At 45.4% G+C, this 57671-nt stretch carries 55 protein-coding genes and 2 pseudogenes (2 of these 57 cut by a window edge); 41 read left to right on the top strand and 16 right to left on the bottom strand.

Annotated features, from left to right (window positions below; all coding sequences use genetic code 11):
- On the bottom strand, positions 1-1366 hold the 5' portion of the coding sequence (locus L3V37_RS18175; protein WP_017634143.1) for a solute:sodium symporter family transporter. 356 nt of this gene lie to the left of the window's left edge; only the first 1366 of its 1722 coding nucleotides appear in the window; it begins with the start codon at positions 1364-1366; the stop codon falls past the left edge of the window.
- Positions 1367-1496: 130 nt separating this feature from the next.
- The gene (locus L3V37_RS18170) at positions 1497-3599 is read right to left on the bottom strand and encodes an alpha-galactosidase (RefSeq protein WP_017634144.1); all 2103 of its coding nucleotides are present in this window, start codon (positions 3597-3599) and stop codon (positions 1497-1499) included.
- A gap of 231 nt (positions 3600-3830) precedes the next feature.
- On the opposite strand from L3V37_RS18170, the gene L3V37_RS18165 reads away from it, so the two are divergent.
- Entirely contained in the window at positions 3831-4892 is a 1062-nt protein-coding gene (locus L3V37_RS18165) for a LacI family DNA-binding transcriptional regulator (protein ID WP_017634145.1), read from the top strand.
- Between the two features lie 160 nt (positions 4893-5052).
- A complete protein-coding gene (locus L3V37_RS18160) occupies positions 5053-5262 on the top strand; it encodes a hypothetical protein (protein ID WP_017634146.1) in 210 nt (69 codons plus the stop codon).
- A gap of 791 nt (positions 5263-6053) precedes the next feature.
- Here the strand turns inward: L3V37_RS18160 and L3V37_RS18155 are convergent.
- The 3 genes from L3V37_RS18155 to L3V37_RS18145 form a co-directional block, all read right to left on the bottom strand.
- Complete coding sequence (locus L3V37_RS18155; RefSeq protein WP_054579159.1) at positions 6054-6257, bottom strand: hypothetical protein; 204 nt, start codon at positions 6255-6257, stop codon at positions 6054-6056.
- Positions 6258-6270: 13 nt separating this feature from the next.
- Entirely contained in the window at positions 6271-6420 is a 150-nt protein-coding gene (locus L3V37_RS18150) for a hypothetical protein (protein WP_193838005.1), read from the bottom strand.
- A gap of 278 nt (positions 6421-6698) precedes the next feature.
- Positions 6699-6911, bottom strand: a complete 213-nt coding sequence (locus tag L3V37_RS18145; protein WP_053307303.1) for a cold-shock protein — start codon at positions 6909-6911, stop codon at positions 6699-6701.
- 1155 nt (positions 6912-8066) lie between these two features.
- On the opposite strand from L3V37_RS18145, the pseudogene L3V37_RS18140 reads away from it, so the two are divergent.
- Positions 8067-8254 (top strand): annotated as a pseudogene (locus tag L3V37_RS18140) (IS3 family transposase); the annotation flags it as partial.
- 27 nt (positions 8255-8281) lie between these two features.
- Here the strand turns inward: L3V37_RS18140 and L3V37_RS18135 are convergent.
- Together L3V37_RS18135 and L3V37_RS18130 are read right to left on the bottom strand one after the other, a co-directional pair.
- Positions 8282-8953 carry a hypothetical protein gene (locus tag L3V37_RS18135; RefSeq protein ID WP_237306735.1) on the bottom strand — a complete coding sequence of 224 codons (672 nt, stop codon included), beginning with the start codon at positions 8951-8953 and terminating at the stop codon, positions 8282-8284.
- Positions 8954-9077: 124 nt separating this feature from the next.
- Positions 9078-9245, bottom strand: a pseudogene (locus tag L3V37_RS18130) (IS481 family transposase); the annotation flags it as partial.
- A gap of 441 nt (positions 9246-9686) precedes the next feature.
- Here L3V37_RS18130 and L3V37_RS18125 point away from each other — a divergent pair.
- The gene (locus L3V37_RS18125) at positions 9687-9992 is read left to right on the top strand and encodes a hypothetical protein (RefSeq protein WP_237306734.1); all 306 of its coding nucleotides are present in this window, start codon (positions 9687-9689) and stop codon (positions 9990-9992) included.
- 32 nt (positions 9993-10024) lie between these two features.
- Entirely contained in the window at positions 10025-10246 is a 222-nt protein-coding gene (locus tag L3V37_RS18120) for a hypothetical protein (protein ID WP_237306733.1), read from the top strand.
- 303 nt (positions 10247-10549) lie between these two features.
- On the opposite strand, the gene L3V37_RS18115 is transcribed toward L3V37_RS18120, so the two are convergent.
- Genes L3V37_RS18115 through L3V37_RS18105 form a run of 3 tightly spaced genes read right to left on the bottom strand, consistent with a single transcriptional unit; the run spans position 10550 to position 12054 of the window.
- A complete protein-coding gene (locus tag L3V37_RS18115) occupies positions 10550-10936 on the bottom strand; it encodes a hypothetical protein (RefSeq protein ID WP_237306732.1) in 387 nt (128 codons plus the stop codon).
- Complete coding sequence (locus L3V37_RS18110) at positions 10929-11126, bottom strand: hypothetical protein (protein ID WP_237306731.1); 198 nt, start codon at positions 11124-11126, stop codon at positions 10929-10931. The genes L3V37_RS18115 and L3V37_RS18110 overlap by 8 nt, the downstream gene beginning before the upstream one ends.
- Positions 11127-11184: 58 nt before the next feature.
- On the bottom strand, positions 11185-12054 hold the full coding sequence (locus L3V37_RS18105) for a hypothetical protein (protein ID WP_237306730.1): 870 nt from the start codon (positions 12052-12054) through the stop codon (positions 11185-11187).
- 403 nt (positions 12055-12457) lie between these two features.
- On the opposite strand from L3V37_RS18105, the gene L3V37_RS18100 reads away from it, so the two are divergent.
- From L3V37_RS18100 to L3V37_RS18030, 15 genes are all read left to right on the top strand, one after another.
- The gene (locus tag L3V37_RS18100; RefSeq protein WP_054579153.1) at positions 12458-12997 is read left to right on the top strand and encodes a hypothetical protein; all 540 of its coding nucleotides are present in this window, start codon (positions 12458-12460) and stop codon (positions 12995-12997) included.
- 2 nt (positions 12998-12999) lie between these two features.
- On the top strand, positions 13000-13761 hold the full coding sequence (locus L3V37_RS18095) for a hypothetical protein (protein ID WP_213892703.1): 762 nt from the start codon (positions 13000-13002) through the stop codon (positions 13759-13761).
- The gene (locus L3V37_RS18090; protein ID WP_054579151.1) at positions 13754-14731 is read left to right on the top strand and encodes a hypothetical protein; all 978 of its coding nucleotides are present in this window, start codon (positions 13754-13756) and stop codon (positions 14729-14731) included. Before L3V37_RS18095 ends, L3V37_RS18090 begins: the two co-directional genes overlap by 8 nt.
- Positions 14728-15498 carry a hypothetical protein gene (locus tag L3V37_RS18085; protein ID WP_237306729.1) on the top strand — a complete coding sequence of 257 codons (771 nt, stop codon included), beginning with the start codon at positions 14728-14730 and terminating at the stop codon, positions 15496-15498. The genes L3V37_RS18090 and L3V37_RS18085 overlap by 4 nt, the downstream gene beginning before the upstream one ends.
- Positions 15499-15504: 6 nt before the next feature.
- The gene (locus L3V37_RS18080; RefSeq protein ID WP_054579149.1) at positions 15505-15789 is read left to right on the top strand and encodes a PAAR domain-containing protein; all 285 of its coding nucleotides are present in this window, start codon (positions 15505-15507) and stop codon (positions 15787-15789) included.
- A 9-nt stretch (positions 15790-15798) separates the two neighbouring features.
- Complete coding sequence (locus L3V37_RS18075; protein ID WP_213892709.1) at positions 15799-16554, top strand: hypothetical protein; 756 nt, start codon at positions 15799-15801, stop codon at positions 16552-16554.
- A 212-nt stretch (positions 16555-16766) separates the two neighbouring features.
- The gene (locus L3V37_RS18070; RefSeq protein WP_146192901.1) at positions 16767-16946 is read left to right on the top strand and encodes a hypothetical protein; all 180 of its coding nucleotides are present in this window, start codon (positions 16767-16769) and stop codon (positions 16944-16946) included.
- A gap of 234 nt (positions 16947-17180) precedes the next feature.
- Positions 17181-17732, top strand: a complete 552-nt coding sequence (locus tag L3V37_RS18065) for an N-acetylmuramoyl-L-alanine amidase (RefSeq protein ID WP_237306728.1) — start codon at positions 17181-17183, stop codon at positions 17730-17732.
- Entirely contained in the window at positions 17732-18082 is a 351-nt protein-coding gene (locus L3V37_RS18060; protein WP_017635640.1) for a hypothetical protein, read from the top strand. Before L3V37_RS18065 ends, L3V37_RS18060 begins: the two co-directional genes overlap by 1 nt.
- 282 nt (positions 18083-18364) lie before the next feature.
- Positions 18365-20014: a hypothetical protein gene (locus L3V37_RS18055; protein WP_237306727.1), complete on the top strand. Its 1650-nt coding sequence runs from the start codon at positions 18365-18367 to the stop codon at positions 20012-20014.
- A gap of 46 nt (positions 20015-20060) precedes the next feature.
- A complete protein-coding gene (locus L3V37_RS18050; protein ID WP_213892711.1) occupies positions 20061-20471 on the top strand; it encodes a DNA-directed RNA polymerase subunit alpha C-terminal domain-containing protein in 411 nt (136 codons plus the stop codon).
- A complete protein-coding gene (locus L3V37_RS18045; RefSeq protein ID WP_213892713.1) occupies positions 20464-22038 on the top strand; it encodes a hypothetical protein in 1575 nt (524 codons plus the stop codon). The genes L3V37_RS18050 and L3V37_RS18045 overlap by 8 nt, the downstream gene beginning before the upstream one ends.
- A 22-nt stretch (positions 22039-22060) precedes the next feature.
- The gene (locus L3V37_RS18040) at positions 22061-22729 is read left to right on the top strand and encodes a hypothetical protein (RefSeq protein ID WP_049879884.1); all 669 of its coding nucleotides are present in this window, start codon (positions 22061-22063) and stop codon (positions 22727-22729) included.
- A 9-nt stretch (positions 22730-22738) separates the two neighbouring features.
- The gene (locus L3V37_RS18035; protein WP_017635635.1) at positions 22739-23347 is read left to right on the top strand and encodes a hypothetical protein; all 609 of its coding nucleotides are present in this window, start codon (positions 22739-22741) and stop codon (positions 23345-23347) included.
- A 13-nt stretch (positions 23348-23360) separates the two neighbouring features.
- On the top strand, positions 23361-23858 hold the full coding sequence (locus tag L3V37_RS18030) for a hypothetical protein (RefSeq protein WP_237306726.1): 498 nt from the start codon (positions 23361-23363) through the stop codon (positions 23856-23858).
- A 65-nt stretch (positions 23859-23923) separates the two neighbouring features.
- Here the strand turns inward: L3V37_RS18030 and L3V37_RS18025 are convergent, their stop codons facing one another.
- Positions 23924-25255, bottom strand: a complete 1332-nt coding sequence (locus tag L3V37_RS18025) for a Fic family protein (protein ID WP_237306725.1) — start codon at positions 25253-25255, stop codon at positions 23924-23926.
- Positions 25256-25794: 539 nt separating this feature from the next.
- On the opposite strand from L3V37_RS18025, the gene L3V37_RS18020 reads away from it, so the two are divergent.
- The 21 genes from L3V37_RS18020 (at position 25795) to L3V37_RS17920 (ending at position 54609) form a co-directional block, all read left to right on the top strand.
- Positions 25795-27336, top strand: a complete 1542-nt coding sequence (locus tag L3V37_RS18020; RefSeq protein ID WP_237306724.1) for a class I SAM-dependent DNA methyltransferase — start codon at positions 25795-25797, stop codon at positions 27334-27336.
- A complete protein-coding gene (locus tag L3V37_RS18015) occupies positions 27326-28615 on the top strand; it encodes a restriction endonuclease subunit S (RefSeq protein ID WP_237306723.1) in 1290 nt (429 codons plus the stop codon). The genes L3V37_RS18020 and L3V37_RS18015 overlap by 11 nt, the downstream gene beginning before the upstream one ends.
- 83 nt (positions 28616-28698) lie before the next feature.
- Positions 28699-31785: a type I restriction endonuclease subunit R gene (locus tag L3V37_RS18010; protein ID WP_237306722.1), complete on the top strand. Its 3087-nt coding sequence runs from the start codon at positions 28699-28701 to the stop codon at positions 31783-31785.
- A 231-nt stretch (positions 31786-32016) separates the two neighbouring features.
- Positions 32017-32577, top strand: coding sequence for a hypothetical protein (locus L3V37_RS18005; RefSeq protein ID WP_042522733.1), 561 nt, complete (start codon positions 32017-32019; stop codon positions 32575-32577).
- Positions 32578-32588: 11 nt separating this feature from the next.
- Positions 32589-33104: a hypothetical protein gene (locus L3V37_RS18000; RefSeq protein WP_054866402.1), complete on the top strand. Its 516-nt coding sequence runs from the start codon at positions 32589-32591 to the stop codon at positions 33102-33104.
- Positions 33104-33916 carry a hypothetical protein gene (locus L3V37_RS17995; protein WP_237306721.1) on the top strand — a complete coding sequence of 271 codons (813 nt, stop codon included), beginning with the start codon at positions 33104-33106 and terminating at the stop codon, positions 33914-33916. Before L3V37_RS18000 ends, L3V37_RS17995 begins: the two co-directional genes overlap by 1 nt.
- 128 nt (positions 33917-34044) lie before the next feature.
- Positions 34045-36759, top strand: a complete 2715-nt coding sequence (locus tag L3V37_RS17990) for a hypothetical protein (protein WP_237306720.1) — start codon at positions 34045-34047, stop codon at positions 36757-36759.
- Positions 36760-36762: 3 nt separating this feature from the next.
- A complete protein-coding gene (locus tag L3V37_RS17985) occupies positions 36763-37110 on the top strand; it encodes a hypothetical protein (protein ID WP_237306719.1) in 348 nt (115 codons plus the stop codon).
- Positions 37107-38504, top strand: coding sequence for a hypothetical protein (locus tag L3V37_RS17980; RefSeq protein ID WP_237306718.1), 1398 nt, complete (start codon positions 37107-37109; stop codon positions 38502-38504). The genes L3V37_RS17985 and L3V37_RS17980 overlap by 4 nt, the downstream gene beginning before the upstream one ends.
- 91 nt (positions 38505-38595) lie before the next feature.
- Positions 38596-39435: a hypothetical protein gene (locus L3V37_RS17975; protein WP_237306717.1), complete on the top strand. Its 840-nt coding sequence runs from the start codon at positions 38596-38598 to the stop codon at positions 39433-39435.
- Between the two features lie 56 nt (positions 39436-39491).
- A complete protein-coding gene (locus tag L3V37_RS17970; protein WP_237306716.1) occupies positions 39492-39953 on the top strand; it encodes a hypothetical protein in 462 nt (153 codons plus the stop codon).
- On the top strand, positions 39953-41212 hold the full coding sequence (locus tag L3V37_RS17965) for a hypothetical protein (RefSeq protein ID WP_170890830.1): 1260 nt from the start codon (positions 39953-39955) through the stop codon (positions 41210-41212). The genes L3V37_RS17970 and L3V37_RS17965 overlap by 1 nt, the downstream gene beginning before the upstream one ends.
- Before the next feature lie 71 nt (positions 41213-41283).
- The gene (locus L3V37_RS17960; RefSeq protein ID WP_237306715.1) at positions 41284-42402 is read left to right on the top strand and encodes a hypothetical protein; all 1119 of its coding nucleotides are present in this window, start codon (positions 41284-41286) and stop codon (positions 42400-42402) included.
- 89 nt (positions 42403-42491) lie between these two features.
- Positions 42492-45119: a hypothetical protein gene (locus L3V37_RS17955; protein WP_237306714.1), complete on the top strand. Its 2628-nt coding sequence runs from the start codon at positions 42492-42494 to the stop codon at positions 45117-45119.
- A gap of 398 nt (positions 45120-45517) precedes the next feature.
- Positions 45518-45841, top strand: coding sequence for a hypothetical protein (locus L3V37_RS17950; protein WP_017634052.1), 324 nt, complete (start codon positions 45518-45520; stop codon positions 45839-45841).
- Positions 45838-46251, top strand: coding sequence for a hypothetical protein (locus L3V37_RS17945; RefSeq protein ID WP_158159320.1), 414 nt, complete (start codon positions 45838-45840; stop codon positions 46249-46251). Before L3V37_RS17950 ends, L3V37_RS17945 begins: the two co-directional genes overlap by 4 nt.
- On the top strand, positions 46244-46870 hold the full coding sequence (locus L3V37_RS17940; protein WP_033905426.1) for a hypothetical protein: 627 nt from the start codon (positions 46244-46246) through the stop codon (positions 46868-46870). Before L3V37_RS17945 ends, L3V37_RS17940 begins: the two co-directional genes overlap by 8 nt.
- Positions 46867-51660: a hypothetical protein gene (locus L3V37_RS17935; protein ID WP_237306713.1), complete on the top strand. Its 4794-nt coding sequence runs from the start codon at positions 46867-46869 to the stop codon at positions 51658-51660. Before L3V37_RS17940 ends, L3V37_RS17935 begins: the two co-directional genes overlap by 4 nt.
- A 68-nt stretch (positions 51661-51728) precedes the next feature.
- Positions 51729-52412 carry a hypothetical protein gene (locus L3V37_RS17930; RefSeq protein WP_237306712.1) on the top strand — a complete coding sequence of 228 codons (684 nt, stop codon included), beginning with the start codon at positions 51729-51731 and terminating at the stop codon, positions 52410-52412.
- Positions 52413-52736: 324 nt separating this feature from the next.
- Positions 52737-54182, top strand: a complete 1446-nt coding sequence (locus L3V37_RS17925) for a hypothetical protein (RefSeq protein ID WP_237306711.1) — start codon at positions 52737-52739, stop codon at positions 54180-54182.
- Between the two features lie 94 nt (positions 54183-54276).
- Positions 54277-54609 (top strand): hypothetical protein, encoded by a 333-nt coding sequence (locus tag L3V37_RS17920; RefSeq protein ID WP_237306710.1) that lies wholly within the window; start codon positions 54277-54279, stop codon positions 54607-54609.
- Positions 54610-54630: 21 nt separating this feature from the next.
- Here the strand turns inward: L3V37_RS17920 and L3V37_RS17915 are convergent, their stop codons facing one another.
- From L3V37_RS17915 to L3V37_RS17895, 5 genes are all read right to left on the bottom strand, one after another.
- A complete protein-coding gene (locus tag L3V37_RS17915; protein ID WP_237306709.1) occupies positions 54631-55548 on the bottom strand; it encodes a ParB/RepB/Spo0J family partition protein in 918 nt (305 codons plus the stop codon).
- Complete coding sequence (locus L3V37_RS17910; RefSeq protein ID WP_237306708.1) at positions 55545-56318, bottom strand: ParA family protein; 774 nt, start codon at positions 56316-56318, stop codon at positions 55545-55547. Before L3V37_RS17910 ends, L3V37_RS17915 begins: the two co-directional genes overlap by 4 nt.
- 3 nt (positions 56319-56321) lie before the next feature.
- On the bottom strand, positions 56322-56561 hold the full coding sequence (locus L3V37_RS17905; protein ID WP_017634062.1) for a hypothetical protein: 240 nt from the start codon (positions 56559-56561) through the stop codon (positions 56322-56324).
- A 454-nt stretch (positions 56562-57015) separates the two neighbouring features.
- Entirely contained in the window at positions 57016-57441 is a 426-nt protein-coding gene (locus tag L3V37_RS17900; RefSeq protein ID WP_237306707.1) for a hypothetical protein, read from the bottom strand.
- A 38-nt stretch (positions 57442-57479) separates the two neighbouring features.
- On the bottom strand, positions 57480-57671 hold the 3' portion of the coding sequence (locus L3V37_RS17895; protein WP_237306706.1) for an SNF2-related protein. It continues 6528 nt past the right edge of the window; only the last 192 of its 6720 coding nucleotides appear in the window; its start codon lies beyond the right edge, outside the window; its stop codon occupies positions 57480-57482.

The following is a 57671-nucleotide window of genomic DNA, read 5'->3' as shown; positions in this document are numbered from 1 at the left end:
CAAAGATCAATTGCATCGCAGCATAGGAGCTCACAAAAATCGTTAGTGCAACTTTGGCTGCAATAGCTGGTACACGTTTTGAAATGTAACCAACGAACACAATGGTGAAGATAGGCACACTGAAAAAGCCAGCAACCATTTGTAAATATTGGAATAAACCTTCTGGTGCATATAGGATAAACGGTGCAATACAAACAGAGATAATGGCAATGATGACTCCGAATAGGCGCCCCTTACCGACTAACTCTTCATCGGACTTATCTTTACCAAATAATGGCTTATAAACGTTCAATGCAAATAGTGTCGTAGAACTGTTTAACACACCATTAAACGTACTTAATATGGCACCAAACATAACCGCAACAAAGAAGCCAACAAGAGGCTTGGGTAACACTTCATTCACTAAGCGCGTATACATTGTGTCGGGATTACCTGCATCAGAGCCAAACATGTGGAAGGCAATGATGCCGGGAATGATAAGGAATAATGGAGAGATAACCTTAATTGCACCTGCGAGAATGACACCCTTTTGACCTTCTTTCAGGTTCTTTGCGCCAAGCGCACGCTGAATGATGGATTGGTCGGTGCCCCAATAATACAAGTTCACCAATAATAGGCCCGTGAACAGAGTAGAAAATGGCAGTGGATCCGTTTCTTTACCTACGGATTGCAGCTTCTCTGGTGCGGCAGTGAGCAACACGTCCAAACCTTCTATAAAGTTACCGCCGCCTAATGCCATCAGGCCAAATACAGGGATCATTAGGCCACCAAGAATCAATCCTACACCATTGAAGGTATCAGCAATAACGACAGCTTTTAGACCACCATAAATAGCGTAAAAGAAACCTAACAAACCTATCGTGGCAGAGATCAGTGCGATGGAGCTAAATTCAGAAATACCCAATAAACCTTGTACATCGAAGATTTCGCCTAGTACCACTGCGCCAGCGTAAAGAGTAGTAGGAAGAATGTTGATGACGTATTGACACAAGAACAACAAAGTAACGAACTTCTTCACCGACATGTCATAACGGCTTTCTAAGAAATCTGGAATGGTGGTGATACCTTGCTTGAGGTAACGCGGTACAAGCAGCAGCGCAATGACAACCAGAGTAACGCCAGAGGCAACTTCCCACCCCATCACACTCATATTGTGGGTGTAGGCTTGAGCACTCATACCGACAAAACTGGTTGCACTCAAATTGGTAAGAATTAGCGAGCTGGCAATCAGTCCGCCCGTCAAACTTCGTCCTCCAAGGAAGAAACCATCTTGAGAGGTGTGTTTATCATTTTTAACTTTGCTGTAAGTGAACACCACAACAAAGCCCGTAAACAGCAAAAACGAAAGTAATACTGTAATAGACATTTTGTTTCCTTAACAAGTTAAGCAATTCAACTTGCTTGTTGGTTGTAGGGTGCCCCTCTAGCGAGTATAGGAGTGTTTTATCAGGAACAACGTAAGTTGAAACTGGTCGCTAGAGGAGGCAGGTAGAGGTTTAACGTTTTTTAAGATGAACAATAAGCGCTGATTCGGGATCGAGGATCGGGAGTGTCACCCCAATTTCTTTTAAGTTATCACCACTTAGAGTCAGAGTTTTGTCTAGCCATTTCGGACGTTGTTTCATCAATTGAAAACTGGTCTGTGGCATTTCCACAATCTTGATTTCGTAACTGGCCTTTTCATCCGCACAACTCACCCGAAGTGGAGATGGTAGCGCGTGATTTGGCATGGCCAACTGGCAGACCGTAATCAGCATTTCTTTCCCGTTTTCAACACCATAGATGTTCTGGCTATGATCTGCTGGGTCAATACGGAAAGCACGCCCAGAGTGAAGCAAGTCGCGATACTGTTTGTGCAATTGAATATAATGGGCGAAGGCTTGTTTTTCTTCAGCACTCTCTTTTACTGGATCGAGTTCAACGCCCATGTGACCACTTAACGCCGTCACTCCACGCATATTGATGGCATGGCGACGGTTAGTTGAATGACATTCCGCAGGGCCAATGTGTGCACCCATTACTTCAGGCGGAAAGAAATAACTCATACCGCGCTGAATAGCTTGACGTTCTAGCGCATCGTTACAATCAGAAGCCCAGAAGCGATGAGTGCGTTTAAGGATTTCAAAATCAATACGACCACCACCTGAAGAACAAGACTCAATCTCGACCTCAGGATGTGCCGCATAAAGTTCATCTAACAGACGATAAAGCGCTTTAGTTTGACCATGTACAGCTGGCTTACCTTGATGACCTGGCTGCACCAGTTCACGGTTCATATCCCACTTTAGGTAGCCAATGTTGTAGCGAGTTAGTAAGTCATTCAAACGATCAAACAGGTAGTTGAAGCAATCTTTGTTTTGCAAATCCAACACGTATTGCCAACGACCTGAAGGCTGATGGTAGCCTTGCAGACTCAACACCCAATCGGGGTGTTGGCGATATAGATTTGAGTCTTGGCTGACCATCTCGGGTTCAACCCAAAGACCAAATTCCATACCTTTGTTGTTTACGTGCTCAATCACTGGTTCAAGACCATTTGGGTACTTCGTTTCATCCAAATACCAGTCACCAAGCGCGGCACGTTCGCCATCACGACCAACGAACCAACCATCATCAATAATGAAGCGCTCGACCCCCATCTCAGCGGCTTCGGTTGCCATCTGCATGATGTACTCAGGGTTATGATCAAAATAGATACCTTCCCATGTGTTTAAGTGAACCGGGCGGGGTTTACTGCTTGGAAACTGGATAATATTGGTGCGAACAAACTCATGGAATCGTTGTGAAATACCGTTCAAACCCGAGTTGCTGTATGTTGCGTAAAGCCACGGGGACTGGTATGTCTCACCACTTTTTAAACGCTTTTCACCAGAGAGTAACAACTCGCCGGCTTGAACAAAGCGGCGACCATCACTACGAACATCAGCGCGCAGTTGATGATTACCACTCCAACCAAGATGAAAGCCCCATACGTGACCCAATTGCTCGCCAAAGCCATTCGTGCCAGCGAACAGACCAGGGAAATTTTCATGAGAGGTTCGGCCACGGCGGTTTTCTTGCATAAAGCCACCATGTTCAAAGCGCAAGCGTTGAGTTTGAAATTCATGACACCAACGTCCGTGAAATGTCATTAATTCGTTGGCATGATTAGGTAATGGTAAAGTGGAAGAAAGCTTATCTAAACAATACTCGCTTGACGCGATGTTCTTTATTGAGATGCGTTTTTGCACCACGTCGCTATTGAAATCAAGGTGCAGCTCAATGACCAACTCAAGCCCAGCGATGTCGTCTTGAAGTATAAATGTTGCACTACCATCATTTTGCTCAATAGATTTGGTTATGAACACGGGCGCCCAATTATCGCCATTTCGGTGTCCTTCAATACCAGGCGCATTAAAGTGACCACTACCAAGCTCTGGGCATAGTGATAACGGCACGTCGACATCAAGACGAGCCTGAGAAATAGGCCGCTCGGTCGAGAGGATTAAATCAGGGTCAATCTGAGCTATTTTCGCTCCCCAATGAAGGATTTCAGGAACACGATCCACTTTAATGATCATGCTGTGATTCTTAGACTTTAAGTGAACAAATTTTTGCATTCTGCTTCTCTGTTTTCGCAAACATTTAATCTATAAATAATGATGCGCACATTCAGCTTTATTACGACAAAAAAGCCTAACAAATGTGACTCAAATCATGTTAAAGAGGTATTTTTTGTGTGGTCGATCTTGTGTTTTCGAAAACATTTTTTCATGTTTTTACGACATTAATCACGAGGAAATTTGAATGAATATGGTAGAATGAATAGCAAATCTGGATAGGAGAATGCAGTGGCAGTCACGTTTAAAGATGTTGCGCGGTTAGCTGGGGTCTCAACTCAAACCGTATCTCGCGTAACCAATGGCGCAGATAACGTCGCGGAAGCAACGCGAAAACGCGTCAACGATGCGATAAAAAAGCTTGGCTATGTACCAAACAAAGGTGCACAAATGCTGAGCCGAGCTAAGTCTCGGATCATCGGTATTGTTTCCTTGGATATCTCTCTGCACGGTGTGGCTCTGATTGCCAACGGAATTCGTAACCAAGCGCATGAGATGGGCTACGGGACAGCGTTAACCGTGCTAGCAAACAACTCTATTGATGAATTTCGCGATGCGATTCGAGAGCTTATTGCACAACAAGTCGATGCTATTATTATCAACGCCCCCGTAAATCAAGACATCGCACAGTGTCTGATTGAGCAGTTCAGTCAACTAACATTGGTATTCATTGATGTTCCTGAAGGGACCCCTGTCAATCATGTTAGGTGTGATCATCATACAGGAGCAAACTTAGCGGTATTACATTTGATTGAACAAAAACGCGATTCCTTCGTGTGTATTTCTGGCCCATCTGAATCGACCGCCTCTAAAATTCGTTACGACGCGTGGCAAACACAACTCCAAAAACATGGAGCCAAAGAAGTTGCTTGTTATGAAGGTGATTGGCAAGCAGCCAGTGGCCACAAAGCGATTAAAGACCTTGTTCTAAAAGGTATAGACTTTGATGCGGTGCTAGTCGCCAATGATCAAATGGCACTCGGTGTTTTATGCGCTCTGTCTGAAGCAGGCATCAATGTGCCAAAGACGGTTTCTGTCATTGGGTTTGATGGTATTCAGGACAGTCAATATTTTTCACCGCCTTTAACCACGATCAAACAAGACTTCGACAAGTTGGGCCGTAAAGCCGTTAAATTAATGCTCAGCCAAATGGAAAAACCAGAGGGAACAATCTCTGAGGTGCTGCCCGTCAATTTAGTCGTCAGACAAAGTACAAGTGAAAAAGCAGATACTTCATATGATAAGCAAGAGGTGCTCGCTTGCCTTGAAAATATTCGTCACCTACTGCCATAATTAGTAGAACTATTTAGCCATCTTTTTTATGTTGCTATTAAGCCGATAGTATAAGAAATGTTAGAAAAGTCTCACTTTTTCTTATCTCAAAGAAGTAGCACTGAAAAAATGCTATATTGAAAGCCTCATATCATCATTCCTCCACAGAAGGAATAACACTATGCCACCCTACCTGGTTACTTACTTCAACGAGAAACATACCGTGATAGATAAAGAAACGATATTTATGAAAAACCTAACCAACGCTAAACGCTCGGCAGAGCATCATGCGCCAAAGGGGACTGACCAAATTGAAATCAAAGATTTAATGGATCAAGTCCTAACTCGATTAACGTTAGATGAAAGCTGGCTTGATAACATTGAAAACTGATATTGCCTAACAATCAAAGTTCGTTTGAGATGTATCAATAAATACACAGGCTTGATTAGTTTTTCGTATTAGCCTTTGACACAGTTTAATTTGTTTGTCTGTCAAAGCCTGTTTACGGTTAAGTTGATCGAGTAAACCTGAAAGCATATCTCTGTCCAAGTTACTCAGTTTTTCAGAATGTATGAGGAGTGTCGTATTTATAAGTTCAGAAAGGTTTCTTGAACTCACAATCACCATTCCTTATCCCACTTCTTTTGTTCCTTAGCCCTTTTTCCTTTCGGATTAAGAACAGGTTTTTTCTGCTTTTGTATCGGTTTGGATAGCTTACTCATATATAATCCTATTTTGATGGTTAACTAAATTTCGCACCTTATCCATGCTGACTATGAAAGAGACGATGATACTACATAGGTCAGCATAAAATAGACAAAAGTGAGTAACGGCACTAGTTAAATTAGCACATTATTAATTATTGTAAGTATCGCAAGACTTTGTTATTTAAATTGATGGATCTCAATCAAGAAGCTACGCTGTGATCGACTACACTCATTAACCTCCGGTTATTAAATAACTAACTGGAAGCAAGACAAACGTGGTAGACCCCGCCGATTAAGTAACCTGCACTGATGAGGCAACAACCCTTCTTTATAAATTAGTAACAAAGCCAACTCTATGTTCAACACAATGTAACACTGAAGACACGATACCAAATGAGGTAAGATAGATCGTAATTATTATTAGAAAAAGTTTGGGTAAATTTGATATAGAGTAGAAGAAACTATTTCAAATGGTTAGTTTTTATTAATGTATCGTTCAGCATTTGAAAATAATTTATCGCATAACTTATTTTGAACCATATATTCTTTTGAACCTTCTTCCATAGATTCTAGCGTTTCTTTAGCTTCTTGGTATTCTTTTACCATCATAGAAAATCGTTCTTCGAAGTTGTTTTTCTGCGTTTTTTTGATCGATTTCTTTCTTACTGGTTTTCTCATATAACTACTTACCTTATAAATCCCAAAGTTTCTTTTCTTCTCGTTCTAACAATATATCTTCAATTTTTTTTCTAATTTTATGAATACTATTATAATTATCATTTGTACTAGAGCTTTTATTTTTCATCATTCTTGAGTTACTCTTAATCGATGGTTTTTTCAAAGGATATCCTCCTTCTTTGATATGAGTACGAAAATGCCTCCAAAACCTCACGTATGAATCTTTGATTTTCAAGTTCAAAAAATGAAAATAGAGGTCAAAGAAGCTGGTATTTAACCTAGTAAGAGCATGGATTTTTAGTACATCATTGTTTACCTATTTTCTGGTAGCAGACCAAGAAATACCAATATTATTTTAGATTAGTTTTTAGAGTCATCGGGCTGATTATTAAAATTAAACAAAAAAGACCTCGACTAACGAAGAGATCTTTTAAATAACTCTTATACTAAAGTAACGTTGTCAGCTTGTGGGCCTTTGTTACCTTGTTCAACATTAAAAGAAACCTTTTGGCCTTCAGATAATGTTTTGAAACCTTCGTCAGAAATTGATCTGAAATGAACAAAAAGGTCAGCACCACCGTTATCTGGAGTGATGAATCCAAAACCTTTAGTTTCATTAAACCATTTTACTGATCCAGTTGTTTTATTTGACATAATATATCTCGATACATTGAATTAATAAAAAAGAAAGCTACTAAATAAGGAATGAAGAAAAAGGTATCGCAGGATAGATATGACGAACTTAATCGAATAAAAACTGAGAAGATCTTGAACTAAATGTATTATCAATAGCTCACTGTTTGAGCTTCGGATACTATACACTATGTGTACATAATAGATATGCATTTCTTGATATAAATTTTATTATGTATTAAATCAATTACTTAACGGAAAAATCATAGTGAAAAATGGTACGTCAGATTAAAATCTATGGTATCATTAGAGTAATTATTGCAAACAGATATTCGATACAACAATAAAGCCTGTTTTTAACTTTGAAAGAGGCATAAACAAGTCAACACGAACCTTATTGACTTAAAGGCAAAGAATGAATTGCAGAAGTCAATAGAGCTAGTAATTGGTGTACCATCATGCGCTACTTAGCGATAGTCTATCCAACATATGAGCACAAGAATCGAGTATTAAACTAGACTTTATTTGTCTGATTTTAAAGGAAATTATAGCAGTTCAACCGATGAGTGGACGACCATACATTCTTCGTTGGTTAAGTTTCTACTATTATCACACCTGTTAATAGGAATTTGGACAGTTTGTATGTGGATCAATAATGAAAACCTACCCCTGTGTATATTTGTTGAAAAGAAGAGCGCTGCGATTTGTTTAGCCGTAAATCACCTCTCAAGTAGACCCTAGATCTAACTTAGTAAAGTGTCTACTAAACGTGGAGCATTCGGGTTTATAACGCCGTGTTAAGTGGTGAGTAATGCAGACCACTAACCTAAAATACTGTGCCGTACACACTACAGCCAAAGCAAACGAAAAATGCTACACATTGCGAATCGCTCTTAAACAAGTTTGTTAGCATGTTGTTTCCGCAACAAACTCACTCACTTGAGAGCGTGTAATGAAGCGTACTTTAGTACCGTGAAAATCCTGAACAATTGTTGATGGAACTATCGTGAACTTTTGGATTCTCGCACCGAGTATTCAAAAAACCATTTCAATCATTCACGAAAACTCTTCTCCCCCAGTTCTTCATTAAATTGCTTAAAGCTCTCCGAACCATGAGCATAAAGAGAACTTTCATACTCAGACTATTCCATATTCCAAATAACAACATCTCAGCAGAAAAAAACAAGCTGTTCAGCTAATGTTGAGAGTTTCTTCCATTCGATCAAAGTTGAAGCGATCCAATACGAACCGCTCAGATATGAGACAAGGTAAACGGCCTTTGAGTACATTACGGTTGATTATAATCTGACGAAAAGACAGAGTGCTTAAACCCAGTTGACACTGAACAGCAAAATATCGCTTGATGAAGTGCCCAGTCTGACTGTGGCAGTTCAGGGGTAAAGTAGGCTATCAATATTAACGCGATACTTATAAGATAAGAAAAAATTATATTCTTCCAATTGTGAGGTACCACTTTGGGTAACAGGACTAAAGTTGTAAACCGAGATAACATGATTTCCTTTATTTGCTTCCAGGTAGACACCGACCGCAAGCCCTACTTCATCCATGCTTACTTGTTTTTTCTTACTGTAATCGGGATGTGTCACATCTGTGATCTGATAATCCCCCTTGAGCTTTAAATACCCAAGTCCCAATCCTGTTCCTAACTTTACATTCCATTCATTACGGTTGTGCCGGTTAAAGTGGTAAAAGAGGACCGGTACACCCGATAGGGCGTAGCCCGATATGGATGTTCCCAAATCAATGCCAGTATCATTCCCGCCGACTTCTTGCTTATCAACTTTGAATATACTCCAATCAAATTGTAATTGAACACCAACGTTAGAATCTTTGCTAAAATAGTACTCGTCCGACAGGAGTGATACCGTCGGATAATACTTTATGTCGCTGGTCATGCGGGCAATTGTTTTTTCGTTATCCTTGGACTCTTGAATATCGATACTATTCATTGTGGCTTGTATGCCTATAGCGACTTCAGCGGCCAAGAGTTCGGATGAAAATAAGGAAGCGACAAAGGCAATAATTGACAGAACTGTTTTCAACAAAAAAACCATAATCAGGAATAATAGAAGGAAAGTAACAGCTAGCACTGTAGTGATCAACTAAACTGTAATAGTTCAGACATGATCTGACAGTTACCCACTTTTCGATTCAGTACCTGTCAAATTACGTCTGGGCTAAATTCTTTTTAGCCCAGATTGATTTCCCATCCTCTAATGTTTCTATTGGCATTCTGCCACAGCACATTTTTCCTTGATAAGTACGATGATTGTTGTAGTCCATCCATTCGTCCAGATCTTTTTGTAACTCCTCCATCGAACCATACAGTTTTTTCTAAACGTTATTTGGACATTAACGTGTCAGTGACTTTGCTAATTTAGAAAAACATTAATTATCTCAAGTATGGCAACCCTCTAGTTTTCTGCCCCAAATCATCTTTCTACTACACTTTCAAATTCACTGAAATTACGATAAATCATGGTTTGATCACAATTTCAAACAAAAGTTAAGAGCGCATTTAGTGACTCATAAATCGCTCAGAAAACGTCACAGACTTTCAATCGCTATCGGAAGCGTATTGCCTTGATCAGATGTCCAAAAACATCGCTATGACTTTTTGAGAGACTAGCAACGCCAAAAAGGAACCAGATCTGGTACAAGGCACTTAGCGCACCGCACCAACACATATACGGATGAAATTATTTCTATCTTGATGTGCATCCTATCTTTTATCGCTCAGTTGTATAATAATTGGTTTTTTAAATGGATTTCTATATGGCTTCTATTCGAGTTAAACGAACATTTTTCATCACGGCTCTCGTGTGGGGACTTAATGTTAAAATCAACGATAAGAAAGTTGGTAAAGTTCGTTTTTTAGGTTCTAAGGTTTTTGATGTCCATCCAGGGAAGCAAACTGTACAAGTTTCAATGCCTTTTAGCCGATGGAGATCTAATGAGGCTCATGTTGAAGTAAAAAATGGAGAGGTGGTAACAATAAGCGTTCGTTCAAACTTATTTTTGTTAAATTTATTAATTGGTCTGATTTCCCCATCAAAAGTTTTTAAATTGGTTAAGACTTAATTGAATTTCTGGCTCATTGTAAAGGAGTTTTTATGCCTATTGTGATAGTGGTCGTAGCTGTTATAGCAATTGTTATTTTGGCCAGATCTGGTGTACCAGCAAGTGTTTTAGCTATGACAGTCCCCCTCATTTTTTCTACTTTGGGAGGATTGGCTACAGCAGGTATAGTAAGTGCATTTGCAACACCTGTAGTAGGAGTGCCAGCAGGTCTGATGATTGGAGTTTATCTATTTGCTAAGTTAGCTAGCCGTTGAGTTAAGATCGGCTATTTTGACCTGATTTACCATAACACCCGCTATGCACCATGACAAAAGGTCTGCGTTGGCAGACCTTTTATTGTGTCTCGAAAGGGTACAAAAATTAGAATATGTATCGCTAATCAGCATTAACAGCCTGTGAATGAGTCAAAGCACTAACAACAAAAGGGGCAGAAATGAGCTAGAAAAGGCAAGCCAAGTGTAAGGTCTGGTCGAGCTGTACCTGCCAAAGAGTCTGATCGTGTATGAGTCAGTACATATTAGGGGAAAAAATCCCGCTTCAAACTGAGCGGGCTTCTTTCATTGAACTTGAACCTTAGATAAGCTCGAGCTAATTTCACTCCGAGCAATCACCAACTTAGAGTGCTGCTTTATTAGAGAATTGATATCGTCTTGAGAGTAACCAAGTTTTTGTGCTTTCTTTATTCTTTTTTCTAAATTTTTGATGTCATTATCTAAGCTGCGTACAACCTTTAACTCATCAAGTGGGCGGAAACCAATAGCAGAAAAAACATATTCAGATAGCCAAAATAAAGCACCAATAATAACGGGAACAGCTGTTGCAACAAATGCAGCATTTGCTGGGTCACCCCACGCATTATATGCAGCAATAGCAGCTGTCGACGCGCCACCTACAGATAAGCCGGGTGAAACTTTTGCTTTAGAACTTTGAGATTGCTCAGTCATTCTTAATATGCCCCGTAGCCTTTAAGATAACATCTGCGATCCCATCTGTATTTTTTAGCTCTATCACTTTAGATTCTTTTCCATCACCTCCCCCCTCAACAGTTAACGTTACTGTTGTTGTTGGAATGAGGTAGATAACGATAGCACGGCCTAATAATCTACAGACACGAGCAATCCACGGTAAGGACATGATTATTCCTACCGTGAAAAGTAAACTCATTATTGTATCGTGCTCTAAATTCATAGTATTAGCTTAGCTGACGGATTACTTCTTCAATAGTATAGCGGGTGTTAACTGAGCCATCCGGTTTCGTCGTTTTAACTGTTTTCATCTGGACTAAACAAGGCTTAGTCTTTGAAAACTCTTCATAACCCTGATTAATTCGATTGATGAATGCTTCGTGATTCATTCGTACAGATTCAATGTCACCATTCGGTAGTTTGAACTTCCAGCCTGTAGTGCCCTCGAAGTTTACCTGAGAAAAGTGAATTGTCATTTGATTTGTTTCTTCTTCTACCTGTTCAAGCGTTTTTTGAGGCAGTTTTTTGAAGGTAGCTACATCTTCACTTGCAACAACTTTTAGCTCATCATCATTTTCATTTTTTATGATCAGTTTGGCATCTTTCTTGTTCTCGATTGGTGTCTTGAATACCGTTTCGATATCTTTACGGACATCCTTATCTAGCAAGATTTTGGCAACATCAGGCTCCAGCTCATGGTCTGAGCCATCTTTTGTTTTAAGAATCACTTTACCGTTACGTCGAACGCTACCAACGATTTTTCGACCTTTTAGCTCTTCCATTGCACCGAAAACAGTATTGGCACCAGCGACACCCACAGCCGATGCAATCCCTAAGGTTTGTAGGACATCAGCACCACCATTGTTTAGCCAGGTAACAAACTCGACCATAAATGAGCCTTCTTGATGAGCTCGAACCTCAACTTGTAAGTCAGAGTTCTCACCATTAAGAAGCTTATTCGCCTTCTTGATAGTGCTTGTCATGCTTAAGATTGAATGTCCAAGCGTTTCGGCGTCAATTGTATGATTCGAAGTTTCTTCCATGTCATACGACAGTTTGAATACTTGTTTGTTTGGCTGACTACTGCTAGATGCCATCACGTTATCCTAAAATTAAAATGAGTTCATATGATAAGTAAATAACTCATTTTAACAATAGCTTGCAAATTTATATTCAAAAAATCTCGTTGACCTCTCCCAAGCCCAGACAAGCGACTAAAGGAGCAGATCTTGCTTTTACCTATCCATTAGATCATGTATCGCAAAGTGCTACCTTATGGGCTTGTTCTTACATCGGTACAAACTCATTTTGGGGCAGTAATGAGTTAACCAAATTGTGCCCCCTAATTACCTTGAATTGTACAGATAAACATTACCATAAAGTTCGCCTGAGCTAGAATCCAAAGAAACGTTACAAGACAGTGACGTAATCGAGCTTTAACGTTAATATTAGCCCTACTCCACCCCATCCTTAAAGCGCCGCTCCAATCATGGAGTGGGCATGACATTACAGACTAGCCGAAAGCAAGTTCCAGTCAGTGCAAAGCGCCTGAGAAAACTGGCACCTAACTGGTCATACGCGAACAACATTCTTAACTTTGGTTGCGGTAAGTTTCCAGACCTAACAGAAGAATACCTTACTAACTACCACAAGCAGAGCATGACGGTCACTCACTTTGACCCGAACTCAAAAACCAAAGGCGTAGTGAACAATATTGCCGAAATTGACAGCTCAAAGCGCCGTTTTTGCGTCATGTTGTGTGCGAACGTACTTAACATGTACAAAGATCTTGATGCAGCGATCGCAGACATGGCCAAGATTGATTTTGATTGCGCGGTCATCCAAATCTATGAGGGCAACCGTTCCGGTAAAGGCCGTAAAACGCGAGACGGCTACCAACGCAATGAGCCTGTATCGGCTTACCTACCTATCCTAACGAGCAACTTCCACAAGTTCGATGTGACCTTACACCGAAGCGATAAGTGCATCACTATCGTTAAAGGCCGTAAGTATTACGAGCTGGACGATTTGGAGGACTAATCATGCAACTGGATGAGACGTTCTTTGAAATCCCATGCGATGTAGTGACATTCGATGGCAAGGTGGAACACACAGAGTTAACCGACATTGACCGTGCGGTGGCTGCCTTTTTCCAGAACGTGCTTGATTCTTTACTTGTGACTGACACTAAACGGCGAGAGAACAGTGAGTTTTCTCGCTTTGTTGGCCGTGATAAGTCGAGAAAGATTTATTATGGCAACTTTACCGATCCAGTGTCATTCCTATCTAAGTTAACAGCCAAATTAGGCGGCAAGGTGAAAGCAAACCGTAATGAGCTTTTGCCTGTTTGCTATATCACGCGCGATCCGGTGATTGGGTTTGTTGATGGCGCGGAGTACGTCGATATTGCTGACTATGGCGAACTGGCCAATGAACAAGGCCAGCCTTATGCCGTGATTAATAAGTCCTTTGTCGCGCTTACCTACCGCATTAATGCCCTAACTTGGAACCAGTCTACCCTTAGCCGCCTAGCGCTAGGTTTAATGGTTTGGCTACGTCATACCAAGGGCAAGCGTAAGCATGTATTCAGAGCGAAAACCATGCTCGCGGGTACTGAAATGGAAATCAGCATCGAGATACGTGGCCGTAAAGATGCGATGACCGAACCCGCCGAAGTAGACCATGAAAATACTCGCCTGTTTGCTTCCTCAATCTCTTTTGAAGTGATTGCAGAGGTTTATGAGGCCGAGTCGATCACTGTCCGTCGGGGCGCGATTGGTATGGGAGGCCGAGTCATTGAGTAATAAAGAATACTTTCTCGCCCAAAAAGTTGTCACCAACGAAAATGACATCCCTATCGAGCACATTCATTCGTTTACCTACATTGAGTGTGCTTCGATGGACGGCAACAAGCTAGTTATGGAAATCATGGATCAGGCTGCCGTTTATCGGGATGACTACGGGATTAAGCGCGGTTCAGAGATCGAGGTCACGATGGCCGATGTGAACGAGCGAGGCGATCAGGTTTGGATTGAAAAATTCATTGTGGCCAAGTCCACCAGCGCTGACGGTATGCTTACCGTTCAAGCATTCCAAAAGGATGCGCACCTACTTAAAGAGCCAGTCACAACGCCTCGATTCTTTGTTGAAATGCAGCCTAAAGACATTCTGGCCGAGCTGTTACCCGAGCTAAAAATCGAATGTGACAGCTTTGAGCGTGGCGCTACGTACCATTTAAATGCTGGTGGTACTAAGTCTCGCTTAATTCGAACAATGGCCAGAGATTACGGCTCAGTGGCGTTTATCTGCCGTGGTGTTATGCACTTTAAGTCGCTCAAGAACATGGATATGAGCGAGCAATTCAAGCTGGAACAGTCGAATCCAGAGGAAGCAGAGCACAGCATTGCGAACTACTCCATTATCGGAGAGGAAGCCCTGTTTGAGCGCGTTCTTAACCGTAACTATGCCTCGTGGGATACCGTCGAGGGCTTCCAAGGTGGCCAACGTTCGGGCGCTATGGTCATGGTCAGCGTTCCACAAGCCAAGGCGCTGAATAATCAACACATGGCCATCATCCCTATTTTGGATGTGGAGCTCACCGGAAATACCGCCTTTACGCCTCTTTCAGTGTGCTCAGTGTTATTCCATAAACGGCTACCCGCTACCGAGCTGGATGAGTCCATGCCAGAGAAACAAATCATGAACCGTGTCGCCCATTGCCAACGTGGGAACCGGTATCAGTGTCGTATCGAGTTGGGAGTACGCAACCTATGAGCGATTCGTCAGAGAACAGAACACGCACCAACGTCACTAACCGCTTGTTTGGTAGCTATCAGGCCGAGGTGGTTAATCCTGTTCATCCGAAAGGCTTGTACATGGTATCCGTTCGCTTGCTTGGCTATTGGGATGCAATCCCCGATAAGGATTTACCCTTTGCCGAGTTTCTACTGCCATTGGGTGCAAAGCCGAGTTGTGGCCAAGTCGTGCCAGTGGAAAAAGGCGATCTGGTTTGGGTGGATTTTCCTCGCAATGGCGATACCCGTTATCCCCGTATTACCGGAGCGCTTTACTACGCGCCTAACTATGAGTCGTTCCTACCAAGCGAGGTGAACAGCGAAGCCTATCAGCCTAAACGAGCCGATGGAGAACCCGAGCCACCAGCCTATGACCGCAAAGATGCGCTCTTTGTGCGATTTGGTTTGCGCGAGCTCATCACGCATCAAGGCGGCTACTCAATAACGCATACCCAAAGCGGCACGGCCATTGAAATCACACCAGATGGCCAATGTGTTATCCACGTCGAGGGCAATGCGTTTCGCAGCTCAACAGGGAACACATTGGAGCAAATCGGAGGCGCACTAACTATCAAAGTGAAAGGCGATGCGAACATCGAAGCGGGTGGTAATGCAACCGTAAAAGCCTCCGGTAAAGCCACCCTAGAGGGCAATGAGGTGACCATTAAAGCGAGTGGTAACGTCAATATCGATGCTGGTGGTCAGTTCGCTGTTAAGGCTGCCGCAGCTCCATTTACATTAGGGTAATGCACTATGCCAGCCGTAGGAATTGTAGGGAGTGTGGATAGTGGTCATGGTGGCTTTAGTCCAGGTGTTTTTGTTTCTGGCCAGCCACTACTGACCGTGAATGGAATCAATGTATTAGGTACGGGTGATATATCCGTCATGCACGTAAAACCAGATAACCCGCCGCACGTAGGCGTTATTACTGGTAGTTCAAAACTTACTGTTAATGGCGTTCCGGTCGCCGTGGTAGGCGATGCCCTTGGGTGTGGCGCTACGCTGGTAAACGGTAACGACTTGTTGACGATTGATTGAGGCAATTTGATGTTAGACACACAAGAGCAAATCGAACAGTTTCGCCAGTTTTTAGACGTAGGCGGCCTTAAGGAAGCGGAGAACCTTACCCGAGGCAAATCCCTTAAGGTGAAGTGTGAAAGCTTGTCAGGGAAGCTATCAGGCTGCGTGAGCGAGGATATTGAAGACTACCAAGGCGCATCGCAGTTAGTGGTAACGCTTAAGGGTTTGAATGACTCAGTGAGCGCAACGGTGGCCACGTTAACGCAATGGAATGAGCACCTAGTGTTGATCACCGATCCAACCGACCTCGAACAAGTGTCTATTGGTGTGAACATCAAACACAAGGTTGATGGTACAGAGGACAACGTACCCGCTCCGAGTATCTTGCCAATTACCAGCAAGGAAGAACTGAAAGCGCTTGAGGCAGTGATCAACGGTCTTTCCGGCCATGTGGATGCAGCCGTATCTCTTATGGCGCAAATCAATACTGCATTAACGCCACCAACAAGCGGCAGTGAGTCAGATAACGGTGCAACCTTACCGCCGCCAGACTTGCCGCCGGAACTAGAAAGCCAAGCGAATGCGCTAAACGAGAACATGGCTCCCCTTGCTGGTGGCGTGACCAGCTCAAGCACGGTGATTGACGCAATGATCATTGCGTCGAAAGAGGAACGCACCTTAGCGTTAGGCTACTTCACTAAGGCGATTTCATTTACCATTTGTAGCAACCAGACGAAAAAAACGAGCATCAAAGACGCGACAGAGGAGGTATTTAGACTGTAGAATTTTTTTGTTGCTAATCCCTTTCCTATTCGCACTAGAAAAAAGACAAAATGAGTTATTCAGTTTATTTAAACGCATATGAACTATGCGGATTAATGTCGCTTATCATCGTACTAGCAATTAACCTATTTAGAGCTCGAAACGAGCTTAAATCCACCAAGGCGCAACTATCCTTTGTGATACGCAAAAGCCTCAGTGTTGAGGGAGAATACATGTACGATGGGTGCAGAATGAACGTGATATTTGATGCGGTGCGATACAGCGGAAATCAGTTTTACTTGATGCGTAAAGATCAGGTGATGGCCAGCTTCCACGTAGAACCCTATCGAGTTAATCCTGTTCTTGATTACTTCAAATCAAACAAGATAGAGCCCGTTCAAAACCGACCATAATCCAAGCAAAGCCAGCGTTCGCGCTGGTTTTTTTTCTAAATTGCAGGCAAAAAAAAGCCGCGAGGTAAGTGTTCGCGGCGCAAGAAGCTATTACAAAGGTTAAAAATGAAGTTTCAACGTTAGTTGACACCAGTCGATTGGGATGCCGATCTGGTAAAGCAAATATATTTCCCATTCCGAATACAGTCAATACATAAGTACATATTAGTTAAGATAAGTTTTGGAATTTATAAAATGAAAAAAGTCTGTATTCTTGTTGGCCATAGTTTTAAAGATGGCGGTGCTTACAACGAAACATTCGGAATGAATGAGTATGGCTATAATCATCCCCTAGCCAGCTTATTGGCCGCCGAGCTACATAAGCGAGACATTCTTCCAGTGATCATGTATCGAGACACCTACTCACGGATGATCGGTGATGTGAACGAATCGGGCGCTGACTATGCCATCGAGTTACATTGTAACAGCGTGGCCAATAAGTCAGTTCAAGGTTCAGAGACATTGCATTGGCATAAGTCGGACAAGAGTCAAGCACTTGCTCAGCGCCTACAAAAAGCGGTGGCTGGACTTATCGGACAGCGTGATCGTGGCCTTAAGCCTATCTCGAACACTGGTACTGATACTCGCGGTTGGCGTTTCTTGATGAAAACCAAAATGCCAGCCGTGATTTTGGAGCCGTTCTTTTTGTCTAACGACGAGTCGTTACAAAAGGGATTGGAACTGCGCGAAAAGCTAGCCGTAGCACTGGCAGAAGCGTTCGCAGAACACATTAAAGAGAGCAACTAATGATGGGACTAGCAAAAGTGTTTACAAGTAGTCTATTTAAAAGCGCCACCAGCGAGAAAGTAGGTGGCATTATCCACGAACTGACCGAGTTTGGTGATCGTGTGTTTACCAGTGACGAAGAACGCAAAGAGTTTGCCTACAAACTGGCAGAGCTTGAAGCGGCCAGCTCTAACACATTGGTACGTACAGGACGCGCCGCTATGATGTGGAGCATCGCGCTGGTGGTCGTTTATCAACTCATTGTTCGTGACTTTTTGGCCGTTTTCTATGGGGTTGAGCTTCCAAGCTTAGAGACTGACACACAAGAGCTACTAAGCAACGTATTCGGCTTTTTGGCAGGAACCCTATAACAACTGAAAATTTTTTAAATTTTTTTTAGATGCCCTTTCCTATCCCCTTTTCTCTCAACAAAAACACACGATCAACGACATAGAAATCCCCTGTCGTTACCATTCCCACAAAAGCGCACAAAAAGAAATAAATTCATTATATAACAATAAGTTAAACGAAATTTTACCCCTGTTTTTTTCGCAATAAATCTTAATTACTATCCGAAATTGAGCGAATTTTTACCGCTTTTCTGCGGCTTAACTATTCCGAACACCATCAACTAATAGATAAGGTTTATTTACATGGCAGATAAACGTTCTAACTTCAACAAACGCATTGAGGCGATTCATTTAGGCGCTCAAGCAATGCACAATCTGTGTGTCGAATCCCAATTCGATTCACAAACAGGCATATTTCTAACTGACGACAATTCTCGTGGCGCGGCTATTTTGTCAGCCATTGCGAATGAGCCTATGTTCGAGTCAGTGTCTCAAGAAACAGCGGTTAGCATCGTATCAGGCATGCAGTCTGCGGTGCGTGAATACGAAAATACTTACGGCCACCTACCTAGCGATGAGCTAATGGCATCAGCTCACGCAACTATGCGTAACATGATGATGCTAGAGGGTGCTAAGCGTGATGGCTCAACAGGCGCAATGATGCTTGAGTCTATCGGTCAATCTCTATCAACATCTGAGGGTGTTGAAATTCGTGCGAAGATGGTTGGCCTAGTGCTTCCTGTTCTTCTTGAGACAGCAACACTTGACGCTGTAACCATGATCCCAGCGGGTGCGAACGAAGTTGAGATCTTCAAAGTTTACCGCCGCACTGGCTCAAACTTTGGTGACTTCGCAGCGGGTACTGAAATCGACCAAGCAACGGTTGGCCAATACTCGTCTATGCGTCAGCGCTACAAGTTTGTCTCTGAACAGCAACCAGACGGCACTAAGACAACTCACGTCTTTGACTCTAAGACTGACCTACAACACACCAAGTTTGAAATCCCATTCACGAAGACATCTGTTTCCCTATTTATTAACCATAAACGTGTGGCTCGCGACCTAGACAGCAACGGTAGTCAAATAATGACAGGTACTCACAATGGTATGGTTATTAACTGTCAGATAGACCATGCAAAAGGCAAAGTTACCGTCACTCCAACATCAGCCCTACCAGCAGGAACGGTTCTGCACATCGAGTTCGAAGTAGACATTGAAAGACGCCCTGACCTTATCCCAACGATCGACCATGATATGGACTCTCGTATACTGCGCCCACGTCAAAACGCAATCGCAGCAGACGCGACTATTCAAGCGATGTTCACAATGCAACGCGAGTTTGGCCAAGATCTGAAATCTCTACAGATGAGCCACATGCGCAACACATTGGCATCGGAAAAAGCGACTCGCCACCTAGTAGATATGGACTTTGCTTGTACGCGCGAAGAAACATTCAATATCTACGTAGCGGCTGGTGAAGATTGGCGTCTACATCGTGAACGTCTAAACGAAGTTCTTCTAAACGTTTCTACGAAGATCCTACAAGCGACTCGCACAACTGGCATGACAGGTATCTTTGCTGGTACTGGCGCGTCAACAATCCTTAAGTCACTAGGTGCTCCATATTTCGTAGCTCCGGCTAACTACCAACAGAAAAACGCTATCCACTACGCAGGTAAGTTGTTCGGCATGTGGAAAGTATTCGAGTGTCCGGTAGTGATCGGTACGAACGACATGCTTTGTTACGGTCGCGGTTCTTCTCACTCTGAAGCGGGCTACGTAGCAGGTGATGCAATCGCAGCAACCATGTACACGCATCCAATCAGTAAAGGTCTAGTAGCGTCTAACACCCTATACGAACTGGCCTACGGCGAAATCCATCCATTCGACGGAGAAGACTACTTCTACCGCGTGAAACTTATCGACGAAGCTCCTGTAGCAGAAGCGGCATAAGGTAAGTAAGCGGCAGTCTTACGGGCTGCCGCTCTTGGGGGATTCGATGAAAGAAACGATCGTTTTAATCACCAACCACACACCAAAGGAAATCACGGTACAGGGTCGCCTAATGCCACCACTGGCTAAAGATTTCCCTCTCTCAGTTTTCAACGTGAACCGCTTCAAACACGAAGTGGAAGCGGCCTACCCAAACGGCCTCGTTTCGGTTCGCCTTGAGCCAACGGTTTTACCAGAAGCTCAAAGACAACCAGGCACAGCGCTATCAACACTTGAGCTAAGCGCGAGCGTTGAAAAAGCACTGACTAACCACGGTGTAGCAACGGTTGAGCAACTAACCGAAATGACGAAAGAAAACGTGATTGCGGTGAAAGGTATTGCTCAAGCGGGTTTACAAGAAATTGTCAGCCAGCTTGCAGCACAGAATCTAACGCTGAAAGAGACAGAGAATGAGTAAGATTGAATTTTCAATGGATAACGTCTCACAAGTTGCGGTTTCGCCAATTAACGCTGACTCGACAACTAAGCAAGGCACTGGCTCTAACCAGCTCGTGTTTGGCGGTGTGATTGTGTCTCAAAAAGGTAAGCCGTTCGAAGTGATTCCGGTAACGGCGGCTAACTTCCTAGACAAGCTAGGTAAGCCTTACCACTCAAGCCTTGGCAAATTGGCTGACGGCATGCGCGTTCTTGATGAAGCCTTGCGCGGCGGTAATGGCCTTGTGGTTCGTGTCGTACCAAAAACGGCAACCTATCCAGCTATCAAGTTAACCAAACCAGCAGACGAAGTAACGATCACAAATGAAGCGATCAACTACTCGGCTGACCTGTCACTTGAAGATGGCGAATTTTTAGCGATCGCTATCAAAGACGGTGCTCAATCCGACAACCGCTCTATCACGCTTGCGAAAGCAGACGAAGCGACTTACGGCGCTGGCATGTTCACTCTTACCCTAGCGGAAGAACAGGCGGCTGGTGGCTCTGTAGTGCTAGAAGAATGGGTTGTATCCCTAGAGCCTACAGCAGTAGACCAAATGGGTAGCGCTGCGTTTATTGAGACTGTTCTTGAAGAACGTTCGCAGTACCTAACTTGTCGTATCGATGCAGAAGTAGCGAAACGCGAAGTTACTGCAATTGCTCAAACCAAATTCACAGGCGCAACCAACGGCAATATTAGCGACATTACGGCTGAAGATTACCAGAAAGCAGTGAAAGCACTACGCACTACCGTTTACAGCTACAACTACGTTTGTGGTTTGGGCTGCTACGAAACAGCGGTAATCACTGACCTAGCGCAAATCTGTAAAGACAAACGCATTTCTGGCTACTTCGATATTGATCCTCGCCTAACGCACGAAGCGGCATTGGAGTTCAAAAAAGGTCTGAACTTCAACAACCATCGCGCTTCATTCGTGCATATCCCTTACCAAGCTAAGTGTCGTTTCTACGGTAACATGGCGGTATGGGGCGGCTCGGGTATCGGCTTTGCAGCTAAAGCGCTTGGCGTTGCTAAGACCTCTCCGGTCGGCGGTTGGCACTACACACCAGCAGGTGTTGAACGTGCTGTTATCCAACGTACTGGCCTAAAACCAATCCAAGGTGCTGGCGAGCCTAACTACCAAGAAATGTACAAGGCACGTCTAAACAAACTAGGCACAGACGAAAACGGCAACCTGTTTATTGATGACTCCCTAACGTCATCTGCGGCTGAAAACTACCTACGTTTTGAGCAAGTCGTGTCTATTGCTGACGCTATCTCACGCGACTTCTACGCACTAGGTAATCGCCTAAAACACCAACCTGACGGTGCAACGCTTGAGGGTCTAACTGACGGCATGGCCAGCATCCTAGAGGGCTATGAAGCCGTTGGTGCGCTAGTGACACCTCGTAATCCAAATCAAGACGGCGAAAGCGCTTGGACACTGGAAATCAAGCAAGTCGAAATCGACTACTGGAAAGTCACTTGGTCGTTCTGTCCAACTGGCTCTGCGCGTCGAATCCTTGGTGAACCTGTACTAATCCGTTAATCAACATAAGAGCAAGAATAGAATGAAATCAATGTTTTCTGAGGGTTCTGTTCTTGCTCGCCCATTTGTGATGCCACAAGTGGCCGAGCAGGAACAAACTGAAACTGCATTTTTTGAGTCTGTAACAGAAGACCAACTTCTTGAATCCATCAATCGTGCATCAACCATCATGGCTCGCCAAGACGCAGCAGCGGCTTGTGTTCAGTGGGTTAACGGTGGTGACAGCTCAATCGACAACCTAGACGCAATGCTATTTGGCATGGCTGGTGGCGATGACGATACCGAGCTAACCGATGGCCAAGCAGCACTATACGAATCGCTACAGGAAGCGGCTAGCGAGTTCATTGCTCAAGTTGGCCAGCCAAAAGAGGGCGACATGCTAGAAGCACTGGAAGATCCAGAAGCAGCAGATCGCATCTTTGAATCCCTAGAGCGTGGCCTAGACAACGTGGACTCAGACGAAGCGATTGCAGAGTTCGCCGTTCGTGAATCCATGATGCTTGAAGCGCTTAAGAAAGTGATCCGTGACGGCAAGGTAACTTACATCAAAACCAATCGCCGTAAGCGCCGTATGAGTGCAGCACAAAAAGCAGCACTTAAGAAAGCGCGCGCGAAAGCTCACAGCTCAGCGGCTAAAGCAGCTCGCAAAAAGTCTAACCGCATGCGCGATTCTCGCGGTATGGACAAGTAAGGGTAAGCAATGGCTGTAATTGTCGGCGTACCTAATGATGATGGCGTGTCTATCCACAATAAATGCGCCATTACACAAGTCATAGGCGGTCAAGAGGTTACGGTCATTGGTTACATGACTGATGAGTGTCAGCTTGCCTTTAGAGCGATATGGGAAGCGCCGTTTGAGGGCGATTCCGTGGGTAACATCAATGCCCTAGATAAAACGTCCTCAGTCGCGCAAACCGTGTCGGATAAGACGAGTAAAACACTATGGAACAGTCAGCAAGTTTGGCAAGGAAACGAACCGCCAGAAATCACAGCAACGCTGAAATTTGTCGCGTTCACCAATGCCAAATCAGAGGTTAATGACCCCATTAAATACCTGGCTCAGATGATAAGTCCCGAGCTGCAAAATACTGTTCCAGTCAGTTCCGATGGCCTTGGTGGCCGTGTTCCAAGTGATGCGCGATTCAAGATTGGCAAAGCGCTCAATCTACCCATGCGTATTAGCGAGGTGAGTTATGACATTAACGCACCTAAGACGCGAGACGGGAATTTCGCTTACAACACGGTAACTATTACCGCCGCTCCTAAGCAAATGATTAATCAGTCACAGATTCCGAACCACTTCCAATAGAATAGGTGTAATTATGGCCGGAGCATTTAACGCAAAAGGCGATATGAATTTCTTAAAACAGAAATTCACTAAGAACGTCCAAGCTGGCGAAAAGATGATGGGTACAGAGTTCGAGATGAAAATCGAAGAATACCCTAATCTTAGCGTTTTGGTGCGTTCTACTCAGTTTCCAGCAATGGGTCGTGCAGACGTAGAAGATTTTGGCCAAATGGGCTTGGGCTACATCCAAAATGGTGCGCTTGAGAACAAAGGCGAAATCGCGGTGACGTGCGTAGAAACGATCACAGGTACAGTGCTAGAAATGCTACGTGAGATCGTTCGTGAAAAGAAAATGGTCACTGTCGTTATCGAGTCTACGCCTGAATCAACTAAGGGTAAGGGTGCAACCTCGCATCGATTCCGTTTGGAGCACGTAAAAGTACGTTCAGACTTGATCGACCTATCGACAGAAGATTCAGCAGCACTTGTTAAGCCAGCTATCACACTGCAATACAACTGGGTAGATTTCTAATCGCCAACCAGTCCTATTCTATTCCCTACAAAAAGGCCGCCAGTTTGGCGGCTTTTTTGATGCTCTTAAGCTTTGGTTAGCCTATCTTTCAAGTCGGCTGGTGCAATGTAGGTATTCTCGTTGCCATCCTTTGATTTGAACAGCAATTTCAGCTCCACCAGCTTCTCAAGATACTTGCGCGCAGAGGTATGAGACACGTCAAAATCAGACTGGATTTCCTTAACAGAAAAGACACGTCCGGCTGTTTCTAATCCCTTGGCCAGAATCACAATGTGCGGCAGTTTCAACACGCTCTTAAGCTTGGACTCGCCTAGCAGCTCGCGCACCTCTCTCGTATCTTCAATCTTAGATTTGATGTACTCGTTAAAGCGCTCAATCGCATTGATGATGACCGTTAGCTGGTAGTCCACAAAGTGCGTTAAGTCATTGTCGTCCGTTTCGGTGTAAACGTAGCTTCTAACGTACTTGGTTGGCGCGCTCTTAAGTGGCGCAGAGATCGAGACGTACTTAAAGTTCTCATAACCATGCTTAAGGATGAACCAGTAGAAAAGCGCCCTAGCCGTTCTCCCGTTGCCGTCCATGAATGGGTGAATGTAGCCAATCATGAAGTGCAGAATACAAGCCTTAACGATTGGGTTAATAAAATTGGTGCTGGTGGTATGGTCGGTGTTGGCGAAGTCACATAGTTGCTCGATGAGCTTCAAAACGTGCTCATGTTCTGGCGCTTCATGAATAATATCGCCAGTGGCCACGTCTCTAACCATGATTGCATCCGTTCTGTATTGGCCAGCAACGTGCTCATTCTCTAACACTCCATCGGTGGCGATGCCATTAAACCCGCTAATCAATTCTGGTGTGAGCTCTACATCCTTAAGTTCATCGGCCATCATGATCAAACGCCAGTTATTGATAATCATCCGTTCGGAGTCATCTTTAGGCTCACGTTCTGTTTCAAGCATTTCCTTGGCCACCTTGCGCGTTGTGGCTGCTCCCTCCAATTGAGCGCTGCTAATGGCTTCTTCCATAATCACGCTTTTCACTAGGTGTGCCTTTTTGTCTTGAGCAGATAGCGGCAAATCTTCTAGTTTAAACTGTTTATCGATGCGGAATAGCTTAGCGTCGAGACTGGCGGCACTAAGCTGGAACGGATTGCCATTTTCATCAACAAGCGAAATGTCGTTAAGGCCACGTCTAATTTTTAGGGCATGCCAAGCATAGCCCTTTTGGTCGCCTTTAAACTCTTTTGAACGGTACTGGAAGTCATTCCAGTGCAAGTAATTACCGCTACTATCAAACCCGTATTTAATTGGGTCTAGCTTGTCGATTAGCTCTACTACTTTAATAAAGTCAGTAGGTTTTGCTGGTGGGAGGCTAACCCCCGCAATCTTTTTGCTCATGCCGTGAAACTTTTTCAAAATGTTTAATGAATCCAGTATTACACACAGGCAGCGGGAGTCAATCGCTTATCTATCTGGTAGTTACAAGGGGTGCAATGCTTTGCTGAATACTTTCAATAATACAGTTGTCCCCTTAACTTCCATCCCAATCGATCAATATTCTCTGCCAGTGATCAACAACTGTCGGTAGACAGTAAAGTTCAAAACCTTTCGAATAGTTGGCTTTTCAGGAAGTCACTCTCAAATTCACTTCGTAACACTTCTAAGTGCCCCATTATCATTTTCGAATGAAACTACCTATGTTTGGATAGGATAAATTTTCGATTAGTCTTACTAATGATAAATGATGTACTTAGAGCCAGCTAAGTTAGTTCTTTTTAATCATCCCTATCAAGAGGATGGATACAGTATCCCAGCGCCATAGTTTGAAACTCTTTGAGTGGTTACTTTTTCATTCTGGTTTGCCTTGTAAATGGCGTATAAAAGTAGGGTTTGGTATGATAATTGATTAATACCAAATTACGATGAGAACAAGAAAAATGGTTAGAAATGTTGGCGATAAAGCTTTTTTTGAAACGCTATGGGAATCCGCCGTGGCGTTGCGTGGTGCGTTGCAACCATCAGAATACAAACACCCTGTACTGGCACTTCTTTTCTTTAAGTACGTAAGCGACTCTTTTGGCGAGTTCCGCAGCGATGCTCAAGAACGGATTAAAGACGAAGACCACGAGTTCTTCGAAATGGATATCGACGATCCAGATCTGTATGAAGCAGCAAACATCTTCTGGGTTCCAGAAGTGGCTCGCTGGGAATATCTTGTAGCCAATGCAAAACAGCCAAACTTTGCGAAGATTTTGGATGATGCCTCTAAGGCAATCGAAGATAACAACCCTGATCTAAAAGGCATGCTTTACCGTGGGTTTGGCCTACTTAAAATCCCATCAAGCAAACTGGGTGAGCTGGTTGACCTGCTTGGTACTCTGAGCTTCAACAACAAAGAGCATCGTTCTGCTGATGTGCTAGGTCTAGCGTATGAATTCTTCCTGGGTAAATTTGCTCTTGCAGAAGGTTCAGATGCGGGTGCTTTCTTCACTTGTGAGTCCATCGTAAAAACTCTTGTTGAGATCATCGCTCCGACGCGAGGTATTCTATACGAGCCAGCGATTGGTTCAGGCGGCATGGTGGCATGGTCTGAGAAGTTCATGGAAAGCCATGGTGGTGAGCGCGGTGATATCAGTGTTTACGGCCAAGAATACACATACACCACATGGAAGATGGCAGCGATGAACCTGCTTATCCGTGGTATCGATTTCGATTTGGGTGCAGAAAATGCCGATACACTTCTAAACGATTTACATAAAGATGTTCGTGCTGACTACATACTGGCGAACCCGCCGTTCAACCAAGAGAAATGGGGTGCAAGCAAAGTAGCAAATGATGTTCGTTGGAAGTGGGGAACACCAACAGATAGCAACGCTAACTATGCTTGGATCCAACACATGCTTTACCACCTAAACGATACTGGTCGTGCAGGTGTGGTAATGGCGAATGGTGCCATGACATCGACAGCGAATACGGAAGGTGACATTCGTAAGGCTATCATTGAAGATGATCTGGTAGAGTGTATGGTTGCTCTACCGCCAAAGCTGTTCATTAACACTCAGATCCCTTCATGTCTGTTTATCTTCAACAAGAACAAGAAACGTAAAGGTGAAACTCTCTTCATCGATGCTCGTCATCTAGGCCGTCTAGAGTCTCGTGCTCAGTTGGTTTTTGACCAACATCATGTCGATGAAATTGCGCAGACTTACCACGCCTGGGCTAAAACAGACTTCTCGGTGAAGGCATACGAAGATATCCCTGGCTTCTGCAAGTCAGCCAAGCTTGAAGATATCCAAAAAGCAGGCTTTGTTCTTTCTCCTGGACGCTACGTTGGTGCGGCGGAAGTCGAAGAAGATGAAGCTTCATATCAGGAAGATATGGCTATCCTAACTGAACAGTTGTCAGAACAGATTACTAAGTCGGTTACTCTTGATGAGCAAATCAAGGCTTCGCTTGCGGAGGTTGGGTATGCAATCTAACTGGGAAATTAAACGAATCTCAGATATTTGTGAGTATCACAACAATAAGAGAGTACCATTAAAAAGCATTGATAGAGCTAAGAGACAAGGCAGTTACCCATACTATGGAGCCTCTGGAATTGTAGATTCAATTGATGATTATATTTTTGATGGCACCTACCTTCTGATTTCAGAAGACGGAGAGAATTTACGCTCTAGAAAAACTCCTATAGCATTCAAAGCTACAGGGCAATTTTGGGTCAATAATCATGCTCACATTCTTGCAGAAAAAGAAGAGGGTATTCTTGATTACCTAGAGTACTACTTCTCTTATTTAAGCTTAACTCCCTACTTAACGGGAGCTGTACAACCAAAACTCAGCAAGCAAAGTTTAGAAGCAATTGAAATTCCAGTACCGCCTCTTGAAGATAGGCTAAAGATAAATGAGATTTTAAATTCATTTACTCACAAAATCGCCAACAACAAAGCCATGAACCAGACCTTAGAAAAGCTCGCCCAGCGCATCTTTAAGTCTTGGTTTATCGACTTTGATCCAGTGAAGGCGAACAAGGAAGGTCTGCCTTTCGATGGTTTGTCGCCTGAAATCCAAGCTTTGTTCCCAAGCGAGTTTGAAGATTCTGAACTGGGGATGATTCCTAAGGGGTGGGAAGTATCAACCATTAAGCAGTTACAGGAAAAGCTTTCAAAAGGAACTACTCCTAGAAAGAAAGATGTAGAATCTGCACAGGATGCTCCTTCTATTCCCTTTATAAAGGTTCGCAACATAAGTGATACAGGGTCAATTGAGAGCGAGCTAGAAACAGTTGCAAGCTCAATACATGAAGGGGCTTTAAAGCGGTCTATTTTACAATCAGAAGACTTGTTATTTACGATTGCAGGAACGATTGGCAGAGTTGCAATTGTTCCCGATAGGCTTAACAACTCGAACTGTAATCAAGCAGTATGTTTTATCCGACTAAAAGATAAACCAACGTACAATAACTACTTGTATTTGCATCTGAAATCCAAGCGAATTCAAGAACAAATATCATCTAAAGTTGTTCAGGCTGTTCAAGCGAATGCTAGCCTGCAAAACATTAATGACATTAATTTTCCATTACCTACAAATAAGTTAATGGAAAGCTGGAATAAAGTTACTCTTCCTCTCTTTGATAGAATCAAAGAAATTGAGAAACAGAACATTACGTTAACGGGACTACGTGACAGGCTATTGCCGAAGTTGGTCTCTGGTCAAATTTCTGTAGGTGAAGCAACACAGGAGCTTGCAGAAGCGATATAACTGGAAGTCCGAGCCCTGCATTTGGGGCTCGGACTGGCTTAATCATATTCATAACAAAAACAATAAATAAGAATGGATATAAAATGAAAATAACGGAAGAAATGCTAGAAGACCATTGCATGGTCTGGTTTGGAAGCCTCGGCTACCAAACGTTAAACGGAAGTGAGCTAGAGCCTAAAGGTAGTACGCCAGAGCGAGAATCGCTCTCTGACGTCGTTCTCAAACCTCGACTCCGCCAAGCTCTATTGAATATCAACTCTCACTTACCAGAAGAATGTATCGATACAGCCATCGGTATCTTGCTCAATACAGTGCCGTCTGTTGAACGTGCTAACCACACATTCCATCGTCAAATCATCGAAGGCATTCAAGTAGAGTATGAAAACGAACGTGGGCACCCTGTCGGGGATAAGGTCAGGCTGGTTGATTTCAATAATGAGCACAATAACTGGTTGGCCGTAAGGCAATTTTCAGTCAATGGTGTCACCAATGGTGAGATCGATAACCGCAGACCAGACATCGTCGTATTTCTAAACGGCTTACCCATTTCACTTATTGAGCTCAAAAACCCTGCCGACACCAAAGCCGATGTATGGCGAGCGTACAATCAAGTTCAGACCTACAAGCAAGCCATCAAAGATCTATTTGTCTTTAACGAGTCCCTAATCATCTCAGATGGGACTGAAGCCTACATTGGCTCACTGACGGCCAATAGAGACCGATTCACTCCTTGGAGAACGATTGACGGCTCTCGTGATGACACTGTCGATACATTGGCCCTTGAGGTGATGGTTCGTGGGTTCTTCAATCAAGAGCTTCTTCTCGATTATCTTCAATACTATGTCTCATTCGAAGTCGATAATGAAAAGGTCATTAAGAAGATCGCTGGTTATCACCAATTCCATGGTGTTCGCGCTGCGGTTGAAAGTACGATTCGAGCAACTCGTCATGATGGCGACCAACGTTGCGGTGTTTACTGGCACACTCAAGGCTCTGGTAAGTCACTCTCGATGACATTTTACAGCGCTAAGCTGATGGCATCGCCATCGATGAATAACCCAACGATAGTTGTCGTGACTGACCGTAACGACCTCGATGAGCAGCTATTCGAAACCTTTGCTGAAAATGCAGAGCTACTTGGCGATACTCCTGTTCAAGCCAAAGATCGAGATGAACTGAGAGAGCTATTAAATAATCGTCCATCTGGCGGCATCATCTTCACAACCATGCAGAAGTTTGCTCCACCTAAGGGAGAAACTCGCTGTAAGCCACTCACAGAACGCTATAACATCGTTGTTGCAGCAGATGAAGCTCACCGCTCACAGTATGGTTTAAAGGCTCGTGTAGACTCAAAAACTAGTGAAATGAAATATGGCTACGCTCAGCATCTTCGGGACTCGTTACCCAATGCAGGTTTCATTGGTTTCACTGGTACGCCAATTGAAATGGAAGATAAGGATACTCGTGTCGTCTTTGGTGATGATGTCTCTGTCTATGACATCGAGCAGGCCCAAAAAGACGGTGCAACCAAACCGCTTTATTATGAGAGCCGTCTGATCAAGCTTGATATGAGCAAGAGCACAAATGAGGAAGACGTAGACTCCAAAGTTGATGAGTTGGTTGCTGAATATGATGAAGATGATCAAGCTAAGGCCAAAACTCGCAATGCGGCATTAGAGGCTCTAGTTTGTGCTGAAGACCGTGTAGATCGCCTGGTTCGCGATTTGCTGAAGCATTTTGCCTCTCGCGAAGAGACGTCTCTTTCAAAAGCGATGATGGTCTGCATTAGTCGTGAAGCGTGTGTTCAGGTCTACGATAAGATTGCCGAGCTCAAGCCTGATTGGGCAAGCGAAGATCCAGAAAAAGGCTGCATGAAAGTCATCATGACAGGCACATCTGATGACCCTGCCAAGTACCAAAAGCATATCCATAAAAAGCCAATTCAGAAGAAGATCGCTAAGCGAGTTAAAGATCCTGAAGATGAACTGAAACTGGTCATTGTTTGCGATATGTGGCTGACAGGTTTTGATGCACCTTGTTTGAATACCATGTATATCGACAAGCCGCTTAAAGGCCATAACTTGATGCAGGCTATCGCTCGTGTTAACCGTGTATTCCGCGATAAAGAAGGTGGTTTGATTGTCGATTACTTGGGTATCGCGCCTGAGCTTCGCAATGCAATTGCGAACTACACAGCAAGCGGTAACGGATCTCCGACAATTGACCTAGCTGAAGCTTTAGCCGTCACTATGACCAAGTTAGATGTTTGCCGTGGGATCATGCATGGCTTCGACTACAGCGATTATCGAACCAATACACTTGGCTTGCTCGCAGGTGCCATGAACCACATTCTTAACCTGGAAGATGGTAAGAAGCGGTTCGATAAAGCGGCCCTGTCACTCTCTAAAGCATTCAGTTTATGTAGCAGCATGGATGAGGCCAAAGATATCAAAGAAGAGATCGCCTTCTTTGAAACGCTACGCGCAGCCATTAAGAAGTCTACTACTTCAAAGCAACGCATGTCTGATGAGAATGTTCAAACAGCATTAAGACAGGTTGTGTCTGAAACTATCGTTTCTGGCGAGATAGTTGATGTCTTCCAGTCCGCAGGATTGAACAAGCCAAACATTAGCATCCTCGATGATGAGTTCCTTGCTGAAGTCGAGAAAAGTGAGCACAAGAACCTAGCAGTAGAGATGCTCAAAAAGCTCATTCAAGATGAGATAAAGACGCGCACGGTTAAGAATGCTGTCGCTTACAAGACGTTCTCTGAGATGTTACGTAACTCCCTTGATAAATACCGTAACCGTTCGGTTGAGACCAGCGTAGTTATTGAAGAACTGATTAAGCTGGCTAAAGAGTTACGGGAGTCAGCGGATCGCGGTGAAGAGCTGAACTTAACCAAAGAAGAATTGGCCTTCTTTGATGCACTAATTGCCAATGATTCTGCTCGTGAGGCAATGCAGCAGAAAGACATTCTGACTATTGCTAGAAAGCTTGCTGAGGAGATTCGCAAGAGTGCACAACCAGACTGGGCCAAGCGAAAAAACCTTCGAGCGAAGATGAGGCTCAAGATTAAGCAGATACTTAAACGTACTGGATACCCGCCTGATGAGCAGGCGGAAGCTGTCGAGCTTGTTTTAGAGCAGGCAGAGCTGGTAAACCCATAAAAACTTATTATTGATTGCCACCTTTGTCCTGCAAGGGTGGTGCAATAGTTTTTCTCATGTGTGATCAGCCAGATTATCTGAAAAGGCAAATGATAAATGTCCAAAAATGAGTTTCGGTTTTTGTTGTCCATCGACAATCACAAAGTTTGAATCGCGCGTCTTATTGGTTTGAGTTAAGATTCACCAAGCCTATCCCCTATCTCAAAATACGCCGCCACTACCGGAGCGGCCATGACACCGATTGAACTACTCGAAGACGTGAAAGCGAGATTCCCTATCTTGCTCCACGACGACGAAAAGGCGCTGTTAAGCCTACTGCGTAAAGCGCTGGCCAAGTACCAAGAGATTGCCGGATTTACCACTAAAATCCGCATCCAACAAAGCGACTTAGCCGATAGCAATCAGTTTGAATTACCGTCCGACTTTGCTGCAAGGCTGGTGGTCAAAGATGACCGTGGCCGTTATGTGCGTAGCGAGGTTTGGGGTAACGTTCTTGAACTGAAATTAACGGGCGCAGAAACATTCCCACTGACATTGATGTACATGCAAAACGTACTCAATGAGCCGTTTGATTCGTTCCAGCTTCCAACGCCGTGCATTAGCTTGCTTGGCGACTATCTGGAATTGCTGATCACTATCCCGAACGCAGAGCGTCAACGCCGTATTGCCATAGCTGGCAAGTTGGATGTGACCGATATTGCTGCCGAACCTGACCTAGCCGCACGTAAAGCCGAGATTGAAAACTCAATGCGCGCGAACCGTGCCATTGTTCCACCAGTATCGTTGCTCTAAGCGAGGCGGCTATGAATCCATACATGCAGCTCGCCAAACGCGCGACCAATAACTTTATGAATAAGCCGTGGCTGCAAGGCTGGCAATGGGCGGTAGAAATCGACTCGCCGGACGCGCCAACGGACTTTGATATTTACGTAAAGGATATTGATTTTGGTGCTGGCTCTATCGATGCTGATTCATTCCAAGTTGGTTCGGGCTCTATTGCGTTGCCTACATACAGCAGCGTTGGCGAAATAACGCTAACGGTTCGTGATGACCAAAACCTGACTGTTTCTAAATGGTTTGAAAGCCGAATAAAGAAAGTCAGAAACCAAGACGGCACACTCAACATCCCCAAAGAGTACGTGTTCAAAATCAACATATTCACGCTCAATGAGGACGGCAAAAAGTCACTCTATAAGAGCTACCAAGTCTTTCCTACCAAGATTGGCAACGTGATGTTTTCACGCGAAAACGGCAACCAGATCCAGTCATTCCCGCTCATTCTCCAAAAATTTATGTCTGTAGGTAACAAGGTACTGTAATGCACATTCCATCATTTCCACTACCAAGTAACATTTCAGAAGTGATTGAGTTTCGAGTCCCAACCGTGGAAGACGCTCTATTGTTCTGCGACCTCAACGAGTACCAAGAGGAAGCCAACACAACTCGCTATCTGAACCACATGCAAGACACCAGTAAGCGCCCTATGAGTGATAGCGGCCTATGGACTGGTGAAGATCGCCGCGCAGCATTGTGGTGGATTTTTATGTCCACCAGCGAGCTAGGCACTATTCCCTTTAGCTATGAGTGCGAGCACTGCAAAAAAACTCACTATCTCGATCTCAATATGGGCGAGCTAATGGAATCGGCCAAAGCGCTCAATGGATTGCCAAAACAAGAGATCACCTTAAACGTGAAAGGCAAGTCATACCTAGCGAACGTGAAACCACTAACCGGTTACGAAGCGGAGCAACTTGAGAACATTCGCAATGAGCGCGACCAGTACGAACCGGACAGCGCTGAATGGAAGCAACAAGCTAACCGCATGGCGCTCACTGAGCTGGCCTACTGCCTAACGTTCGAAGCTCAACCCAAAGACCAAGACGATGCCCTAGTGTGGAAAATCGACCTATTGAAATCGATGTACCTCAACACGGAATTTCGTGTGGCCTTTGCCAAGGTTGAAAAGTGCCTACGCAATGCGCGTCACGGATTGCTCACCAAGTACGACGAGGGGCGTTACTACCTAGTCGCCACCATTCCGCAGTGCCAGAAAGTTATCGAGCAAGGAGGTGAAGCAACTCGAACGTTGCTCTTACCCTTTCGGAATAACGACTTCATTACAACGTTTTGATTACGTTGGTTGGAACGTACTGATTGAGAACTTAACGATCTACGGTGGCCAGCCTATCGATGCGGTATTCAAAACACCTCAAACGATGGCCATAAGCCTAGATAAAGCGCTCCAAGACAAGGTGAAAAATGGACAGAAACCAACAAGAGGTTGATCTTTCACTGGTTGTTGATGCAGTGAAGCGAGCCAGTGACAAAGAGCTGACCGTGCTATCTGAGATTAGTCGCAAACTCGATGGCAAGACTTTACCAACGAGCCAACAAAAGGCCGTCCTTGCAGTGGATACAAAGGGCATCGAAAAGGCGGTAACTAAAGGCGTTTCCAATGCCTCTCTTAACGCCTCTACCATTCCGAGGATTAATCCACAAAAAGGATTTAAAAAACAATCAAGCGGCACACCTAAACCAAGTGCAACCAAGACCAAGCGTACAGGTGAAATTGAGTTGTCATTTGCTCCTAGTCAGCCAGCAGAAACACAAGCCAAGCCGGACGCCAAAGCGTGCGAGCAAAGCAGCTCTGTAAGTGGCGTAAAGTCGATTGCTGACACGCTGAAAAGCGAGGACGTGCGCGAGCCAGTAAAACAAGCGCCCGTTGTCGTGAATGTAGAAGCGCCAGAATTCAATTCTGAACGTTTGGATACCTCAATCCTTGATAATGTGCCAGAGAAGTTAGAAAAGGCTGTCTCTGACCCACTGGCAGAGTTTGAGGGCTATTGGGAAGACGCTAACGGCAAGCTTCGACGCTCCGATGGTCGATATGCGAGTAAGCAAGAACAATCGGCTTACAAGAACGCACAGCAAACCGCATTAGAGCGCCAAATTGAAAAGCAAACCGACACGGAAAAGGAAAGCCAGAACGTTTTTGCCAAGGTGGCCACCAACCTTAAGCAACTGGCCATCAATAACGTGAAAGAGTTCCTACAGGAAGAAAACGATGCGACCGATGCGGCTGGCGCTGCGGCTGGTGGTTCGTTCTTCTACTCCGCTAAAGAGCTTTATCACTTAGGGCAAGACGCTAAAGAAGCATTGGATGATGTGACCGAAAAAGCCACCTCAACCAAGGACAAGCTAAAAGAATCGAAACTAGGCCGACTCTTTACCCGAGACAAGCAAGCGCCAGAGGCAAATAGTCAGGCCGTCACAGCCATAGAGACAGTTAGCCATGAACAATTATCAGCGACAAAAGATTCGTTCGAGACAAACCATTCAACGCAAATTACGTCTAGTGATCGACCTAACCGTGATGGTGCTAGGGGTAACGTGCCTGTCAATCTTGTTGGGAGTGATTCTAGCCGGATAAGCACAGCTAGTGAGATCGAAAGCACCAAAGAACAGAGCTACCGAGCAAACATGCTTGAAGTGCTCCATGAATCGAGTGCTGATCGTGAACGCCAATTCGATGATGTACTAGATAAGCTCGATGATCTGATTTCGGCAACCAAAGCAGCGGCGAACGATGGTCAAGGCGGTCTATTAGACCTAGCTGGCGATATGTTTGAACGCCGCCGTGCTGGTGGACGTGCTGGCCGTAAAGCGGGTGGCAAACGTGGCCGTATCAAATCGGTAATGTCAGGCATTGGCAGCAAAGCCTCAAACGTGGCCAACAAGGGCGTATCGATGGCGGGTACCGCCTTTAAAGGTATGTCTAAAATCGGCTCTGTTGCTGGCAAGGCGATCCCTTTCCTTGCTCCGGCATTAATGGCCTACGATGCGTTTAGCGAATTCACTGACAAAGACAAACAGAAAGAGACGTTCAACCTCAAAGATGGCCAAGAGGCGACAACTGGCCAGAAAAGCTCAATGGCATTGGCAAACGCGCTCGATTTGGGTGGCCTAGTCAGTGGCGGTGCTGGTTTGCTTGGTTCGGCGCTTGGGGCGTTCGGTTTTGATGACGCTAAGGAAGCATTGACCTTTAATTCTGGTGATATGGCCAAGGGCATTTACAAGCTGTTTGGCGGCGAGATCGAGGGAGAAACAACGGCTAAGAGTTCTAAAGTCGGAAGCGAGACTAATCACTCTAAGAGTGAAAGAGCTCAATCAGAGAAAGAGGAACACCTTAAAAGCGCCGAAGCCTACCACACTGCTAAAGCGTCCAATGACAGCCAAACCATGCGCGAACTTGATGCGAAAAACTCAATTCAAGTGACCTCTCAAGAGGTATCGCAAAAGGCCAGCGAGCAAGGGATTAGCTACAAAGAAGCTTACTTAGCTGTAGTAAGAGAAAAACGTATTAGCCAGGACAAACGTGTACAAGTGGCTAATGAAACAGGCATGGATATGTCCGGTATGGTCGAGCATCCCGAGCTTGGTCAAGTTTACTCGCCAGATAAGAAAGCTGAACAAGTGGCCGCCGTCGATGCGGAGATCAAACGCCGTAAAGAGGCTGAGGCCGTAGCCGCACTAACCAAGGCTGCAAACAACACGCAAACCAACAGCGTGACCACAGCCAGCCATGAATCATCCATCAATACCGAGCTAAGTAACCAGAAAACGGATGCTCAATCCGTGGTGAAAGTGGACACCGAAAACACCTCGAATAAGACGGTTGCGACTCAATCATCCATCCAACGCAATGAGCGAGTTAGCGAGCTGCAAGCACAGGCAGCAATGAAAGACCTCAAAGAGAGCGGCAAGCCTCAAACCGTGGAACTTAGCAAACATTCACTGGATGCCATTGGGCGCGCGGTTAGCGGTAGTGATAACAACAAACCGACCACTATCTTTGCAGCGCCTAGCGGCAGCTCAAGCAAAGACAAGCCAGCGTCAGCCACTAAGGCTAGCGGCTCTATTCCTCTCAACTTTGATGACCGTTCGTTACAGCGTCAAAGCGCTGATATGGAGTAATAGATGAGCCAAGAAATTGATTACTTACTACGGGTCGATATTGACGGTGTAAAAGTAGCCGATGAGAAACACGCGATCGTTGCGCGCGTCTCTGAATGGCTCGATACACCTCAAGGCCAAGTTTGGGGCGCTCCAAAATGGGGCAACAGATTAGGGGCATACAAGCATGAACCAATAAACGAAACCACAGCAGCAGTTATCGAAAACTCAATCCTATTAACCCTCCCAATTGACGTGAAAGACGCGGTGGTTCAAGGCATTGCCGTAGAGCCAAGCGTGAACGGTATCGATGCCTACAAATTGACGATCGTTGTGAACGGTCAAACGTTGGAGAGAGGTATTACGTTTTGAGTAAGTTAGAAGAAGTCAAAAAGACCTTTAACGAGGAGATTGCTGGTTCAAGCTGGTGGTCGCGTCATATTGGTTCGCAATTCGTTGACTACCTTTGCTTATTTGTGGCCAAGATTGTTGAACGCATGGCAGCAATCAGTAGCCGTGCATTGCAAGAATCCTACTTGACGCTAGCCACTAAACGCACCTCCATTTTGGCGGGTGCTGAAACTGAGGGCTATGTAGGGCGAAAAGCAGCACCATCGAAAGGCCGTGCGCTAGTGACCAATACCGGAACAAAGCGCGTAACCTTGCCGAAATACAGCCAATGCGTTGCTGACAATCAATTGCGCTATACGCTAATGGAAGCCATTGATTTGATGCCGCAAGAAAGCGCCGCAGTAGAGGTACAACAGTTCGAGGTGTCCAAAATGACCTACACGGTCGATGAGGGACAGAACTGGTTGGCCGTGGCGTTCCCTCAAGAGCTGACTAAGCGCATTCATAACATCATCGTGCGCGTGAACGGCGAGCAATGGACGCACGTTTTTAAGTTTCGTAATACGGACGGCAAATCCAAAGCCTACATGGAATATTACAAGCCAACCGACCAGCTAGGCGTTCGTTTTGGTAACAACAATAACGGTCGCGCGCCAGCTACGGGCGATGTGATTGAGTTTGAGCTATGGCTGACTAATGGTGTGACTACCCTACTCGATGCGCAGCCTTTAGAGCTTATCGATATGGGTATTCAAAGCGCCTATAAAGACCAGCTCTCAATCAAAACGTCCACCAGCATTATCGGCGGTGCAGAGCCAGAAGACATTGAATCAATCCGAAACAACGCCCTTTACTCGCCAATCTATGACGAGCAGATTGCGTGGGACTCGGATTACATGACCTTTGTTAAGCGTAATGTTTCGGGTGTTACTTGGTTGTCCATTTGGGGCGAAGCAGAGCAGGAAAAACTCACTGGAAAACCTGACGTTCGTAACATCAATACCATTTTCATTTGCGCTTATTCTGCCGATAAGCCCGACGAGATTTTGTATAAGGAAATACAAGATCTATTCGCTGGCCGTGAGGGCTACAACGAACGCTATGAAATGGTGGAACGTAAAGACGAGCCTTTCACTGTAGCGATTACTGGCAAGCTTTATCCAAGCTCAAATCCAGAATGGGCGACAAAGGTACTAGCCGATGCGTTAAATGAGAAATTTGGCAAACAGACAAGTCGCAATGACCGCATTACCAAAAACCAAATTTGGGACGCCATCCAAGAGCTCAACGTAACTTTGGGTATTAAAGAGTTTGAGGTTGATGTCGTTGGGATTCTTGACCGCATCCCTATTGATACTTACCACTATTTAGACGTGAGTGCGTCAACCATTCAACTTAACTTCGATTACTCATAGAAGTTTTCGCATGCGAGAACTTTTTCGCACGGAGCATGAAAAACACGGATGTTTTCGCATGCGAAAACTTTCACACCAATAAGGAAAAAACATGGCATTTGGAGACTTTAGAAAATGGCTATCTGGCCAGCTAACCAAGGCGCGTCAAAAGGAAACCGCTTGGGTAGATTTAGCAAGCGCGATCGCAGAGTCAATTGAAGCGCACGTAGAGTCATACATTGAAAAGCTTAAAGCGCGTTCTTCACTGTACGAAATGGACAAAGAATCTCTGCTAGAAGACATTAAAGAGCTGCGAAAAATCTTCCCACTAGGCGAAGTGGCCGATGAGGACTTGCCACACGTTGTGATGCAGCGTAAGGACGAAATTCACTTCAAAAAGACCATTTATCCACTTATCTCAACGCTCGCGCGTGAATTTAAAGGGTTACGTGTTAAGTGGGAACGAATCTACGCGCCAGTAGACCAAGAGCGATTTCCATACGGCACGTTCTTAGTTCCCGAGTCAGAGTTAGAGCTGCAAAACGGACTAAACCCGAGCGACTTTTTCCTGACCAGTCGCGGTGCTATTCGCATCCCTTTGAACGACATTGCAGGTGAGGACGGCATTACCGAGGAAGCCATTCGAGCATTCGAAGCGAAGATTAAGCGAGTGGTGCATCCTCTTATCCCATTACGAATTGTTTTAGATGGCCAATTGTATTCTATTGAATTTGAAGTCATGGATATGGTCGAAATACCTAACTATTCTGACCATGTTACGGTTGGAAAACAGACCACGACCGATATAGAATCAGCACCGAGCTATAAACAGGATTTCGTTCAGACTGGAACGACGACACAGGAAGAACGCCCTGTTAGCCCTATGTATGGTACACCTAGAATGGATGCGATCCCCTTAGATGCGATCTCCATTGATAGACGGTACTATTAACCCTATTCCTATTCCCCGTCCCATTAAAGCGCCACGACTTATACGAGGTCGTAAAGGTGCTTACACAAAAAGTAGTCCTATCGCAGTGTGAACTGCTTAACCGTTATTACGACGAACGCGCCTTGTCGTCGTTGCCTACCAATGGTACTGAGCCTTATTTCCAATTTGGCGATCTTGAATGGGGTTTTGACCTTATCCAAGAAATTGAGGGCAAGCCTAGCTGCATGCCTATCCCACTGGATAAGACAACCGTTGAAAACGTGTTTTACCGTTCTAAGGCGAACTACGCCTATGTGAACGGCAATATCGTAATCACGGCAAACTTGCCAGCGGGTACGCTAGCAGAAGATGAACAATACCAGTTCTCTTGCGTCGGCGTGAAAGATGCGAGCGGCGGTCTGATTATAGTGGCTGTCACTCAACCAGTTTGGATCTACTCTGACCGTGGTCTATCGATAGAAATCGTGATTAACACGGCTCGCACGGATAGCGCTCAATTGGCGCAGGTAGGTGCCTAATGAGTCGCCCAAACTTCGAAGAAACGATCATCATCCCGCCACTGCTAACGGACTGGCAAGCGCTACCGCTTATCACCGATACGCAGTACCTAGAACCACTGGCCAGTAACAGCCTAAACCGTAAGTTTTACGGCATCGTTCGCGCTGGTATTTTCCGTGGTTTTGAATGTGCTCCGGCTGGTGGAATGAAACTGCGTGTGAGCAGTGGTGAACAATTTGGCGTGGCGTTAGTTGAGCGCGACGACTATGTGTTAACCGTTCGACAACAACACGATGTTGATGTGGAGATTCCGGCTGGTGCCACTTCTTATGTGGTGCTCGAAGCGTTCTATAAGTTTGGCGTAAAGACAAAACAAGTCGATTTAGCGTCAGACATTGAAGCGTCCGAAATTAAGGTGCTTCCGCAGGAAGCGGTTGAAGATCATCATTTGATATTGTGTCGCGCTACCGTGCCAGATGGCGTTACCCAACTCAAAAGTGAACACCTTAACTTTGATGATCGTGAACAAGGCGGTTATGACCTACAAGGCCACGTTTCACATCCCGATCCACATAAGCAATATGCGATGCGCGCCGAAGCCAATGCGCACTACGCAGACCGTGAAAACCCGCACCATGTAACCAAAGCGCAAGTTGGCCTTAGCTTGGTAAACAACTGGGACGCAACCAGTCAGATAAACGTAGATAACGATCAGCTTTACGCCACTGCGAGAGCCATCAAGTTGGTTCACGACAAAGCTGCTGCTGCATACAACAAGTCGGTTGAACATTGGCCGTACATTGCGTCTGGTGGCGAAACAAAAATCGCATTGCCTTACGAAGTGCCGGAAGTAGATTCATTGTCTATCCAAGGTATCGTGCAGACCAAAGACAGTGCTTGGCAATTCTTGAAAGACACGAATGAGGTTGAAGTAGCCGAACCACTTGAAACGGGTGATGAAGTGGTGATTACTCTTGGTGTTCCATCACTAAGCTCAAGCTCTATCATTGCCGAGCTTCAAGAGCATATCGATAACCTTGAAGCCATCATAAACAGCGGTATCGCTGGCGCGCCTATGGAAGTATTCCATAGCCACTTCGCTAGTACGTCGAATACTTTCACTGTTCCACCAGTCTTTGAAGAACGCGCGATTAAGCTGGTGTTCCTACAAGGTGTGCAGCAATCAAAAGATATTGCTTACACCATCTCGCCGGACAGTCGAGTTATCCAGTTTGTTGACGAAATTGCAGCAGGAACGGAGATCACCTTGGTCGGCTAATCAGTTTTCAAATTCCCCTAGCCCTATTCCCCATAAATGCCCTTTTTACTAACAACGAAATTGGATTTTTTATGGCTACACAAAACAAATTAACTCGCATCAACCGTCTTGTTTCTGATCTTTCAGCGCAAGACGTTGGTGCATTACCAGCGGGCGCTCGCGCAACAGACTCATCAAAACTAGAGGGGAAAACCAAGGCACAAGTTGTCAGTGAAGCGCGCTCCAATCTTGTCCCAACTTCTCGCACTATCAATAACAAACCACTAACGGGCGATGTGACTCTGACTCACTCAGATGTGGGCGCAGCGCCAGCAAGCCACACGCACGACTACATCCCTAACAACAAGAAAGGCGTTGCAGAGGGTGTGGCTACGCTAGATAGCACTGGTAAGATCCCACAAGGCCAATTGCCAGCTATCGCTATCAAAGAAACGTTCCCTGTTAAGTCAGAAGCGGAAATGCTTGCTCTTACAGCGCAAGAGGGCGATATGGCAATCCGCTCAGATCTGCGTAAATCGTTCGTTCTTATGCGCCAACCAGCGAGCACACTAGCGAACTGGCAAGAACTATTAACACCGACTGACGCCGTTTCATCGGTTAATGGTCAGCGCGGTAACGTAGTGCTTGAGGCTACAGACGTTGGCGCTGAACCAGCGTTTAGCAAAAACACAGCATTTAACAAAAACTTCGGCACTAGCGCTGGCACTGTTATGCAGGGTAACGACTCTCGCGTTGTGAATGCAGTGCCAAAGACTCGCACCATCAACGGTCACGCGCTAAGCGCAAACGTCGAGCTAACCGCAGAAGACGTGGGCGCACTAGACGCTGGCGCAACTGCCGTTAACGCAGCGAAGCTTGAGAACACAACTAAATCTCAAATCATTTCACAAGCGCGTAGCGGTCTAGCAGCTAGCGGCGCGTCATACACCAAAGCGGAATCTGACGGTAAGTATGCCACCAAGGATAGCCTAGGCGCCTCAATCAAAGACGCGATCCGAACGGTAGATATTACTGTCGAATCTGCATCAACTACGGTCACTCTGCCAGCGGGTACAGTATCAGCAATCCTTGTTCTAAGTGTGTGCGGCGTAATGCAGAACGCAGGTGTATGGAGTCTATCTGGTAACACAATCACGTTCGGTGAACAGCTACAAGCTGGCGACATCGTGACGGTTATTGGCTTCAAGTAAACATGACCTTTCCTACTTCCCCATTAACGATGTGCTCCGGCGCTTTGTCGGAGTTGCTAGTCAATGAATTGAGAAAGGCATATTTCTGAATGGCATTAAAAAAATTGACTCAAGTTGGTGGTAGTCCAGCTCGAAAATTGCGTGAAGAAATCACGACAAAAGTGGATGAGCACGCTAGCAATAAAACGAACCCGCACGGAATCACAAAGGCACAAGTAGGCTTAGGTAACGTACCAAACTATCCGGCCACAAGCTCGGTATCAGACACGTCCAACAGTAAACTTGCGACCGCTGGTGCTGTTAAACAAGCATACGACAAAGGCGTTGAGGGTTTAAATCGCGGTAACGCAGCTTATGACCGCGCAGAGCAAGCAGAGACAAACGCGAACAAGCACACCGACGAACGTATCAGCACTTTGATTGGTGGTGCGCCAGCAGAAGCGCTAGACACAATCAAAGAGCTAGGTGATGCGTTAATGGATCAAGAAGATGCGGTAGCGGCCATTACAACCAATATCGCTCAACACAAATCCGACACATCAAACCCACACAAGGTGACAAAAGCTCAAGTTGGCTTATCCAACGTGCCTAACTACGCATTCACAGCGGCGATTAATGATACCAGTGATGTGAAATTTGCGGCAGCAGGTGCCGTCAAGAAAGCGTATGACCTTGCAGCATCGAAAATGACACAAGCGCAAGCCGATGGCCGCTACCTAAAACAGTCTGGTGGTACACTGACTGGTGGCCTACTCATTGATGAGGGCGCAAGTAACGTCTCACAACTTCATTTAGGCCATGCAGGTAAGCGATTCCATGTAGAAACGAAAACCGATGGCACCTTTGAGGTTGTAGAAAGTGACGTTTCAAGTCGATTAAAGATCCGCAAAGGTGGTGAATCAACACTATACGGCTCCCTAAACGCTACAGAGTCGGTATCTTCGAATCGTAGTGTTGAAGTGCAAGGCACTCGCGCTGGTAATAACGTTCCATCGAGCGAGCAAGTTAAGCTGGACGGGTACGGGTTGATTGGTAATCGTCGGGCGGTTTACTTAACGAACGGTTCTAATTCGTCGGATGCTTACGTTCAAATCGCGGTGGGTGGTGCTCATAATGGTGGAGTGGCCAAGCTAGATCTGACTCGCTCAGAGCTTAATTCCAATGTTCCTATCAAGATTCAAGGGCAAAAGGTAATCACCGAGGAAAACAACCGTACTCAAGTTGTCCGTACCTCTTTAGGAAGTGATAATTCTTGGTGTCAGGTTGCTAACGTAACGATGCCTCAATCAAGCTCTACTGCGGTTATTGAGTTCTTTGGTGGTGCTGGCTTTAACACTGACTTGCACTATCAGTCGTCACGACATCAAATGATTCTGAGAGCCAGTAACGGAAACCCTAAAGGTCTAAATGGTCAGGTTATTACAGACCATCCTAGCGGCTTACCATTTAGTGAGTTTGGTTGGGTAAATACTAGCGGTGACAATTACGCCATCTATGTAAAAACACGTAGTGCCTACAGTACGAACATTCTTATTCGATACATGTGTAGTCACACCATAACGCCATACGTTAGCAATAAGGGGGCAAGCCAGCCAGCGAGTATTGTCAAAGGGCGAATGGTCACTAGCTATACGTCTTACAATAAAGACTTAGGGGCAATTAACTCTGTTGATGGAAAGGGTTTAGAGCTTGATTACTCTACAAAGAAAACTTGGATTGGTTCGCGTAATTCATCTTGGTGCCACATGGAGACAGAGGCCACCAGCGGCTTTTACTCTTACTCCTCGTTCACCTTTGCTAAAGGGATTGATGTAATGCTCAATCAGAGCATTTCATTAGGTGGGCGAGCTGCATTTCGTAACACAGACGGCAACTGGCTTCGCATCAATGACTTAGCCAAGTTTACTTCTGGTATCTATTTCGGTAGCTCACTGGTTCGTACTGATGGTGAGTTTACTGCGGGTTCTTGGGGTGGTTCGAATGATGCCGTTCGTATGGATAATAGTTTTATGGATTCATCATGGGCGACGAATGGCCGTGCTGGATTCAGTATCAACTGTAAAGATAGTTCAAGTGCGCATTGGGCGTTAGCCTCATACTATGATGGCATCAATATCCGTTCTGGCATCCAGATCCTATCGAACTCAGAGGGTCGGATGCGCTTCTACACTAACCGCCGCAGTAATTATGTAGACATTAAGGACGGCAATGTATATGCAGGTTCGCCTCAGAGCTCGGCTGGTAATTCTCTCGCACGTAAAGACTACGTTGATAGTAAGCTAGCGGGTGTTTCATCACGCGCTGGGGAGGTTGCCTTGGGCTGTAATGCGGGGCTAAGAGAGGGCAACCTTACGATAGATGGCATTACATGGGAGTTCAAGAATTGGATAGGATGTTTCCTCGATCCGTTTGATTTGATTAACTACAACGCTCCGGTTGCTGGTTTTGATGTTCGTGTTGAGGGTTATTACGAAATTGAATGGACTGCGATACGACGCCGTAATGCTTCAAACTCATCGGTGGTGTACTCTGCCATCGCCAAAAGCAATAAAATTATAGCGGAGGCTCAAAGTTACTCTAACGACTTCGATGCCGTGCCAACGACTTGTCGATGGGTAGGAAAATTATACTACGGTGAGCTTATTCAATTCTTAGACAGAGGTGCATCCACGCCTATTCAGGGTTCGCATTTCTCGATCCGCTACATCAAGCCATAACCATCAACCAAAGGGACACGATGCTGTCCCTTTTTTGCAAAGTTTTCGCATGCGAGAACTTTAAAACATGGCATCCCCTAAAGTTTTCGCATGCGAAAACATGGGCGCATATTGATGCGAAAACCAATATTTATATAATCTTCCTCGTCAAATATCGATTCGACTCGACTATCCTCGTTGGAAGTTTTGTATGCGTTGCCGCGCAACAAAACGCTTGGATTAGCCTCTCACCAGCCTTTTGGGTGAGAGGCTTCTTTTTTATATAAGCTATTGAAATCTAACTTTTTCCGCAAAACAGTCCTATTTAATACCCATTCAAAAGTAAGTAACGCCCGTCTATTGAGCAAAAGCCACCATTCCGAATACACTCTCTAGGTGATATACAAAAGGGGGATTTAATGCCAGTGTCAGTTGTTGGTGAGAGCTTTGCGATTAGCGTACTGGCTCTATCTGTCCTCAGTGGTGTTGGGTCATATCTCCAAGGCATACGCGAGCAACGTCTAGCTGGTGGATTCCTTGATTTTTTAACCGAGCTAACGCTGGCGTTGGTGGTCGGTTTGATAGTCGCTTACTTGTGTGAAAGCGAGGGTGTGGAGGCTGGTTATACCAGCGCGCTTGTCCTCATTGCGTCAAACAACGGAGCAGACTCGATCAACTTTATCCGCAAGCTGGCTAGCCAAATGTTAGCGAGATTTTTTAATACCGGAGGGCAAGGCAAATGATGGAATTTGCAGTAATTGGCCTAGCCATTGCTGACCGATTTTTGCTTAAACGAAACGCAGTAAGAATACTGCATGCAAACCAGATGGACGATTCCGATGTGATTCGATTCGTTCTTGGTTATCAATCTCAGCGAGCCATAACGAGTGGGACTTTAACCTATTCGTTGCGCAGTAAAAAACGACCAAAAGCCGTCATTACTCGCACACGTAAGCTCGACTTTTCACACGCCGGACATAACAGCGAATACCTGACGTTCGATCGCAAGTTACTCGAACTCGAAGCGGGGGAAAAGCTGCATGGCGAGTGGATTCTGGACGTTAAGATTGAGCGCTCCTGTTCCCTAATCAATCCGCTATACAAAATCTTTCCTACCTGTACGACATATTCAGAGGAATTTGAAATTGCGTAACAACAGTAAGTTTGCACTAGACCAGTCACATAACTATGTGGTGGTCGATTTTGACAACGTGACCGAACGCGGCCTTAAGAGTCTGATCACTGCGTTAAAACAAGCTGGTGCGACTGTTACAGACGTAGAAGCCTCGAACAAGAGAACGAGACGAGACGGCGAGACAGTTAAACGCGCCAAGTTATTCTTTGATAATGGCCAGTCAATGACGCTGTTTATTGGTGATGAGGGTGATATTTTCCAAATGACACTCAACAGCACTAAACAGCCTATCCCTAGCGTGAAGAACGAGCGTGAGCTTGCGCGTGAAATGGTTCGCCTAATGAAGCGCAACCAAAGCAAGTTTGACAAGCAAGTTGCACGTAAAGCGGCTAAAGCCGTTAAAGACACCTCAGACATTCAACCAGCTACACGTTCTATTGCTAAGCGACTTGAAGAAGCCAAAGCGGCTGAACAAGTCGCTCAGTCCAATTACACCAATGCCCTAGCCGCTCGGGATAGCGTTCGCACTAAGTTGGAAGAAGAACAACGCCGCATAGCAGATCTCGAAACTGCATTAGAGCAAGAGAAGCAAGAAACCAAAGAACTTGAAGCACAATTAGAGGCGGCAAAGTCATGATGTTTACCAGTCAAAATCAAATCAAGATTGTGGATCGCATCGACCATCTGGCCAAGAAACTCACGCCGGAGCAGATTGAAGCGGTGCTGCAAGGTAAAAACGCCGATCAAATCCTAGAAGCATTGTCACTTGAGGATTTGGAGAACACCTACTTGTATCAGTGCAAGCCTGTGCCACAAATGATGTTAGAGGCGTTCAAATCGAAAGCCTCAAGGCTTCAATTTCGTGCTCAGCAATTCGGTAAGCACTTGGAACGTAAAACCCCTACTCTATCGGTAGAGGCCGTAGAAGTAGGCAAACCGCGCAAGTCTGGTGCGGTTGCTGTCCAAATGGTGAAAATCCCATTTTCGGATGGCCAGAGCATTTCTATTGCGTTCCATGCGCCGGATAACGATCCGCTAAAAATCAATCCAGATGACACGTTAATCGCGTTCCGCTTTCTAATGAACTCGCGCGATATTACTCACGTAGTCGCGCCAAAGGGCAACATGGATTTATCCCTTAAGGAAGTGACCAACAAGCTAGCGCAGTTGCTTGAAAACAACAGCGAGAAATTTGTCGCTGCTAAGGCCAAGAAAGACGCTGACAAGAAAGCATTGGAAGAAGCGCAACAAAAGGCACAAGAACTTGATGAACAAGCCGCGCAACTAGGCGAAGAAGCTACCGACTTGGAACAAAAGCTCGATGAGCTGGCCAAGAAAGAGAAGCGCTTGGAAACTCAGATCGCTACGCAGAACGAAATCCAAGAAGAACTACGCAAACAGCTTGCTGCTATCAAGCCAGCAGCAAATACAGCAACGAAAAATGTAAACGCTGGTGGTAGTTCGTCTCAAGTGATCGAGCAATGGGACGCTTCATGGACTAAGCAAGAGAAGCGCGACTTCATCATTAACCGTGCTTTCAATGGCGATCTTGATGCCTTTATTAGGCAGCTAAGCCAAGAGTTTAAAGACTCATTAGAGTTTGCAGGTGCAGCAAATCAAAACGTTCCTAGCACTTATTCAGAGTCGTATATCAATGATGTGATTTATGACCTCGATAAAGGTGCTATGACGGTATCAGAGCTTGCCGAGGCTAAAGAATACATCCGTGATTCAATTGAAAACGATTTTCCTCAGTTGTCAGACGAAGAACGGGAACGAAAAGCGAATATCGAGCGCAAAGAATGGCTATTGGCTCTTATTGGTCGCAAGACCATTGCTAAGGGCTGGAAGATGGATAAAGGCGAAGATAGCGAGCCGTTTGTCTACTTCGAATCGCCTGACGCGAACGACGATGATAGCTTTGGCCAGTACATGATCCACGCGCGCGATAACCAAGCCTTGGCTGTCACTTACGGCGAGGGTTCACCGCTTGCTGGTGGTGACGATCTACAAGGTTGGGAAGCTGCTAAATCACTTATTCTGGCTGACTACGATCGCGAATCTAAGTTGCTTCAAGATACCGATGACAGCAACGAAGAACCACAACCAATTGAGAACGACGAGCCAAACGCGAACGATCAAGACAAAGACGAAACCACGGATAACCTATTCTGGTATGGCCTACGTCTACGCCCTTATGGCTTGGGTACAACGCCGCCACAACATCAAGTGGTTAAGTACCTCGATCCAGAATCGGCTAAAGAGCAATTCGCTGACGCTGGTAATGGCATTCGCCACGGTGCGATCGCTTATGACCAAAAACTGCCACCAGAACTAGTAAGCAACTTTGACCTAGAGCCGCTATTTGGCATGGTTGAGGGCGACCTAGAAGAAGCGGAGCGCATCGCAACCGAAGCGCTAGACCAATGGGTTGAGGACAAAGGCGTTGATGAAATTCCTCAGTCTACGCTCGATACCCTAAAACAAGTGGGCTTCAAAGCAGCGTTCGCTAAGCAGCTACGCCAGCAACCAGAAATGAAGAACCGCAAGGAAAATCCAAACGCGTACAAGCTATGGAGCGCATCGATTGACCTTGTGACGCCGGACATGATTCAAGAGATTGCCGAAGACCTAATGCTGGTTCAAAGCGATGCTGAATTACAGCGCCAAGCAGAACACACGCAAGGCCGCATGCGCTTCCAAGAAGCAGCTCTATCCCAGCTTAAGGATATGCAGTCAGTAAACCCAAGCGATCGCAAACGTCTTGTTATGCTAGCTGACCTAACGCTAGGTACTGGTAAAACACTAAAACGTGGCGAGAAAGTGGATGACCAAGCTAAGCGTATTTCAGAACAAGCGCACCTAGTGGAATCACTACAAGGTGAAACCCTAGCGTCACTGGAAGCGCAATTTAAGAACCGCAAAGAGATCACTGACTTCCTAACGGCTCATCGCATTCCATTTAACCGCCGTGCGAAACGCGCTGACCTACTGCAAGCTATCTTGAACTACCGTGACGGATTCTTTAGTGCAACGGCGAAAATGTTCGACCTACGCGCGCTACGTGGCGACCTATACGAGAAGTTTGAGAACGGCGAAGCGTTAGCACTGGATGACGTAGAAAAAGCGTTTAGCGCGACCACGGTTTACCATGAGGGAGACGTAGCATACACCAAGGCAAAAGGTGAAACCGTCATTCCAGCAATGGCAGACCAAGGCGATGACTACCAAAAAGTTGAGCGCTTCATTAAGGCGATTGATGACGGTATCTACCCTGACCTATCCGAACTAAGTTCAGATGAGCTCTTTGCTCAGCACTATGCAATGGCAAGTGTTACCAACCAAGACATCCTGGCAATTCATGGTTTTAGATACTTGGATAACGATGAGCAGATCGACAATGAACAGATGGCGCGCGCTATCCATAACTCGGTCATGCCATTGTGGTACACAAAAGCTATCGAAGCGGAATACGAAAGCCGTGGCTTCCCTAGCCTTGCTGCGTTGCCTGACTTGAACCATAAAGGTCAATTCAAGGCGACACGCGAGAAACGCTACGCACCAGTTGGCACTATTGGCCAATCTGATTTTAGCGTTATCGATACGTACACAGGCAAGGTGTTAGAAACTGGCCTAGAGGGCGCAGCAGCGCAGCAAAAAGCGACTCAACTAAACGACCAAGCAGTGAAAGAAAGCACTATTGCAATCTTTAACATGCTTAAGGACGGCAAAACGCTTGAGCAAATTGCAGAGACGGAATACAGCGCACCACTAGAGCCTGTCAGTCCGGCCATGTTCACCACAATCAACGGCTTTGAATCATTGTATTCAACGCTAGCCATTAACGGCTCGGGTTCGCTTCACTCGCGCCCAACACTACGCGAGAACGCCGACAAGCTACTGGCTAAGGTGGACGCTGACGGCAAGATTAACGATGTTGCGCTAACCGAAGAACAAGAGAACCAAATGGAAAATACATTTGGCTACAGTTTCTTCTCTGCGAAGTCGAACAAGGGTAAAGAGCTACGCTTTATCGCTAACACCAATTCTCGCAGCTACCTAACGGTTGACGGTGCTAACAAACTGCTTGAGCTATTGGGTGCTAAGAACGCCGTAGAATCTGACACAGCAGATGAAGTGAGCAAGGGTGCATCCGAGGAAGAAAAACAACTTCTCGCACTAGATCCAACTCAATATTCATTTGGCTCAATCTATGAGAGCGAGGGCATTCGAGATACGGGTGAAATCGCTAAGCGAATCCGCGCCTTTATCGCTCAGCTTAAGAAAGCTGGCAAGATCAGTAATGACGTTAAAATCTCAGTACGCAAGCCTCGCTACGGCACACTAGACCTAACGCTGACTGACTTGCCAAGAAACGTCATGCTCTACAATCCAGCTTACCTACAGTTCGAGATTGATAACCCTAACTCGCCAGCGCCACACGGTATGAGCCGTTATACCGAAGCAGTAGATCAGCTGATCGAGTTCGTTAACGCTTATGTAGGCCAATACGACTACAACAACAGCGACACGATGACCGATTACCACGATCGCAATTTCTTTGGTGGCCGCCTAACCGTGGACTTTGATTTTGGTAAAGAGCGCAAAGTGGTAGAGCTCGCGTCTCTAACTGAAATGCACCAGCAAGGCGAACAGGCAGAGGATGACGTATTAGACGTTACCTCATTCCGTGAAAGCCTAGATGAAGAAGAAGCGAAAGCGCTTGAGCAGCTAGAAGCCTTTACCAACCTAGAGCTAAAACTTGGTAAGCAGGAAGTGACTTTCCCAACAGGCCGAGTGAAGTCGATTAATGCGAAAGATGAGGACGGACTCACTTACAGCCTAGACGTTCTATTCGACATTCTAGCGACCGACTTAAGCGAAAAAGCGAAGGCTCAACTTGAGACGATTAAGGACTGGCAATCTGCGGATACCTACTACAACGAAAAAGGCGCATTGGTACAACCAAGTGTTGCTGCAGGTATCCACTCAGTAAATGGCTCAGTGCCAGCGAACGTGTACGCTCCGCTAATCGCCCGTTCATGGTTAAATGAAAGCCACGCTGACATTTATCCGATCGCTAAAGATGGCGAGTACAAGTTCGCGCTATACCAAGGCAACGACTTGATCGGTGAATTTGACAATACAGCGGAAATGGAAGCGCTATTAGTGAAAGCGTTCAATCTAAGTAGTGAGGCGCCTCAATCTGAAACAGAGGGCAATAACGAAGAAATGGAAAATGTAGAGAAACTAAAGAAAATCCGAGATTTCACTGGTGAACCTACGCCGGAATTGGTTGATGAGTTCCAAACCGCACTAGAACAGGCGTACGCCCACTTCGAAGCTAACGACCAAATAGCAGAGAACGAAGCGTTGATGGATGCCGCTCTAAGCAACATCACAAGCATGATCCAAGCGCAAATTTAATCACAACCAAGGCCGCCACTTCGGCGGCCTAAACCGGAGACAATCAAGTGTTAAGCTTAAGAGAAAAAATGACGCTCAACCGCGATGCTGCGGGTTTGTTGAAAGAGCTTAAGAGTGGCCAGCTATCGATTGGTGAACGCATCAAAAAGAACCGTGAGCTGGTGGAAATTCTTAATAAACTGACTGGCGCTAACCAAAAGGTTGAGCAGGAGCCGGTATCAAGTTCGGATGAGCCAATATCGGTAGAAGAATTTTCCAAGTTAGGCCGCTCCGATAAGATTGAAAAGCTCAATGAAGTGCTACTTCTGCCTAACTGGTACGAATACGAAATGGCGTTTTTCCCTAACTACCAAATGGTTGAAAAGGGCGATAACTACGTTGTGTACAAGGATGGCGAAAACTTCCAGTTTGGCTACAAAGGGCATATTGCGCGAGGTCTGGACTACTGGAAAAACGATGCGGGCTCAGCCAAGAAAAATGGTGGTTTTGGTAGCTGGTCGCGCGCTGACCGTAGCAAGGCTATCAAGACCATCACTAAGCACATTGAGCAGAATGAGCGCGACAATGGCGAACGTCCAGTTGAACAAAGCCAACTGGTTGCGAGATTCCTTGCAGGGGAGTTTAATACAGCCAAGCCATCGTTGTTTGTTGATGTAATGCGAGACGTTCACTCAGAGGGCTTGGAGCTAGATAGCATCAAGCAAAAAGCGATTGAATGGTTCGAGCACAATCCTGACAAACTGGCCGCTTAAGTTTTCGCATGCGAGAACTTTTTTGCATGGATCGCGAAAGACACGGATGTTTTCGCATGCGAGAACTTTAAAACATGACATTCTATATACTTTTCGCATGCGAGAACTTTAAAGAATCTCGTTCGATATAGTTTTCGCATGCGAAAACTTTTCAGAGAACTTGAGAAAAAATAATGAATGTTTTCACTAAAATCCGAGCAGACTATTACTACAAGCAATCTTTAAACCTTGCACTAGCAGCCAGCGAGCGTCATAACTACGCCAAGGCGCTTTTCGCATTGCTTAAGAGCCTTTAATCCTTTTCCCTGTCCCAAAAGTTTTCGCATGCGAAAACTCGCTACTCCAACCGGAGCGGTCAAATTGAACCAACTCACATCAATTAGCGCCGAAATCAAAGAGGCGAAAAACATCAATGACCTAGCCGAGATTGTTCAACTGTACGCAACAGACAATCCAAAACCCAAGCTAGGTCGCACCAGCTACGTTGTGACAGCAAAAGGCGACGAAGTAGAAACAGGCTTTAAAGTCGTGGAAGCCAGCGACCTTATTCCAAAGAACGACTTAGACGGTCGAATCAATCCGAACTTCCCGCAAGAACTGCAACCGCGCGACCGTACTCGCGTATCCTCAAAATTGCAGATCTCAAAGATGGCCAACGATTTGCGTCCACAACAATTAACCGATTCTGGACTATCTAGCCACGGCGCACCGATTGTCGGTGCAGACAATGTGGTGGAATCGGGGAACGGTCGAACCATCGCTATCATCAAGGCGTATCGAGAGGGTAAGGCTGATAAGTACCGCCAGTTCCTAATCGACAATGCGGAGCGCTTCGACCTATCAACGGAGAAAGTTGAAAGCATGCGCGAGCCAGTGTTGGTTCGAGAACGTGTCACCAACGTTAACCGTGCTAAGTTTGCCCGAGACTCCAACCTCTCTGACTTGCAACAGATGAGCGCCGCCGAGACGGCTTGGGTTGACGCAGAGCGCATCGATGACCGCATGATTGCCCTTTTCCAACCGAGCGAAACAGGCAACCTTTTGGCCAAGTCTAACCAAGGATTTATAAACAGTTTCTTAACTGAAATTGGGGATAACTCAACCGCCGGACTACTGACCGAAGATGGCCGACCAACCAAGCAACTGATTGAACGTATGCAAAATGCCGTGTTTGCCAAGGCGTACAAAAACGAGAAGTTGGTGAAGCTGGTCGCCGAGGAAGCCGATCCCGAAATTCGCAACATTTTGAGCGCGCTAAACGGCGCAGCAAGCGCGTTTGTTGAGATGCAATATCTTAGCGGGGAAGTGCATAAAAATACGTCTGAAACGCTAGCAGAGGCCGTGGAAATTAACGCTTCACAACCTGACCTCGCTAAGTCAGCACTTGACTCGCTAGTGCAAGCAACCGAGCTGGTAAGACAGGCAAAAGAGTCCGGCCAACACATTGACGAGCTATTGGCTCAATCCGGTTTGTTTGGCGACAACGATCCCGAGGCCGAAGCGCTGGCGAGATTCATTGCTGCCAATAACCGAAGCGCAAAACGCATGACGCTGGCATTTAAGACAATGGCCGAGGCAATCAATAGTGAACTGCTTCACCAAGGCCAAGCGCTCGGGGATATGTTTGGCGGCGGTGGTGCATCGCTTATTGATATTCTTGGGCGTGTAAATCAAGAGCTGGAAAACGAGGGGGTACAAACAGGCTTTATGTTCGAGTCCAGCGTGCAACTGGACGAACTTGCAAACGCTTCGAGGCATGCTATAAAATAGTTCTTGGCATATATTGCCTATACAACCTTTATAGACACACAAAAACGCCAGATTTAATTGTCAAATCTGGCGTTTTTGCATTTGGGAGTAGGGGATGTTTACTATCAGGCATCGTTATCACTACGGGCTAATCGACATAAACGAAGACGGCGTTGCCGATGGCCATTCAGTCGCAGGGAGTGAGATCCCCGCTTTAAGGAAAGATGGCGAGTATATCTACAGACCATTTAAAGGGGCGCTAGATAATATCTATCTACTGCATGTCCAAAAGGTAAAGCTGGTGAATATCGTCGCTTATTGCGATGACGAACTAGGGCTATTTGGCTGGCAAGACGTGCCACTCGATCATTATGTGGTTGGTGTCTACCGTGACGGCGGGTATTACGTCCTAACGAAAAACGGGCAGCTAATTAGCCACCCGCTTTAAAAGTTTTCGCATGCGAGAACTTTACACACGATACCCAACTAATTGAGCTTCACCAACTGGCACTTGCTCAAGTTCGCCATCATCAAACAGTACCGTTAGCTTGTCGCTATGCTTGCCAGACGCGAACACCAAACCATGACGGCCATTAACCATCACACAAATGCTGGTAGGCTTTTGGTTTGCCGTAGGCTTTTTGCTTACTGGTGTCTTATCGGTCTTTTCTGCTTTCTCGGGTTCGCTAGGTTGAGGTGCAACTTCCACCTTGCTATCTAGCTCGCCAGTGCGCAGTTTTACACAATCTTGGCGTGTTAGCTTCTCGCCGCTTTCCAGCGCTTCACGAACGCGCTCAGAGTTATCGACGGTTGCTTTGCGTAGTTCGTTGATGGACTCAACATCACCAATAATCCCTTTTTTGAATGCTTCCAAAACAAAGTCAGGGGCTTTAAGCACATTTAGGTATTTCGAAATGTAGCCGTCTGACTTGCCAAGGCGCTTAGCTAAGCCACGGTTATCAAGATTGTGCTTTTTCTTAGCTTGGTCAAACGCCTTACCCAACTCGATTGCCGTTAAATCTTCACGTTGGATGTTTTCAATGAGCTGGCCAAAAATATCACCCTTTTCACGGATAATACATTCAACGTGAGTCAGCTTATCGCTCAACATAGCGGCGCGCCAACGGCGTTCACCCTCTTGGATTTTGTATCCCTTGCCATCGAACGGGTAAACAACGACAGGTTGAATTTGGCCGTTTTCTTCTAGGCTTTCGCATAACTCAAGTAGTGATTCATCGTTAAATTCTTCACGAACTTGCTCAACTGAATACAAAGAGTCTTTAGGGATAGCCAGCACTTTCGCTGCATCGCGGATTTCTACCGCTGATTCATCCAAGAGATTATCTAGGTCGCTAAGCTTGATTCGATCTCTTAAGCTTTTGGTCATGCTGTCACCTCTACCATGCGCTTGCAAAGCTCATCACAAACCGCTGTAAAGCCGAATTTCTCAGCCGCTTTAGGGTTGGTTTCAATCAGTGCTTTGCCTTGGTTTAGAGCTTCACTTACGCGCGTTGTTTTAATCAGTTTGTTTTCAAAAACTAGGTTGCCGTACTCTTTACGAAGTTCCGCTTCCTGTTCGCGCTGGTCGTTTGTAATGTTGGCTTCGATAAGGTTTAGGACAATGCCTAATACTTCCAAGTCAGGGTTCATTCGACGGATTTGGCGCGAGGTCTTAACCAGCTCATTAACGCCTTTGATCGACATTTTTTGTGCTTGGCTAATGATAAGTAGCTTGCTGGCCACAAGTAGCGCTGCATGCTGTAGCGCGTTCGCCGCTGGTGGACAGTCGATAAAGATATAGTCGTAGTCGTCTTTGATAAGGTCGATAGACTCAGCCACGTTTAAGATTTGTGATTGAGTAATGTTACCCATGCGCTTATCGCCGCCAATAACGTGTACGTTTTCGCTGACTTCGAAAGGTTTAGCCTTTACTGGATTTTCAAAAAGGTTGTAAGCGTTGTGTAGGCAGCTCGCAGATGTGTACTCTGGATTCTCGACCATTTCCGGTGCGATTGAGCCGCCTAAGTTGTTTTGTGGGTCAAAGTCCAGGAATAGACATTTGTTGCCTTGGCTAGCGATGCTAATGCCAAAGTTGTAAGTACAAGTTGTTTTACCAACGCCGCCTTTTTGGTTGGCAATCGCCATGATAATGCTCATTAATTAATTTCCTTTGCTGGTGGAATTTGTTTGCTGTTTTGGTTTGCTCAGTGCTACCTCAAGATCCTCGATATAGCACTGAACTACGTAATCAGTTGTACCGCCGCCGTGCATTGCTTTGTAAATAGCAGTGTGGCAAGGGCTTACACCCTTAACGCCATCAATGAGCTGCTTGGCTTTTCTGGTACTTCCTGCCTTTTGGACTAATTGATTTAATCTTTCGCATCGTTCCTTGGATGCCATATCAATGCCTCTCGATTGTTGTCACTGGCAACAGGTGCACACTATACGTTGCCAGTAGCAACAGCACAAGAAAAAAAGTTACAAACAGAACCGATTGCACAAGTTTTCGCATGCGAGAACATCAGATAAATTGTGAGATTGATTCCATGTGTTTTCGCATGCGAAAACATTTTGACAATTCTATTACTTAACTAGGTTACAAAGAGCAGCGTCAACAGGCATAAGATGACAAAAGCACTTAGTTGCATAGCTCGTTGTTTTTAATAAAAAAGATTGAAAAACCTGTTGAATATGAAAATTATTTCATATACATTAAATTACAGATAGGCGGCAACAAAACTATTAGGGGTAGGATTGATTGCATCAAAGCTTATCTGTTCAACGTGCAATCCCCGCCATTTGTTCAGTGGCGGGGTTTATTTTTTCTATCTCAAAAGTTTTCGCATGCGAAAACTTAACGCATCGATTTGCTGTTAACACTCCACGCTTCGAGATTTACGTCCTCGATAGAATATTCAAATTCTTCATCATCGACGTAGTAGGTATGTAGGTTTGCTTGCCAGTAGCCTTTATCAACTTGCTCTTGCTGGTACGCCCACGCAGCACACAACAAAATCGCAGGGTCTTCGAAATTGAAGTGTTGCTCTGTGATCACTTCTGAATCGCTGCCAAGGGCATAACCATGCTTGGCCATGAGCGATTTAACCGCCCACCAATAAGCGCCATAGTGACGGTACATGAGCGGATTGGCTTTAAGTGTTTTGTAAATGCCATCTACTTGAGCTTGGATAAATGCTTCTTTGCTTTGCGCTGTTTCTAGCGCCTCATCGAGTAAGGGCTGTAGATCTTCAACGGTAGGCAATTTCACTTGGGTAATCATTGTTGTCTCCAAAAAGTTTTCGCATGCGAAAATTTGAGTTAGGCAGCTTCGGCCATTGTGTTATGAATGGTTAATAGCGATTTCGCTAGCAATTCCAAATCCGCTTTCGCAGAGATAAACCACCAGCCGCCATTAAATTCACTGCTTGCGTTTGATGCGAAGTCAGCGCCGTACTCGGCCTTAGCTTCCTTGTCACCAGCGAACATCACTTTAAGCGAACCTTTAAGGCC

This window comes from Vibrio sp. D54, assembly GCF_021728075.1.
Classification (GTDB): Bacteria; Pseudomonadota; Gammaproteobacteria; order Enterobacterales; family Vibrionaceae; genus Vibrio; species Vibrio alginolyticus.
This window is presented reverse-complemented; position numbering and strand designations above follow the sequence as displayed.

Bases quoted from the DNA above. Each gene is read 5' to 3' on its own strand.
- L3V37_RS18170 (WP_017634144.1), bottom strand. From the start codon at position 3,599: ATGCAAAAATTTGTTCACTTAAAGTCTAAGAATCACAGCATGATCATT.
- L3V37_RS18160 (WP_017634146.1), top strand. From the start codon at position 5,053: ATGCCACCCTACCTGGTTACTTACTTCAACGAGAAACATACCGTGATA.
- L3V37_RS18155 (WP_054579159.1), bottom strand. From the start codon at position 6,257: ATGAGAAAACCAGTAAGAAAGAAATCGATCAAAAAAACGCAGAAAAAC.
- L3V37_RS18145 (WP_053307303.1), bottom strand. From the start codon at position 6,911: ATGTCAAATAAAACAACTGGATCAGTAAAATGGTTTAATGAAACTAAA.
- L3V37_RS18125 (WP_237306734.1), top strand. From the start codon at position 9,687: ATGGCTTCTATTCGAGTTAAACGAACATTTTTCATCACGGCTCTCGTG.
- L3V37_RS18120 (WP_237306733.1), top strand. From the start codon at position 10,025: ATGCCTATTGTGATAGTGGTCGTAGCTGTTATAGCAATTGTTATTTTG.
- L3V37_RS18115 (WP_237306732.1), bottom strand. From the start codon at position 10,936: ATGACTGAGCAATCTCAAAGTTCTAAAGCAAAAGTTTCACCCGGCTTA.
- L3V37_RS18110 (WP_237306731.1), bottom strand. From the start codon at position 11,126: ATGTCCTTACCGTGGATTGCTCGTGTCTGTAGATTATTAGGCCGTGCT.
- L3V37_RS18105 (WP_237306730.1), bottom strand. From the start codon at position 12,054: ATGGCATCTAGCAGTAGTCAGCCAAACAAACAAGTATTCAAACTGTCG.
- L3V37_RS18100 (WP_054579153.1), top strand. From the start codon at position 12,458: ATGACATTACAGACTAGCCGAAAGCAAGTTCCAGTCAGTGCAAAGCGC.
- L3V37_RS18095 (WP_213892703.1), top strand. From the start codon at position 13,000: ATGCAACTGGATGAGACGTTCTTTGAAATCCCATGCGATGTAGTGACA.
- L3V37_RS18085 (WP_237306729.1), top strand. From the start codon at position 14,728: ATGAGCGATTCGTCAGAGAACAGAACACGCACCAACGTCACTAACCGC.
- L3V37_RS18080 (WP_054579149.1), top strand. From the start codon at position 15,505: ATGCCAGCCGTAGGAATTGTAGGGAGTGTGGATAGTGGTCATGGTGGC.
- L3V37_RS18075 (WP_213892709.1), top strand. From the start codon at position 15,799: ATGTTAGACACACAAGAGCAAATCGAACAGTTTCGCCAGTTTTTAGAC.
- L3V37_RS18070 (WP_146192901.1), top strand. From the start codon at position 16,767: ATGTACGATGGGTGCAGAATGAACGTGATATTTGATGCGGTGCGATAC.
- L3V37_RS18065 (WP_237306728.1), top strand. From the start codon at position 17,181: ATGAAAAAAGTCTGTATTCTTGTTGGCCATAGTTTTAAAGATGGCGGT.
- L3V37_RS18060 (WP_017635640.1), top strand. From the start codon at position 17,732: ATGATGGGACTAGCAAAAGTGTTTACAAGTAGTCTATTTAAAAGCGCC.
- L3V37_RS18055 (WP_237306727.1), top strand. From the start codon at position 18,365: ATGGCAGATAAACGTTCTAACTTCAACAAACGCATTGAGGCGATTCAT.
- L3V37_RS18050 (WP_213892711.1), top strand. From the start codon at position 20,061: ATGAAAGAAACGATCGTTTTAATCACCAACCACACACCAAAGGAAATC.
- L3V37_RS18045 (WP_213892713.1), top strand. From the start codon at position 20,464: ATGAGTAAGATTGAATTTTCAATGGATAACGTCTCACAAGTTGCGGTT.
- L3V37_RS18040 (WP_049879884.1), top strand. From the start codon at position 22,061: ATGAAATCAATGTTTTCTGAGGGTTCTGTTCTTGCTCGCCCATTTGTG.
- L3V37_RS18035 (WP_017635635.1), top strand. From the start codon at position 22,739: ATGGCTGTAATTGTCGGCGTACCTAATGATGATGGCGTGTCTATCCAC.
- L3V37_RS18030 (WP_237306726.1), top strand. From the start codon at position 23,361: ATGGCCGGAGCATTTAACGCAAAAGGCGATATGAATTTCTTAAAACAG.
- L3V37_RS18025 (WP_237306725.1), bottom strand. From the start codon at position 25,255: ATGAGCAAAAAGATTGCGGGGGTTAGCCTCCCACCAGCAAAACCTACT.
- L3V37_RS18020 (WP_237306724.1), top strand. From the start codon at position 25,795: ATGGTTAGAAATGTTGGCGATAAAGCTTTTTTTGAAACGCTATGGGAA.
- L3V37_RS18015 (WP_237306723.1), top strand. From the start codon at position 27,326: ATGCAATCTAACTGGGAAATTAAACGAATCTCAGATATTTGTGAGTAT.
- L3V37_RS18010 (WP_237306722.1), top strand. From the start codon at position 28,699: ATGAAAATAACGGAAGAAATGCTAGAAGACCATTGCATGGTCTGGTTT.
- L3V37_RS18005 (WP_042522733.1), top strand. From the start codon at position 32,017: ATGACACCGATTGAACTACTCGAAGACGTGAAAGCGAGATTCCCTATC.
- L3V37_RS18000 (WP_054866402.1), top strand. From the start codon at position 32,589: ATGAATCCATACATGCAGCTCGCCAAACGCGCGACCAATAACTTTATG.
- L3V37_RS17995 (WP_237306721.1), top strand. From the start codon at position 33,104: ATGCACATTCCATCATTTCCACTACCAAGTAACATTTCAGAAGTGATT.
- L3V37_RS17990 (WP_237306720.1), top strand. From the start codon at position 34,045: ATGGACAGAAACCAACAAGAGGTTGATCTTTCACTGGTTGTTGATGCA.
- L3V37_RS17985 (WP_237306719.1), top strand. From the start codon at position 36,763: ATGAGCCAAGAAATTGATTACTTACTACGGGTCGATATTGACGGTGTA.
- L3V37_RS17975 (WP_237306717.1), top strand. From the start codon at position 38,596: ATGGCATTTGGAGACTTTAGAAAATGGCTATCTGGCCAGCTAACCAAG.
- L3V37_RS17965 (WP_170890830.1), top strand. From the start codon at position 39,953: ATGAGTCGCCCAAACTTCGAAGAAACGATCATCATCCCGCCACTGCTA.
- L3V37_RS17960 (WP_237306715.1), top strand. From the start codon at position 41,284: ATGGCTACACAAAACAAATTAACTCGCATCAACCGTCTTGTTTCTGAT.
- L3V37_RS17955 (WP_237306714.1), top strand. From the start codon at position 42,492: ATGGCATTAAAAAAATTGACTCAAGTTGGTGGTAGTCCAGCTCGAAAA.
- L3V37_RS17950 (WP_017634052.1), top strand. From the start codon at position 45,518: ATGCCAGTGTCAGTTGTTGGTGAGAGCTTTGCGATTAGCGTACTGGCT.
- L3V37_RS17945 (WP_158159320.1), top strand. From the start codon at position 45,838: ATGATGGAATTTGCAGTAATTGGCCTAGCCATTGCTGACCGATTTTTG.
- L3V37_RS17935 (WP_237306713.1), top strand. From the start codon at position 46,867: ATGATGTTTACCAGTCAAAATCAAATCAAGATTGTGGATCGCATCGAC.
- L3V37_RS17930 (WP_237306712.1), top strand. From the start codon at position 51,729: ATGACGCTCAACCGCGATGCTGCGGGTTTGTTGAAAGAGCTTAAGAGT.
- L3V37_RS17925 (WP_237306711.1), top strand. From the start codon at position 52,737: ATGCGAAAACTCGCTACTCCAACCGGAGCGGTCAAATTGAACCAACTC.
- L3V37_RS17920 (WP_237306710.1), top strand. From the start codon at position 54,277: ATGTTTACTATCAGGCATCGTTATCACTACGGGCTAATCGACATAAAC.
- L3V37_RS17915 (WP_237306709.1), bottom strand. From the start codon at position 55,548: ATGACCAAAAGCTTAAGAGATCGAATCAAGCTTAGCGACCTAGATAAT.
- L3V37_RS17910 (WP_237306708.1), bottom strand. From the start codon at position 56,318: ATGAGCATTATCATGGCGATTGCCAACCAAAAAGGCGGCGTTGGTAAA.
- L3V37_RS17905 (WP_017634062.1), bottom strand. From the start codon at position 56,561: ATGGCATCCAAGGAACGATGCGAAAGATTAAATCAATTAGTCCAAAAG.
- L3V37_RS17900 (WP_237306707.1), bottom strand. From the start codon at position 57,441: ATGATTACCCAAGTGAAATTGCCTACCGTTGAAGATCTACAGCCCTTA.